45 protein-coding genes (1 of these 45 running past the window's edge) are annotated in these 57,671 nt (G+C 34.9%); 35 read left to right on the top strand and 10 right to left on the bottom strand.

Annotation, left to right across the window (positions count from 1 at the left end; genetic code table 11):
- Positions 1-1,553, top strand: the 3' portion of a protein-coding gene (locus LUA90_RS10980; RefSeq protein ID WP_231465783.1) for an N-acetylmuramoyl-L-alanine amidase. 115 nt of this gene lie to the left of the window's left edge; only the last 1,553 of its 1,668 coding nucleotides appear in the window; its start codon lies beyond the left edge, outside the window; it ends in the stop codon at positions 1,551-1,553.
- Positions 1,554-1,585: 32 nt separating this feature from the next.
- Positions 1,586-3,958, top strand: a complete 2,373-nt coding sequence (locus LUA90_RS10975; RefSeq protein WP_231490993.1) for an outer membrane beta-barrel family protein — start codon at positions 1,586-1,588, stop codon at positions 3,956-3,958.
- A gap of 213 nt (positions 3,959-4,171) precedes the next feature.
- On the opposite strand, the gene LUA90_RS10970 is transcribed toward LUA90_RS10975, so the two are convergent.
- Positions 4,172-5,299 carry an outer membrane protein assembly factor gene (locus tag LUA90_RS10970; RefSeq protein WP_231465781.1) on the bottom strand — a complete coding sequence of 376 codons (1,128 nt, stop codon included), beginning with the start codon at positions 5,297-5,299 and terminating at the stop codon, positions 4,172-4,174.
- Between the two features lie 301 nt (positions 5,300-5,600).
- Here LUA90_RS10970 and LUA90_RS10965 point away from each other — a divergent pair, with 301 nt between their 5' ends.
- From LUA90_RS10965 to LUA90_RS10840, 26 genes are all read left to right on the top strand, one after another.
- Positions 5,601-6,581 carry a deoxyhypusine synthase family protein gene (locus LUA90_RS10965; protein ID WP_231465780.1) on the top strand — a complete coding sequence of 327 codons (981 nt, stop codon included), beginning with the start codon at positions 5,601-5,603 and terminating at the stop codon, positions 6,579-6,581.
- Positions 6,582-6,834: 253 nt separating this feature from the next.
- Positions 6,835-8,139, top strand: a complete 1,305-nt coding sequence (locus LUA90_RS10960) for a c-type cytochrome (RefSeq protein ID WP_231465776.1) — start codon at positions 6,835-6,837, stop codon at positions 8,137-8,139.
- Positions 8,140-8,186: 47 nt separating this feature from the next.
- Positions 8,187-11,207, top strand: a complete 3,021-nt coding sequence (locus tag LUA90_RS10955; RefSeq protein WP_231490992.1) for a TAT-variant-translocated molybdopterin oxidoreductase — start codon at positions 8,187-8,189, stop codon at positions 11,205-11,207.
- A gap of 26 nt (positions 11,208-11,233) precedes the next feature.
- The gene (gene nrfD / locus LUA90_RS10950) at positions 11,234-12,706 is read left to right on the top strand and encodes an NrfD/PsrC family molybdoenzyme membrane anchor subunit (protein WP_231465772.1); all 1,473 of its coding nucleotides are present in this window, start codon (positions 11,234-11,236) and stop codon (positions 12,704-12,706) included.
- Positions 12,707-12,708: 2 nt separating this feature from the next.
- Positions 12,709-13,245 carry a DUF3341 domain-containing protein gene (locus LUA90_RS10945; RefSeq protein ID WP_231465771.1) on the top strand — a complete coding sequence of 179 codons (537 nt, stop codon included), beginning with the start codon at positions 12,709-12,711 and terminating at the stop codon, positions 13,243-13,245.
- A complete protein-coding gene (locus LUA90_RS10940) occupies positions 13,217-13,822 on the top strand; it encodes a cytochrome c (protein WP_231465769.1) in 606 nt (201 codons plus the stop codon). Before LUA90_RS10945 ends, LUA90_RS10940 begins: the two co-directional genes overlap by 29 nt.
- A 15-nt stretch (positions 13,823-13,837) precedes the next feature.
- Positions 13,838-15,061 (top strand): quinol:cytochrome C oxidoreductase, encoded by a 1,224-nt coding sequence (locus LUA90_RS10935; protein ID WP_231490991.1) that lies wholly within the window; start codon positions 13,838-13,840, stop codon positions 15,059-15,061.
- Positions 15,062-15,125: 64 nt separating this feature from the next.
- Entirely contained in the window at positions 15,126-16,358 is a 1,233-nt protein-coding gene (locus tag LUA90_RS10930) for a cytochrome c oxidase subunit II transmembrane domain-containing protein (RefSeq protein WP_231465765.1), read from the top strand.
- Between the two features lie 23 nt (positions 16,359-16,381).
- Complete coding sequence (locus tag LUA90_RS10925) at positions 16,382-18,262, top strand: cbb3-type cytochrome c oxidase subunit I (RefSeq protein ID WP_231465763.1); 1,881 nt, start codon at positions 16,382-16,384, stop codon at positions 18,260-18,262.
- Between the two features lie 80 nt (positions 18,263-18,342).
- Complete coding sequence (locus tag LUA90_RS10920) at positions 18,343-19,395, top strand: heme A synthase (RefSeq protein ID WP_231465761.1); 1,053 nt, start codon at positions 18,343-18,345, stop codon at positions 19,393-19,395.
- Between the two features lie 11 nt (positions 19,396-19,406).
- Complete coding sequence (cyoE, locus tag LUA90_RS10915; RefSeq protein ID WP_231465759.1) at positions 19,407-20,315, top strand: heme o synthase; 909 nt, start codon at positions 19,407-19,409, stop codon at positions 20,313-20,315.
- A gap of 18 nt (positions 20,316-20,333) precedes the next feature.
- Positions 20,334-20,900 carry a cytochrome c oxidase subunit 3 gene (locus LUA90_RS10910; RefSeq protein ID WP_231465757.1) on the top strand — a complete coding sequence of 189 codons (567 nt, stop codon included), beginning with the start codon at positions 20,334-20,336 and terminating at the stop codon, positions 20,898-20,900.
- Positions 20,901-20,931: 31 nt separating this feature from the next.
- A complete protein-coding gene (locus LUA90_RS10905; RefSeq protein ID WP_231465755.1) occupies positions 20,932-21,639 on the top strand; it encodes a cytochrome c oxidase subunit 3 in 708 nt (235 codons plus the stop codon).
- Positions 21,640-21,659: 20 nt separating this feature from the next.
- A complete protein-coding gene (locus LUA90_RS10900) occupies positions 21,660-22,007 on the top strand; it encodes a cytochrome C oxidase subunit IV family protein (protein WP_231465753.1) in 348 nt (115 codons plus the stop codon).
- Positions 22,007-22,705 (top strand): SCO family protein, encoded by a 699-nt coding sequence (locus LUA90_RS10895; protein ID WP_231465751.1) that lies wholly within the window; start codon positions 22,007-22,009, stop codon positions 22,703-22,705. Before LUA90_RS10900 ends, LUA90_RS10895 begins: the two co-directional genes overlap by 1 nt.
- A gap of 26 nt (positions 22,706-22,731) precedes the next feature.
- Positions 22,732-23,274, top strand: a complete 543-nt coding sequence (locus tag LUA90_RS10890) for a DUF420 domain-containing protein (protein ID WP_231465750.1) — start codon at positions 22,732-22,734, stop codon at positions 23,272-23,274.
- A 291-nt stretch (positions 23,275-23,565) separates the two neighbouring features.
- A complete protein-coding gene (locus LUA90_RS10885) occupies positions 23,566-25,485 on the top strand; it encodes a carboxypeptidase-like regulatory domain-containing protein (RefSeq protein ID WP_231490990.1) in 1,920 nt (639 codons plus the stop codon).
- A gap of 246 nt (positions 25,486-25,731) precedes the next feature.
- Positions 25,732-26,943, top strand: a complete 1,212-nt coding sequence (locus LUA90_RS10880; RefSeq protein WP_370635332.1) for a hypothetical protein — start codon at positions 25,732-25,734, stop codon at positions 26,941-26,943.
- A gap of 14 nt (positions 26,944-26,957) precedes the next feature.
- Positions 26,958-28,544 (top strand): RagB/SusD family nutrient uptake outer membrane protein, encoded by a 1,587-nt coding sequence (locus tag LUA90_RS10875; RefSeq protein ID WP_231465747.1) that lies wholly within the window; start codon positions 26,958-26,960, stop codon positions 28,542-28,544.
- Positions 28,545-28,546: 2 nt separating this feature from the next.
- Positions 28,547-29,452 (top strand): putative zinc-binding metallopeptidase, encoded by a 906-nt coding sequence (locus LUA90_RS10870; protein WP_231490989.1) that lies wholly within the window; start codon positions 28,547-28,549, stop codon positions 29,450-29,452.
- Positions 29,453-29,463: 11 nt separating this feature from the next.
- Positions 29,464-30,267: a DUF4302 domain-containing protein gene (locus LUA90_RS10865; protein WP_231464538.1), complete on the top strand. Its 804-nt coding sequence runs from the start codon at positions 29,464-29,466 to the stop codon at positions 30,265-30,267.
- Positions 30,268-30,424: 157 nt separating this feature from the next.
- Positions 30,425-30,697, top strand: coding sequence for a hypothetical protein (locus tag LUA90_RS10860; protein ID WP_231464535.1), 273 nt, complete (start codon positions 30,425-30,427; stop codon positions 30,695-30,697).
- A 1-nt stretch (position 30,698) separates the two neighbouring features.
- Positions 30,699-31,097 carry a DUF983 domain-containing protein gene (locus LUA90_RS10855; protein WP_231464533.1) on the top strand — a complete coding sequence of 133 codons (399 nt, stop codon included), beginning with the start codon at positions 30,699-30,701 and terminating at the stop codon, positions 31,095-31,097.
- A gap of 34 nt (positions 31,098-31,131) precedes the next feature.
- Positions 31,132-31,794, top strand: coding sequence for a DUF2461 domain-containing protein (locus tag LUA90_RS10850; protein WP_231464532.1), 663 nt, complete (start codon positions 31,132-31,134; stop codon positions 31,792-31,794).
- A 51-nt stretch (positions 31,795-31,845) separates the two neighbouring features.
- The gene (locus tag LUA90_RS10845) at positions 31,846-32,685 is read left to right on the top strand and encodes a flagellar motor protein MotB (RefSeq protein WP_231464530.1); all 840 of its coding nucleotides are present in this window, start codon (positions 31,846-31,848) and stop codon (positions 32,683-32,685) included.
- Positions 32,686-32,806: 121 nt separating this feature from the next.
- Positions 32,807-35,605, top strand: a complete 2,799-nt coding sequence (locus LUA90_RS10840; RefSeq protein WP_231464528.1) for a lantibiotic dehydratase — start codon at positions 32,807-32,809, stop codon at positions 35,603-35,605.
- A gap of 15 nt (positions 35,606-35,620) precedes the next feature.
- On the opposite strand, the gene LUA90_RS10835 is transcribed toward LUA90_RS10840, so the two are convergent.
- Complete coding sequence (locus tag LUA90_RS10835; protein WP_231464525.1) at positions 35,621-36,748, bottom strand: sensor histidine kinase; 1,128 nt, start codon at positions 36,746-36,748, stop codon at positions 35,621-35,623.
- A gap of 151 nt (positions 36,749-36,899) precedes the next feature.
- On the opposite strand from LUA90_RS10835, the gene LUA90_RS10830 reads away from it, so the two are divergent.
- Positions 36,900-37,046: a hypothetical protein gene (locus LUA90_RS10830; protein WP_231464522.1), complete on the top strand. Its 147-nt coding sequence runs from the start codon at positions 36,900-36,902 to the stop codon at positions 37,044-37,046.
- Between the two features lie 831 nt (positions 37,047-37,877).
- Here the strand turns inward: LUA90_RS10830 and LUA90_RS10825 are convergent.
- A complete protein-coding gene (locus LUA90_RS10825) occupies positions 37,878-38,618 on the bottom strand; it encodes a LytTR family DNA-binding domain-containing protein (RefSeq protein WP_231464519.1) in 741 nt (246 codons plus the stop codon).
- Between the two features lie 349 nt (positions 38,619-38,967).
- Here LUA90_RS10825 and LUA90_RS10820 point away from each other — a divergent pair, with 349 nt between their 5' ends.
- Positions 38,968-39,468: a type I restriction endonuclease gene (locus tag LUA90_RS10820; RefSeq protein ID WP_231464516.1), complete on the top strand. Its 501-nt coding sequence runs from the start codon at positions 38,968-38,970 to the stop codon at positions 39,466-39,468.
- A 60-nt stretch (positions 39,469-39,528) separates the two neighbouring features.
- Here LUA90_RS10820 and htpG read toward each other — a convergent pair whose 3' ends face one another.
- The 6 genes from htpG to LUA90_RS10790 all read right to left on the bottom strand — a co-directional run bounded on the left by htpG (position 39,529) and on the right by LUA90_RS10790 (position 48,578).
- Positions 39,529-41,415, bottom strand: a complete 1,887-nt coding sequence (gene htpG, locus LUA90_RS10815) for a molecular chaperone HtpG (RefSeq protein WP_231464513.1) — start codon at positions 41,413-41,415, stop codon at positions 39,529-39,531.
- A gap of 276 nt (positions 41,416-41,691) precedes the next feature.
- Positions 41,692-42,081, bottom strand: coding sequence for a PleD family two-component system response regulator (locus LUA90_RS10810; protein ID WP_231464509.1), 390 nt, complete (start codon positions 42,079-42,081; stop codon positions 41,692-41,694).
- A 92-nt stretch (positions 42,082-42,173) separates the two neighbouring features.
- A complete protein-coding gene (locus LUA90_RS10805) occupies positions 42,174-43,037 on the bottom strand; it encodes an N-acetylglucosamine kinase (RefSeq protein ID WP_231464506.1) in 864 nt (287 codons plus the stop codon).
- Positions 43,038-43,054: 17 nt separating this feature from the next.
- Entirely contained in the window at positions 43,055-44,365 is a 1,311-nt protein-coding gene (locus LUA90_RS10800; RefSeq protein WP_231464504.1) for a TolC family protein, read from the bottom strand.
- Between the two features lie 5 nt (positions 44,366-44,370).
- On the bottom strand, positions 44,371-47,484 hold the full coding sequence (locus tag LUA90_RS10795; protein WP_231464501.1) for an efflux RND transporter permease subunit: 3,114 nt from the start codon (positions 47,482-47,484) through the stop codon (positions 44,371-44,373).
- Positions 47,485-47,486: 2 nt separating this feature from the next.
- Entirely contained in the window at positions 47,487-48,578 is a 1,092-nt protein-coding gene (locus LUA90_RS10790; protein WP_231464498.1) for an efflux RND transporter periplasmic adaptor subunit, read from the bottom strand.
- Between the two features lie 365 nt (positions 48,579-48,943).
- Between LUA90_RS10790 and LUA90_RS10785 the strand changes: the two genes are divergently transcribed.
- On the top strand, positions 48,944-50,773 hold the full coding sequence (locus LUA90_RS10785; RefSeq protein ID WP_231464495.1) for a M61 family metallopeptidase: 1,830 nt from the start codon (positions 48,944-48,946) through the stop codon (positions 50,771-50,773).
- 73 nt (positions 50,774-50,846) lie between these two features.
- Here LUA90_RS10785 and LUA90_RS10780 read toward each other — a convergent pair whose 3' ends face one another.
- Complete coding sequence (locus LUA90_RS10780; RefSeq protein WP_231464493.1) at positions 50,847-51,323, bottom strand: hypothetical protein; 477 nt, start codon at positions 51,321-51,323, stop codon at positions 50,847-50,849.
- Positions 51,324-51,574: 251 nt separating this feature from the next.
- Between LUA90_RS10780 and LUA90_RS10775 the strand changes: the two genes are divergently transcribed.
- The 4 genes from LUA90_RS10775 to LUA90_RS10760 all read left to right on the top strand — a co-directional run bounded on the left by LUA90_RS10775 (position 51,575) and on the right by LUA90_RS10760 (position 57,549).
- On the top strand, positions 51,575-53,350 hold the full coding sequence (locus LUA90_RS10775) for a long-chain fatty acid--CoA ligase (protein ID WP_231490988.1): 1,776 nt from the start codon (positions 51,575-51,577) through the stop codon (positions 53,348-53,350).
- On the top strand, positions 53,322-55,040 hold the full coding sequence (gene ggt / locus LUA90_RS10770; RefSeq protein WP_231464487.1) for a gamma-glutamyltransferase: 1,719 nt from the start codon (positions 53,322-53,324) through the stop codon (positions 55,038-55,040). The genes LUA90_RS10775 and ggt overlap by 29 nt, the downstream gene beginning before the upstream one ends.
- Positions 55,041-55,138: 98 nt before the next feature.
- Positions 55,139-56,464, top strand: coding sequence for an OmpA family protein (locus LUA90_RS10765; RefSeq protein ID WP_231464484.1), 1,326 nt, complete (start codon positions 55,139-55,141; stop codon positions 56,462-56,464).
- A 368-nt stretch (positions 56,465-56,832) separates the two neighbouring features.
- Entirely contained in the window at positions 56,833-57,549 is a 717-nt protein-coding gene (locus LUA90_RS10760) for a hypothetical protein (protein ID WP_231490987.1), read from the top strand.
- The last annotated feature ends 122 nt before the right edge of the window (positions 57,550-57,671 follow it).

The following is a 57,671-nucleotide window of genomic DNA, read 5'->3' as shown; positions in this document are numbered from 1 at the left end:
GTACACTTTTCATCAGCTTTGCTATTCCGGCGATAACGATAGAGCATCAAAAAGAAGTAATTATTCATCAAGCTGCACCAGCTCAAAATATAGTTTATAGCAATGATAACGGGTTTGAGAAGGATTTTGTAGGTGATGAAAAGGCTTTTATTAAACTGAATTGGGCGCAAATACTAGAATACGGATACTATTTTGTTATTGCTGGATTATTAATTCGGAATTTATTTTTGATGGGTTACATAGGGCGCATTTTAAAGAAGTTTACGATTTCAAAACACGCTTCAATTATTACTGTAAAGTCTGATTCCAAAATCAAAAACTGTTCTTTTTTTAACAAGATAATTATTGATGCTGCTTTGAAAAATGATGAACGAGCATTGGTGATTAAGCACGAATTGGTTCATGTTAACCAGGCTCATGTTATTGATAAACTGATTGTAAATGCGGTTGCCTGTATTTTATGGCTAAACCCGGTAATCTATTTTTGGCGAAACGAGATTTACAGCAACCATGAGTTTTTAGCCGATGAAGAAACGGCTGATTCTGCGGATAAAAAGCAATATGCCTCCTTGCTCTTGCAATTGGCCATGCCATCGAACAATTTAATTAACAGTTTTAGTAAGCTTCCATTAAAGAAAAGAATTATGATGATGTATAAAAAACCAAATTCGAATTTGCAAAAATCCACCTATCTGATTGCTGTTCCAATAATTTCTTTTTGCTGTCTGGCTTTTGTAAATCAGAAAGAAATTGTTACAATGAAAGTTGTTGCTCAAAAAAATGCAGGTAAAAAAGATATTGTTTCGGTTAATAGTGAGAACACAATTTCACCTGATATTAATGAGATTGCTCGTACGGCTGCGAATAGAATTAAGGAAGATACCCTTACACGAACTAACCATAACTTTTTGAGTGGTGTTGCAGATAACAACTTAGGTTTAAATGCGCCAACTGAAAATGTAGAAATCAACGCAGAAGTTAAAAAACTCAATTTAGCCAAGGATTTAGTTTTGGTTATTGATGCCGGCCACGGCGGGCAAGACGGTGCATCGAAAAGTCAATCGGGGATTAAAGAAAAAGATCTGAATTTAAAAGCAGTCCAAATTCTTAAAGAGGAAGCTGAAAAAAGAAATATTAAAGTTGTACTGACTAGAGATAAAGATAAATTTATACCACTAAGAGATAGGTTACCAAATGAATCTGCTACTGCTTTTATCTCGATTCATCATAACAGTATGCCAAGGGCAGATTTGAAAGTTCCATTTGAGGGGATTGAGGTTTTTGTTTCTCAGTTAAATCCAAATATTAAATCAGCTGAACAGTTTGGTACTGACGTTTTGAAAAGTTTAAATCAACTTAATGGTATAGAAGTACGCGATTCGTTGAAAAATGCGAACCTATTGGTTTTGAGAGAATCAAAAGTTCCGGCTTTGGTTGTAGAACTTGGAAACATTAGCAGCGAAAAAAGCCTTGCTTATGTTAGCGACGAAGCTAATTTAAGACGAATCAGTAATCTGATATTAGATGGCTTTTTGAAATTCTCGAAGTCTTAAACTATCATGTTTTTCTTAGCTTTAAGTAACTGATGCACAAAATCTTTGCTTTTATATTTTTTTTTAGCATTGCCTTTAAAGCCAAAGCCCAATTCAAAATTGCTGGTGAATTAAGCTTAAATGGTAAGAATGTTGCAGAAGTAACTATAAAACTAACTGGTGATAAAACTAACAAAATAACCCAAAGTGATACTTTAGGGCGATACATTTTTAAAAATTTAGCTCCAGGTAATTACACCATTGATTTTTCTTCAATTCAGACGGGCAAAAGCAAAATTTCTGTCCTGCTACAAGCTGATACCCTTATCAAAACCACCTTGGAACTTGTTTCTAACAATCTTCAAGAGGTTCAGGTAAATTCAAGAAAGCAGTTAATTGAAAGAAAAGTTGACCGTATAGTTTACAACGCTGAAAATAGTGTGGCTGCTATTGGAACAGATGCGCTGGAATTATTAACTAAAGTGCCTGGTGTAAGGGTAATGAATGATAGGATTTCTTTAGTTGGAAAGGGTGCTGTTAATGTTATGGTTAACGACAAACTGATTCAGCTCTCCGAAGATGAACTTTCGAATTACCTAAAGTCTATTTCATCAGATAATGTTGCCAAAGTTGAGGTTATAACCAATCCTCCTGCCCGATACGATGCACAAGGAAATAATGGATTAATCAACATTGTTTTAAAGCGAAATAATACCGAAGGTTTTAAAGGCTCGGTAAATATGAGTTACTTCCAGGCAACCTACCCAACCTTTGCTACGGGTGGAAATCTAAGTTTTAAAAAAGATAAGCTAACATTATTTTCAAACTTTAATATCCGCAAAGGTTCATTGGTTCCTTTTGAGCAAAGCGATGTTTTTTATCCTCTTCAAACCTGGAATGTGGTAAATAAGGATAGAAATTTCAGAACAGTTCCAAGCATACAAATAGGTGTAGATTATCAAATAACAAAAAAGACTACAGCTGGCGTTTCTTATAATGGCGGATTGACTGATTTTCATTCGATCGAGAATATCAAAACAACGATTTTTAATTCCGCTGGAAGTATTGATTCCTTTCTTAATTCTGATGCAAACGCTAAAATTAAATCGAATTTTAATACAGTTGGCTTTTACCTCAAGCATAATTTAGATTCGGCCGGGAAGCAGTTGATGATAACAGGAGATTGGTTTAAATATACTGATAATAGAAATCGGTTTTTTAACAATACAAGTTACGCAGGTAATGGTCTATATATTGCAAATTCGCTTGCCGAATACTTATCAGAAAGCAATCAGAATATAAATTTATATACGCTAAAAGCTGATGTTGATTTTCCTTATAAGGCTTTTAATATTGCTTTTGGCGCAAAAATCAGCTTTATTCAAAACCAAAGTGGTTTGGCATTTTACAAAAAACTTGACAATGTCTATCAACCAGATTTAAATCAGCTCAATCAATTCGATTATAACGAAAATACTCAGGCACTTTATTTGAATTTAAATAAGAAAACTAAAAAATTCGATTTTCAGTTTGGTCTAAGAGGAGAATATACACAGTTGAACGGCAGCTCTGCTAACCAAAATAATAACAGTCGTTATTTTCAGCTTTTTCCAACTGGTTTTATAACTTATAAACTTAGTGAGAGCAGTTTGTTCACTGCAAGTTATGGTCGGCGGATTAATAGACCGGCTTACCGAAAATTAAATCCTTTCCGCTGGTATAGCAATCAGTTTGTGTATGCCGAGGGAAATCCTTTTCTTCAGCCATCATACAGTAATAACATAGAGTTATCGCATACTTATAAAGATGTATTTACCACAACTTTATCTTTTAATAAAATAACCGATGGCTATAATGATGTGAATTTTGTTGATGCAAATTCCAATTCGCAGGTTTTAAAACCTGTTAATTTTATTAAAGGTTACAGTTATCAAATGAGTAATTCAATAGTTTTGAATAATTTGAAATGGCTGCAGAGTATAAATCAAGTAGATGTTTTTTATAATTTATCTCAATCGAATATTCCGCAAACGGTTAGAGATTTAAGTGGCTTCGGTGCGTACTTTTCTACTTCAAACCAATTTACCATTAATAAAAAGAAAACATTTTTTACTGATGTAAATTTCTGGTATCAGTTTCCTGCGGTTGATGGACTAAATAAAAATAGAAGCCAATATAATCTTGATTTGGGATTGAAGGCATTGCTTTTAGATAAAAAGCTGCAATGCGCTATTAATTTTACAGATGTGTTTAAAACAAATAAATTCCGCTACAGTAGTTTGATTAATAACATTTTGCAAACTTATAATAACTATTACGATAATCAGCAATTGCGATTAAGTGTTCGATACAATTTCGGAAATCAAAAAATTAAACAAGCAGAACGAAAAGCAGGAAATGAAGAGGAGCGAAGGAGAAGTAATTGATGGAAGGTAGAAGATGTAAGAGGTAAGATGGGTGATGTAAGATGTAAGATGGGAAATGGAAAATGGACGATTTGCCCGTCATTGCGAAATCAATTCTTCATTGATTGAAGTAATCTCATCGTCAAAAATATTTTTTCAGAGAAGATTGCTTCGTGCCTCGCAATGACGACAACGCTAAAAATACCCTTATATTGATTTTGAATTTTACATCCCTTAAAAGGCTTCCGAAATGCTAATATAAAATCCACTCTGGCGTTTTTCATTAAGTCTTTTTTCGCCAACGCCATAATCTAAACGTACACTAATTCCTTTTTCAGGATCGAAGAAATACCTAAAGCCTGCGCCATAATTTGGCTTGAATGAATTGGTTGAAAATTCATCAAAACCCCAAACGGTTCCTGTGCCTGCAAAGGCGGTAGCGCCAAACCGGTTGTTGTAGCGGTAGCGGAGTTCGCCTTGAAAAGCCAGTAAATTTTTATCGCGATACCTACCACCGTAATAGCCTCGCATTATTTCATCATTACCCATTTGCGGTAATAAATAAACAGGAGTATTGTTGCCCATTACCGTATTGTATAGTCCTTGTACGCCAATTACAAAGCTCTTGTTCAATCGCCAGAAATTTCTAACATCAACTTTTATCTGGCTTCCGATAAAATTACCTTCTGAAAAAATATTTGGTGCATATTGGTATGTTCCTCTGGCAAAAAAACCTTTTGTTGTGTAATTGTTGTTGTTTCTTGAGTCGTAACCTTGTGATAAACCTAAGTACAAAACGCTTCCGGTTCTGTTACTGTAATATGGATTGGCATTAAAAATACCATCTGCAACCACATCTTTGTATTCATAGTTTTCAAAGCCTAACGATACGCCTGTGTAGACCTTTGGTAACAATTGTTTTTCGGCTTGTAGTAAAACCTTAATTTGCTGCTGAATTAGTTTATCCTCATTCTGTTCCTGAGTATTGTTTCCAACGCCGTAGAAATTAAAAGGCATACGTTTAAATCGTAATTCGCCAATGTAATGAAGCTTATTTCCTTTGCCCCAAATGTCAACTAATGAACTCATGTTATATGCTTTCAATGTTGAATAATTTAGGTTTAAGGTTAATGATGATGGACGATTTGTGGTGTCTAACCTATCTGCATAAAAACCTACAATAGCACCTACACCAAACTGAAAGCCGGTTTCTTGTGCATAACCAAAAGATGGGATTGGTAAAAAACTGGCTTTGCGTGAAGTGTCTTTCTCGTTAGAAAGCAGTTTTTTAATCAGTTTCATTTGGGCGAATGAACTTCCAGATAATAGAATAAATAGTAAGAGGAAATAAATTTTTTTCATCGGCGCAAATTAAATCATTTTTTATTTAAGATTTATTTGTGCGGATTAAGGCTATGAATTTATGACGGTGGCAAGGCTTTCTGCAAATTTTAGTAAAAGCCATACCACTTAAACCGGATTGACGGGGAAAGCGCCCGATTTTTTTTCGGGCCTTGTACCAAAAAGCCGGGCTGCTTAAACCTATGAATACTGAGATTGCTTTCCAAATCTTAATAGCGCATCTTAATTTTAATCAATAAAGACATAAGTTTTATCGTTTCGGGCTAAATGCCTACTTTTGCGCAAAATAACACAGAACAAAATGAGCAATACAAGAGGACCAATATCTCAGTTCATGGAGCGTAATTATCTCCATTTTAATGCTGCGGCTATGATGGATGCGGCCAAAGGTTACGAAACGCATTTAGATGAGGGTGGTAAAATGATGATCACACTTGCTGGTGCAATGAGTACTGCAGAATTGGGTATTTCACTTGCAGAGATGATTCGCCAGGATAAAGTGGCTATAATTTCTTGTACTGGTGCAAACCTTGAAGAAGATATAATGAACCTGGTTGCGCACTCACATTATAAGCGTGTACCTAACTATCGCGATTTAAGTCCGCAGGATGAGTGGGATTTGTTAGAAAACCATTACAACCGCGTTACGGATACCTGTATTCCGGAAGAAGAAGCTTTTCGCCGTTTACAAAAGCACATTCAGAAAATTTGGAGTGATGCTGAAGCTGCAGGCGAGCGTTATTTTCCACACGAGTTTATGTACAAAATGCTTTTAAGTGGAGATTTAGAGCAGTATTACGAAATTGACCCTAAAAACTCATGGATGTTAGCGGCTGCTGAGAAGAATTTACCAATTGTTGTACCGGGCTGGGAAGACTCTACAATGGGTAATATTTTTGCTTCTTACGTGATGAAAGGCGAATTAACTGCAACTACTGTAAAAGGTGGTATTGAATATATGGGATGGTTAGCCGATTGGTATATTGCAAACAGTGGTGGTAAGGGAATTGGTTTCTTCCAGATTGGCGGTGGTATTGCCGGCGATTTCCCGATTTGTGTTGTGCCGATGCTTTATCAGGATATGGAAATGGAAAATATTCCTTTCTGGAGCTATTTCTGTCAGATATCTGATTCGACCACTTCTTATGGTTCTTATTCTGGCGCTGTACCAAACGAAAAAATTACCTGGGGTAAATTAGATATTCATACACCAAAATTTATTGTAGAAAGCGATGCGACAATTGTTGCGCCATTAATGTTTGCCTGGATATTAAAACAATAATTATATAAATAACAAAACCAAATTGGTTTTGATGATGCCCATTAGAGATGAACTTCGAAAATGGGCATTTTTATTGGAGAATACGCATAAAACTGCATTTGTTTAGAATGATTATAAATTGTATTTCAAGTCAGTATTATGTCATGGGATTTATTAATAAGTTATACTTTTGTTCAAGTTTTGATGGAACTACTTCAGTTTAGGCATCAATTTCACAACAAAAAATAAATTAAATAAGTATAAAGTGTTCATTATGAGAGATATCTCGATGATTTTAAAAAACGTTTGGAAGTCGTTATTCCTGTTTTCGGCCATTTCTGCAATAGCGGTTTCTACCGTTAATGCGCAAGATGCTGCGAATGGAAGAACACTTTTCAAAGCAAAATGTACATCGTGCCACGCATTAGATCAGAAAATGGTTGGTCCTGCCTTAACTGGTGTGAGCGATCGTCACTCTGAAGAGTTCCTTTTAAAATGGATTCCTAATTCGCAAGGATTAATCGCTTCAGGAGATCCTGATGCTGTTAAGCTTTTTAACGAAAATGGTAAGGTTGCCATGACTTCATTCCCTGAGTTGGATGAAGAAAAGGTAAAAGACATTTTAGCATACATTAAAGAAGGCGAGCCTAAACCGAAAGGTGATGCTGCTGGTGCAGCCGGTGGTTCTGCTGCTAAAGATGAAAATACATCAGGCTTATCAATTGCTGGTATTGTAGCTATCGTTGCCATTGCCATTGTTATTTTAGTGATTTTAGGTCGTGCTTCTAAATTATTAGAGCGCTTAATTTTACAAAAACAAGGCATTGAGATTGAAGAAGATGTGCCATTAAAAGTTGGTGTGCGTAAAATGTTCAAGAACAAGAAATTTGTAATGTTCTTCATATTATGTTTAATCATTGCTTTAGGTTCATGGGGTTGGATGGGTATGTGGAACACTGGTGTTCACACAGGTTATCAACCGGTACAACCAATTAAATTCTCTCACGAGTTACATGCAGGTATCAATCAAATCGATTGTCAATATTGCCACAATGGTGCGTTTAAATCTAAAAATGCTACTATTCCATCATTAAATGTTTGTATGAATTGCCACAAAGCAGTACAGGCAAGAGATAATTATGATGGTGAAATTTCTCCTGAGATTAAGAAAATTTACAATGCTTTAGGTTACGATCCTGAAACTCAAAAATACGATAAGAGTAAAGAAAAGCCAATGGAGTGGGTACGTGTACACAACTTACCAGACTTTGCTTACTTCAACCACTCTCAACACGTAGTTGTTGCTGAAGATGCCATTCGTAAGGCAAAAGGATTACAGCCAACTGAGCCTGTATGTTTCGCTTGTCACGGTCCGGTTAATACAATGGAAGAAATTTATCAATATTCTCCATTAACCATGAAATGGTGTATTAACTGCCACAAAGAGACAGATATTTCTGGTCAGAAAAATAATGCTTTCTACGCTAAAGTAATCGAAGCGCATGAGAAAATTAAAAAAGGCGAGAAAGTTACACCAGCGTTATTGGGTGGTTTAGAGTGTGGTAAATGCCACTATTAATTGTAGAGTTTTTAAGAAACGTTCGAATAAACAGTAATATAGCTTAAATGGAAAGCAACAAAAAATACTGGAAAGGCTTAGAGGAGTATAAAAATACACCCGATTTTGTTAAGAATAACAAAGACGAATTTGCCGAGCCACTTCCAATAGAAGATGTTTTAAATGAAGCAGGGTTAAGTACCGTTACCCCACGCCGCGACTTTTTAAAGGCGTTAGGTTTTGGTTTAGGTGCAGTTACTTTAGCAGCATGTCAAACAGCCCCGATTCATAAATCTATTCCTTACTTGGTAAAACCAGAAGAGGTTACACCGGGTATTCCTAACTATTATACTTCGAGCTTTAACGGCCAAAGTATTTTAGTAAAAACAAGAGAAGGTCGTCCAATCAAAATCGAACCAAATCCTAATGCGGGCGAATTTAACGTTGGTACTGATGCAAGAGCACAGGCTTCTGTTTTAGATTTATATGATGTATCTAAATTAAAAGCACCGGTTCTTAAAAATGAAGAAACTACATGGACTAAAATTGATAGCTATGTTAAAGGTGAATTAGCTAAAGCGCAGGCCGGAGGTAAAAAAATCCGTATTGTTGCTTCAACAGTTAACAGTCCTTCAACAAATGCTGTTTTAGCACAGTTTGTTACAAAATATCCTGCTGCTAAATTAGTTCAGTATGATGCTGTTTCTTATACAGGTATTATTCAGGCTAATCAAAATAGCTTTGGTAAAGCAGTTTTACCAAAATACAATTTTAACAAAGCCGATTTAATTCTAAGCTTTGGTGCTGATTTTTTAGGTACATGGATTAACGGTGAGGAGTTTACTGCTCAGTATACAGCTAACCGTAATTATAGATCTTTAGAAGGCAAAAAAATGAGCCGCCACATTCAGTTCGAAAGTGGAATGAGCTTAACAGGTACAAACGCAGATACTCGTGTTCCTGTTAAATTATCAGAAGAAGGACCGGCTTTAATTGCTTTATACAACGCAATAACTGGTCAGGCTTTACCTGGTGGTACTTTAGGAAATAACGCTACTGCTGATAAAGTAATCAAATTAGCGGCAAAAGAATTAGTGCAGAGCAAAGGCAAAGCATTAGTTGTTTGTGGGTCTAACGATGTTTCTACTCAAATTTTAGTAAATGCTATTAACGCCGCTATCGGAAGTTATGGTACAACAATCGATTTAGATAATCCTTGTTTCTTATATGCAGGTAACGATGCTGAATTTAATGGCTTGGTTGCTGAGATGACTCGTGGTGAAGTTGGTGCTGTTTTATTCTTAAACAGTAACCCTGCTTACGATTATTTGGATGCAAAGAAATTTGAAGCGGCATTAAAAAATGTTCCTGCTAAAATCTCTTTCGCTGATAGAGCCGATGAAACTGCTTCATTATGTGATGCAATTGCAATCAATCATAATTATTTAGAATCATGGGGTGATGCAAATGCTTATGAAGGTTATTACTCAATCGTACAACCAACAATCAACCCTGTTTTCAATAGCCGCCAGGCAGAAGAAAGTTTATTAATCTGGGCCGATGCGCCTATTAAAGAATACTACCAGTTTGTACGTAACAACTGGGAAACCAAAATGCTTCCTGCACTTGGCTTAACCTGGTCGGATGTTTTAGAAAAGGGTGTGATTACTGTGCCAGCAAAACCAGCCGGAGCATATTCATTCACTCAATCTTTAGCGCAGGTTGCTACTGCAATTGCAAGTAGCAGCAAAGCATTAAATAAAGATGTTCAGCTTCAGGTATACGAGAACATTCCAATGAGGGATGGTAAAAATGCTAACAATGCATTCTTGCAAGAATTACCTGATCCGGTTTCAAAAGTAACATGGGATAACTATGTTGCACTTGCACCTAAATTTGCAGAATCATTAAAAGTTAAAGAATTTGATGTTGTAACTGTAAAAGGAAGCAACGGATATTCAGTTGATTTACCAGTTCTTATCCAACCCGGACAAGCGCAAGGTACAGCTTCAATAGCCTTAGGTTATGGCCGTAGTAAGGTTGGTAAAGCGGGTAATGATGTTGGTAAGAATGCATTTCCGTTCGTATCGTTTGTTAATGGTACTATGCAGTATGCTACAACTGTTACGATTACACCAACTGGTGGATATTACGAATTGGCGCAAACACAAACACACCACTCTTTTGAAGGTCGTGCAGTAATAAAAGAAGCAACGTTTAAAGAATACTTAAAAGATGCATCAGCCGGTAACCATAAAGGTGACCACAAAAACTACGACCTTTGGGACGAATATGAAAAACCAGGTAACAACTGGGTTATGGCTATCGACTTAAATGCTTGTACAGGTTGTGGTTCTTGCGTAGTGGCTTGTAATGTAGAAAATAATATTCCTGTTGTTGGCCGTGATGAGGTTCGCCGTCGTCGTGAAATGCACTGGATACGTATCGACCGTTATTATAGCTACGAAACACCAAATGGTGATGTAACAAAAGAAAAAGAGATTGCTAAGTTAGAGGACTTAGATCATGTTTCTGTTGTTCACCAACCAATGTTATGCCAACACTGCGACCACGCTCCATGCGAAACAGTTTGTCCGGTATTGGCAACAGTTCACTCATCGGATGGTTTAAACCAAATGGCTTACAACCGTTGTGTGGGTACTCGTTATTGTGCAAATAACTGTCCGTATAAAGTACGTCGTTTTAACTGGTTTAACTACTGGAATGATTCACGTTTCGATAACTATTTAAATAACGAGTTTACTCAATTAGTTTTAAATCCTGATGTAACTACACGTTCACGTGGTGTTATGGAAAAATGCTCTATGTGCGTTCAACGTATTCAGGCAGGTAAATTAAAAGCTAAAATAGAGAAACGTCCATTAAAAGATGGCGATATTAAAATGGCTTGTCAGGAAGCTTGTTCAGCAAACGCAATCATATTTGGCGATTCAAACGATCCTAATTCAGAAGTTTCAAAAGCTTTACGTTCAGAGCGTATTTACTATGTTCTAGAAGAAATCAACGTGAAACCTGGTATCGGATATATGACAAAAATTAGAAATACAGATACAACAGTACAAGCGTAAGCTTTAGTATAAAGAAAATACAAATTATGTCAGGACATAACGAATCAATACTTAGAGAACCATTAATTACCGGCGATAATATCACGTATGCAAAAATTACGGATGATATTTTGAGCCCGGTAGAAAACAAGCCAAACAAGGCTTGGTGGATTGGTTTCATCGTTTCAGCATTAGGTGCATTACTTTGGGTAGTAGCTGTTAGTTACACTTTTTGGAATGGTATCGGTGCATGGGGCTTAAATAAAACAGTTGGATGGGCTTGGGATATCACCGGTTTCGTATGGTGGGTTGGTATTGGTCACGCCGGTACACTTATTTCGGCAGTGCTATTACTATTCCGTCAAAATTGGCGTAACTCAATTAACCGTTCTGCAGAGGCGATGACAATCTTTGCCGTTATCTGTGCCGCAACTTATGTCGTGTCTCACATGGGCCGTCCGTGGTTAGCATACTGGGTTTTACCTTTACCAAATCAGTTTGGTTCACTTTGGGTAAACTTTAACTCACCATTGGTATGGGATATGTTTGCAATCTCAACATATTTCTCTGTATCATTATTATTCTGGTACACAGGTTTATTACCGGATATTGCTACAATTCGCGACCGTGCTGTAGGTACACGCAAAAAAATCTATTCTATTTTCTCTTTCGGCTGGACCGGAAGTGTTAAAACATGGCAACGTTTTGAAGCGGTATCATTAATTTTAGCAGGTATATCTACACCACTAGTGCTTTCGGTACACACTATTGTATCAATGGACTTTGCAACATCAGTAATTCCGGGATGGCACACTACAATTTTCCCTCCTTACTTCGTTGCTGGTGCGATTTTCTCAGGTTTCGCGATGGTATTAACCTTATTATTGGTTGCCCGTAAAGTATTAGGTCTAGAAAATTACATCACCATGTTCCACATTGAGTCGATGAACAAAATCATCATCTTAACAGGGTCAATCGTAGGTGTAGCTTACTTAACTGAGTTCTTCATTGCATGGTATTCAGGTTCTGAGTATGAGCAATATGCCTTCATCAACAGATCTACTGGTCCTTACTGGTGGTCGTACTGGATGATGATGACTTGTAACGTAATCTCTCCACAGTTGTTATGGTTCAAGAAAATTCGTTTAAGCATCAAGGCTACCTGGATTTTATCAATCGTGGTAAACGTGGGTATGTGGTTTGAGCGTTTCGTAATTATCGTTACTTCATTACACCGCGATTATATTCCATCGAGTTGGGCAATGTTTTATCCAACATGGGTTGATATCAGTGTATTCGTAGGTTCAATCGGACTATTCTTTACTTTGTTCTTATTATTCTTAAGAGTATTACCATCAATTGCAATTGCAGAGGTTAAGTTATTATTAAAAACTGCGTCTGAGCAAGCGAAAATGAAACAGATTAAGGAAGGTCATGAGAATAAAGAGTATGTAGCTGAATACATAGAATCTTTAGAGAAATTTGATAGTGTTAAACAAGAAGATTACGCAAAAATATAACAATGAGTGATATCAAATATATTTTAGGCAGCTTTGGCGACCCTGACGAAATGATGCATGGCATCGAGAAACTTCAGGAAAATAACATCAGCATTTATGATGTTTATACTCCAATGCCTATACACGGAATAGAAGCCAAATTAGGAATTCAAAGATCGAGAATCGATATCGCAGCATTTTGCTTTGGTATTACTGGAACTTGCGCAGCTTTTGCTTTAATTTATTTTTGTGCAGTTATCGATTGGAAAGTAAATATCGGTGGTAAACCATCATTTGCATTGCCGGATTTTATTCCGATAATGTTCGAATTAACAGTATTATTCTGTGCATTCGGTATGGTGTTAACTTATTATGCATCAACCCATTTATTTCCGGGCAGATCGCCAAGAGTAATGGATTTACGTGCTACTGATGATCGTTTTGTGATTGCAATAGATGCACACGAAAATGCATCGCACACTGTAATTGATGGTTTATTAAAAGATGCAGGTGCTTTAGAAGTAAAGTATAATGAAAGGAAGTACATTAGCTATGAATAAGAATAAATTTGTTTATGCCGCGTTTTTAGCTATCGCTTTTGCAGCTACTTTTTCGGCTTGTAGAGATAAACGTAGTACTGGTTTAGAATATGCCAGGAATATGTATGATCCGATTGCTTACAACCCGGATCAGCCAAATAAAAACTTTAAGGATGGTAAAACTGCACAGTTACCTCCTGCAAATACTAAACCTGTAGGTTTTACAGAGTACGATCAATATCCAAATACATTAGAAGGATATAACGAAGCTGGCGCTAAAATGGTTAATCCGTTAGTTGCAGATAGCACTACTCTTGCAGAAGGTAAACATTCATTTGTTGTTTTCTGTGCACCATGTCACGGTGAGAAAGGTGATGGACAAGGTCACTTAGTTAAGATAGAAAAATTTAACGGTGTACCTGCTTACCAAACCGGTGCTTCATCAAGAGGTGGTAATATGGTAGATTTAACGGCAGGAAAAATATATCATACAATTACATATGGTGTAAATAACATGGGCTCGCATGCTTCGCAAATCACGCCAACAGATCGTTGGAAAGTTGTGTTGTATGTTCAACAATTACAAAAAGGACAATAAGTAAAGCAGATATAAATGGGAACTCACAATATTAATTTTAGTGAACAATTTGAGTTTACAGGAAAAGTAAAAACTTTAAGTATAGTTGGTATAGCCTTAGGTGTGCTTGCTATTGCTTACGGTTTTATTGCTGGCGATAAAGTAATGCACGAGCGTACTTTTGCCAACCTGTTACTTATGGGATATTACTTTGCATGCGTTTGTATGTCTGGTATGTTTTTCCTTGCTATTCAATTTGTTGCTCAGGCAGGATGGTCTGCTTCAATTTTACGTGTACCGCAAGCCATGGCTAAAACATTGCCTATTGCTGCTGTAATACTTGTTGTTATTATTTCTGCAGGTTTATATACACATAACTTATATCACCATTGGCATGCTGACGGTTTAACAGACCCAAACAGCCCTAATTACGATGCGCTTATTGCAGGTAAAGCTGTATTCTTAAATGTACCTTTCTTTTTAGGTCGTCAGGTAGTGTTTTTAGGTGTGTATAGCATTTTTGCAATGATGTTTGTAAAATATTCTTACAACGAAGATTTACAAGGTGGTTTAAATTCATACAGAAAAAGCTTTAAAAATGCTTGTATTTTCTTAGTTATCTACGGTTTTACAACGCCTATTTTTGCTTTTGATACAATCATGTCATTAGAAGCGCATTGGTTCTCAACTATGTTTGGTTGGTACAACTTCGCAGCAATGTGGGTAAGCAGTTTAGCTACAATTGCAATCATCTTAATCTTATTAAGAAGAGCTGGATATATGCAATGGGTTAACAATAGCCACTTACATAACTTAGGTCAGTTCATTTTTGGTTTCTCTATCTTCTGGACTTATGTATGGTTTGCACAGTTCTTATTAATTTATTATGCAAACATGCCAGAGGAAACCGTTTATTTCTACAGAAGATTCGAATATTATAAATTCTGGTTCTTCCTTAACCTTGCAATGAATTTCCTTGCACCGGTATTATTATTAATGGATAGAGATAATAAGAGAACTGATGTTAAATTATTATTTGTTTCAATCGTAGTATTGCTTGGTCACTGGGTAGATTATTATCAAATGATTATGCCAGGTGCGGTAGAGGATGGACACAACGGATTTGGTATTATTGAGATTGGTACTGCGATTGGTTTCGTTGGATTATTTACCTTTACGGTTTTAAGCAACTTAAGTAAAAAACCTTTAATTGCTAAAAATCACCCTTTATTACAAGAAAGCTTACATCATCAGCTGTAGTTGATGTTTACAATAGCGAATATTTAATTATTATATAGAAGTACAGCGTACTACTTTTAAGAAAATGAGTTTAAGAAAGTTTATCACGAATAAAACGACCGCAGCTTTAGCAGTATTACTTACTGTTTTTGCTAACACGAGCGTATTTGCGCAAGATGCAGCAGCAGGAGCTGCCGCGGCACCGAAAGTTGATATGGGTGAGGTTTACAAATCAGTAATTTTTTATGTACTGGTATTCCTGGCCATATGTTTATTCATTGCTATTGTGGGTAAAGCCATAAGAGTTTATGAATTAAGCCGCGAAGCACAAGGTAAACCCGTAGGTATTAACTGGAACAGGGTTCATGCAAGTTTATTTGCATTGTTCTTAGTTTTAGGATTGTATGGTGTGTATTGGGAATATACAGTACACGGTGCAATGTTGTTACCAGATGCAGCATCAGTACATGGAGAACGTATTGATAAGATGTTTAACCTAACGTTAATTATCACAACGATTGTTTTTGTAGTAACTCACATTTTATTATTCGGGTTTTCTTACGTTTATAAATATTCTGCAAAGAGAAAAGCATATTATTATCCTCACAATAATACAATCGAAAAAATCTGGACAATTGTTCCGGCATTAGTTTTAACTGTATTAGTGTTAATGGGTTTCTTAACCTGGAGATCAATTTTTTATAAAGTTGAAGACCCAAATAACAAACCACTTCAAATTGAAGTTACTTCAGAGCAGTTCAAATGGTCAATCCGTTATCCTGGTGCAGATGGTGTTGTAGGTAAGAAAAACTATAAATTAACTACTGCTTCAAATACTTTAGGTATAGATTTTAAAGATTTAAAATCTCGTGACGATTTAATGGCTGATGAAATGGTTATTCCGGTTGGAAAATCAGTTAAGTTGCTTTTAATGAGTAAAGATGTTATTCACAGTTTTTACCTGCCACACTTTAGAGTACAGTTAAACACTGTACCGGGTATGCAAACTATCTTTGAATTTACACCAACCATTACCACTGCAGAGATGCAGCAAAAAACTAACGATCCAAATTTTAAGTACTTATTTTATTGCGCAAAAATTTGCGGTTCTGGTCACTACAACATGCAAAAGGTTGTACGTGTAGTTTCTCAAAAGGAATATGATGAGTGGATTGCAGAGCAAAAACCTTACTTAAATGATGATTTAAGAAAACAATTTAATTTGCCAGTGGCACCTAAACCTGTAGAAGCAGGTTCAGATTCGATAGCTACAGATTCTGCAGCTGTTAAAACAAACCAAATGGCTTTAAATAAATAATATACCGAAGAGCGAAAAGAATTATGTCAACAATAGCATTACACGACGAACACAATCACGATCACGCTGATCACGGGCACCATAAGGAGACTTTGATTTCAAAGTATATCTTCAGTATGGACCACAAAATGATTGCGAAGCAATTTTTAGTAACCGGTATTATTATGGCGGTTATTGCAATGGGTCTATCAATTTTATTCCGTATTCAATTAGCATGGCCAGATAAAAGTTTCCCTTTCTTAGAAACATTTTTAGGAAAATGGGCTGAAGGTGGTCGTATTAAATCTGATTTCTATTTAGCATTAGTAACCATTCACGGTACCATCATGGTATTCTTTGTGTTAACCGCAGGTTTAAGTGGTACTTTCAGTAATTTGTTAATTCCATTACAAATTGGAGCCAGAGATATGGCATCGCCATTCTTAAACATGCTTTCATATTGGTTTTTCTTTACAGCCTGTGTGATAATGATGGCTTCATTCTTTATACAAACCGGACCAGCTTCTGGTGGTTGGACAGTTTATCCTCCATTATCGGCTTTGCCTACAGCAATTCCTGGTTCTGGAATGGGTATGACGATGTGGTTAATCAGTATGGTACTTTTCGTAGCATCATCATTAATGGGTGGTATTAATTACGTAAGTACAATTTTAAACATGCGTACTAAAGGTATGGATTTATGGAAAATGCCTTTAACAATCTGGGCATTCTTCTTAACAGCGATATTGGGTATCTTATCATTCCCGGTATTGGTTGCTGGTGTGGTACTTTTAGTTTTCGACCGTAGTTTCGGAACAAGTTTTTACTTGTCTGATATTGTTATGGGTACAAATATCTTACCTAACGAAGGTGGTTCTCCGATTTTATGGCAACACTTATTTTGGTTCTTAGGTCACCCGGAGGTATATATTGTAATTATGCCTGCATTGGGTATCTCATCAGAAGTTATTTCGGTAAATTCACGTAAACCAATTTTTGGTTACCATGCGATGGTTTACTCTCTAATCGGTATTACCGTACTTTCGTTTATCGTTTGGGGTCACCATATGTTTGTAACGGGTATGAATCCTTTATTGGGCGGCGTATTCATGATTACAACATTAATTATTGCGGTTCCATCAGCAGTAAAAACATTTAACTATTTGGCTACATTATGGAGAGGTAACATTCGTTTCACTCCGGCAATGTTATTTGCTATCGGTTTAGTATCATTCTTTATCTCTGGCGGTTTAACAGGATTATTCTTAGGTAATGCTTCATTAGACATTAATTTACACGATACGTATTTCGTAGTGGCCCACTTCCATTTGGTAATGGGTTCTGCAGCTATCTTCGGTATGCTTGCTGGTGTTTATCATTGGTTTCCAAGAATGTTTGGTCGTATGATGAATGCGAAACTTGGTTACTTACACTTTTGGCTAACATTTATTGCAGCTTATTTAGTGTTCTTCCCATTACACTTTTTAGGTTTAGATGGCGTTCCACGTCGTTACTATGCATTTACTGAATTTGAATTCATGAAGAAATGGTTAACGGTTAACGTATTTGTAACTTGGGCTGCTATTATGGCAGCACTAGCTCAGGTAGCATTTTTATGGAACTTCTTCTACTCAATCTTCAAAGGTAAAGTTGCACCTCAAAATCCATGGGAATCAAATACATTAGAATGGACTGCACCAGTTGAACATTTACATGGTAACTGGCCTGGTGAAATTCCAACGGTTTACAGATGGCCGTATGACTATAGCAAACCTGGTCATGATGAAGATTTCATTCCTCAAACTGTTCCTTTCTCTCAAACAATGAGATCTAATTTACCTCATGATTTTGAAGGAAATACTGAAGCAGAAAAAATACAACAAGATTGGGAACTTGCCAATCCTGTGACAGAAAATAAGGGCTAGTTAGATAGCTTTAGCAAATTTTAAAGGGTATCTGATTAAGTTTCTGCTTATCCGGATACCCTTTTCATCTTAAAATAGATATGATCAGCAGATCAGAACAACGTTTTATCAGGATAAATTTTATAACCATTATCGTTACGTTATTGGTTATACTTGCCGGTGGTATTGTACGCAGTACAGGCTCTGGCATGGGCTGTCCGGATTGGCCTAAATGTTTTGATAGATACATACCACCAACCGATGTTTCTCAACTACCTGCAGACTATAAAGAAAAATATGTGGCCGGCAGATTGAAAAAGAATGAAAAATTTGCTAAATATTTAGAGAGCTTGGGTAAAATGGAATTGGCAGATAGTATCAGGCATGATAAATCTATTACTGTTCCTGAGGAATTTAATCCTTCAAAAACCTGGACAGAATATATCAATCGTTTAGTTGGTGTGCTTGCCGGTATCTTCTTACTGTTAACAGCAGTTTTTTCTTTTACTTACAGGAAGTCTGCTAAAAGAATAATGCTACTGAGTATAGTTAATATATTTGTTGTTGGTTATCAGGCCTGGCTGGGTTCTATAGTTGTTTCTACAAACTTAATGCAATGGGTGGTTACAGCGCACATGCTTTTGGCATTGGTGCTTTTGGCCATTTCTATTTACACGTATAGCTATGCCAAACAACTACATAAAGAACCATCGGTAATTATGTATCGCATAGCCTGGTTAAAAGGATTTTTATTTTTTACGCTCGCGGTTAGTATTATACAAATTGTATTAGGAACTGAAGTTAGGGAAGCAATTGATGTTATTGCCAAATCTTTAATTTCCCGCGACCTTTGGGTTTCAAAAGTTGGTAGCATTTTTTCTTATCATAGAGATTTTGCTATTCTGGTAGTAATTACCAATGGCGTTATATATAAAATGGTAATAGATAGATTTAGCGGAAAAGCAGCGCCTTTGTTAACGGCAAGATTTATCTTGGTTACTTTGGCAATCCAACTTTTAAGTGGATTTGCCCTGGCCTATATTTCTTTACCACCGGTTGCACAAGCATTGCATATTTTATTTTCTACAATGCTATTTAGCTTACAGTTTTATTTGTATTTGTTGGTTTACCGAACAAAAACATATAAACAATAACATTAATAATATTGAAGCAGTTTATTTCAGATTTCTCAAAACTAGTTAAGTTTAGACTGTCTTTTACGGTAGTGTTCTCTGCGTCAATTTCTTTTTTAATTGGGCAGAAAATGCAAGTTGGCCGAGGAAACATTCCGTCAATTGAATGGCAAAACTGGTTAATTTTAATTGCTGGTGGCTTTCTTGTAACAGCTGCTGCAAATTGCTTTAATGAAATTATAGAGGTTGACTTGGATAAGTTAATGAGCCGAACGAAGGATAGACCAATGCCTGCTGGTAGAATGACCACAGGCCAAGGTTTGGTTTTAGGCGTTTTTATGGCCTTTTTAGGCACATGGCTTTTAGGTCATTTAAATTTAGAAACTGGTTTATTATCTGTATTCTCAATTTTACTTTATGCTTTTGCCTATACACCATTAAAACGTAAATCGCCAATTGCTGTTTTTGTTGGTGCTATACCTGGTGCATTACCACCACTTATTGGCTACCTTGCAGCATTTGGAAGCTTAAAGTCGGATTTGTTTTTAGATATAGATTATAAAATTGCAGTTATATTATTCCTGATTCAGTTTGTATGGCAATTTCCACATTTTTGGGCTATTGCCTGGGTTTTGGATGATGATTATAAGAAAGCCGGGTTTAGGTTATTGCCAACTAAGAAAAGAGATAAGACTTCGGCACTATTTACATTTATAACCACGCTTATCCTGATACCGGTAAGTTTGTTACCAATAATATATGGTTTTGGCGGATATTTTATAGCAGTCATATCAATAATTGCTGGCGCAATATTTAGCTATTTGGCTTTCAAATTGTTGGTAAACCGAGAGTTAGCAGATGCAAAGAAAGTAATGTTCTGCTCATTTTTTTATATCCCGGCAGTACAGTTGGTTTTATTGTTTGACTTTATTGCAAAATAATTATTTATGATTTTAACAATGGAAAATACACAAGATATATTCGACCCAAGGCCAAAGAAATTTGTAGTATGGCTTTTTGTCGTTTCATCTACAATTATGTTTGGCGGTTTTACCAGTTACTATCTGGTATTCGCTGCATCAAAAGGTAAGGGGCATGGTTTAGTTTTACCAGATGCTTTTATTTACAGTACATTAATTATTATTGCCAGTAGTGTTACGCTAACATTAGCATCAAGAGCATTAAGAAAATTAAATTTCCAATTGCAACGTAAAATGTTGTGGCTAACAATGATTTTAGCTTTCGGATTTGCTTTTATGCAGTTTGTGGCATGGGGAAGCATGGTTAAAACCGGAGCAACTCTTGTAGGAAACAATGCTGCAATATCATTTATCTATGTAGTGCCGTTAATGCACTTATTCCATATTATTGCTGGTTTAGGTTTTATAATCAGCAGTTTAGTGGGTAGTTATAAAAATATTCCATTGTCAAAAAATAAATTCCGTATGGAAATAACTTCTATTTTTTGGCATTTTATAGATATATTATGGATATATCTGTATGTTTTTTTACTTTTGAACCGTTAAATTTGTTAACAAACTATTATACTATTTCCAAATGAATTCAGTATCACAATTAGATCACGTTAAAACAGGACCATGGAGTGGTGGTCGTTCGCCCTGGTCAGTAGAATATGGTAAAATCATGATGTGGTTTTTCCTCTTATCAGATGCTTTTACATTTTCATCGCTGTTGATATACTATGGTTCTCAGCGTTTTTCAAAATTAACATGGCCTGATCCGGATTTGGTTTTTCAATCAATTCCTGGTGTTATGGATCATGGAGCACCATTAGTATTCGTTGGTATCATGACATTCATTTTGATTATGAGTTCTGTCACGATGGTATTAGCTGTAGAAGCAGGACATAGAAATTCAAAAAAAGAAGTAATAGGCTGGATGATTGCAACTATCATTGGTGGATTTATGTTCTTGGGTTGTCAGGCTTTAGAGTGGACGCACTTATTCCACGAAGGTTTTGGTTGGGGTAAAATTCCTCCAATGGAAACTTTAAAACATTTGTTTTCTGGTGATGTTTCTCTAGTGTCGGCTCAGCAGTTTTCAAACTTATTTTTTACAATAACTGGTTTCCACGGTTTTCACGTATTTAGTGGTGTTATCATTAATATAATCATTTTAATTATGACCATCAACGGAACGTTTGAAAAAAGAGGTCATTATTTGATGGTTGAAAAAGTTGGTTTATATTGGCACTTCGTAGATTTAGTATGGGTGTTTGTATTTACATTCTTCTATTTGGTTTAATTAGTTTATAAAATATTATCATGTCAGAAAATCACTCACATACAGAAGGCCACGAAGAACACGTGGGTCTAAGCAAAGGAAAAATCTGGAAGGTTTTTGGAATATTATTGTTAATCACAGTTATTGAGTTTATTATTGCGCTTTGGGTTTTACCTAATCACTACATGTCTCATGCAGTTGGTAACTTTGTTTACATCGCCTTAACTTTATTAAAAGCATTTTATATTGTTGCATACTTTATGCACCTTAAATATGAGAAACTTGGTTTACAACTTGCACTAACAGTAACATTTATCTTTATTATTTACTTCTTAGTTTTAATGTTGATTGAAGGTGGATTCTTATTCCACCATACACCCAATTTTTAATGAGAAGATTTTCAATAAAGAAGACATTAATCCTGGTAAGCATATTAGCTATACCGGGATTTTTGTTTTTTTACCTTTTACCTCAATTCGCAAAAAACAGGTATAAAACTTTACCAATTTTTGGCGGTAAAAAGGTTGCATCAACTTTTCATACCGTTAGAGGAAAAAAAATACCTGATACGATATACCACACTGTTGAAGATTTTAGCTTGGTAAATCAAGAAAATGAAACCATAAATTGGGTTCCTTTAAAAGATAAAATCGTTGTTTTAAATCTGTTCTACAAATCTAGTTCAGTTAAAGAAATAAATACAAATATCCAGAAGATAGAAGAAGGCTACCAAAGAAATTCATTAATACGTTTTTTAAGCCTATCAGTAGACCCGAACGATAACCCTAAAAATCTTAAACCGCTAGCAGATTCGTTAAATGCCAAACCTGGTAAGTGGGATTTTTTAAGTGGCGATACTTTAAGAACCTATCCATTTATCCGTAGAAGTTTATTGTTAGATATGATTTATCACAATAAAGACGGCAAGCCTAAATTCATTTACGGAAACCAGATTCTTTTAATTGATAATCATAGAAGGATACGTGGATATTATGAAGCTACAAATGCTGAAGCTTTATCTAAACTCGATGATGAAATTAAAGTTTTGGTAGCTGAAGAATTGAGAAATATAAAAGATGGGAGATAAGCAATAAAATTATCTGAAAAAAAATCATGAGTGATAATTCTATAGAAAAGAAATATAATAAATGGATTATTGTACTATCGGTTGCAATACCACTTGTTGTTGCGCTATTGTTTGGCGTAAATTTAAAGAAGTTAGGTTATGATGTTAAACCACTGAGTTTTTTGCCACCAATATACGCAGCAGTAAATGGTTTAACTGCGATAGTATTGGTGTTAGCAGTTTCTGCAATAAAAAATGGTAAACGTAAACGCCACGAAAACCTAATGAAAATTGCAATCTGTTTGTCTGTTGCTTTTTTGGCAATGTACGTTGCCTATCACATGACAGCTGATAGTACAAAGTTCGGCGGAACTGGAATTATCAGGTATGTTTATTATTTTATTCTGATAACACACATTTGCCTTTCGGTAATTATCATTCCATTTGTTTTATTTACATACGTAAGGGCACTTGCCGAGAAATTTGATAAACATAGAAAATTAGCCAGAATTACCTATCCAATGTGGTTGTATGTTGCTGTAACAGGTGTAATTGTTTATTTAATGATTTCACCATATTATCAGTATTAAAAAAAGTATTAATAAGATTATTAAAGCCTCTGAATATATCAGGGGCTTTTTTGATTATTGAAAAATCTTATCATCTATTATAAATAATTATATTCATACCACTCTAAAAATTTAAATTCAAAATTTTAGAGATATATGGAATAAAATTATATTTTTGAAAAAAATTGTCCCCTGATAATTTTATTAACTAACTATTTATTATCTAGTTGCTCTTAATTCGCTAAACCCATTCTTTGGCTTGGCCATCCTGTTTTATTTAGCTTCTGCTTAAACAAAAATTAACCAATTTCTATGCAGAAAATCTACAACCAATTTGTAGTAAGATTGCGGTATGGCCTACTCGGGTTACTTTACTTATTCACTCTTACTACCACAAATGCGCATGCATCAATTAAGTATAACAATCATGCGGATTTTAAAATTCAACAAGACTTTTTAGTCAAAGGGCAGGTAACTGATAAGAAGGATGGAAATCCGATGCCTGGTGTTAGCATTAAAGAAAAGGGAACAAAAAATGCAGTTTCTTCTAATGGTAACGGTGAATATCAAATTAAAGTGAAAGATGGTGCTATTTTAGTTGTTTCGTCAGTAGGCTATAAAAGCATCGAAATATCTGTAAATGGTAGATCTACAATTAATGTTTCACTCCAGGAAGATGCCAATCAATTAAATGAAATTGTAATAACCGGTATGGGTACTAAGGTGGATAAGAGAACATTTACAGGAGCTACCTCAAACCTAAAAGTTACTGATGCTGAGATTGGCGGCTTGCCTGATCCAAGTAGAATGTTGGATGGTAGAGTTGCTGAAGTTGTTGTACAAAACACTACAGGAACCTTTGGTACAGCGCCTAAGATTAGAGTTCGTGGAGCCACCTCAATTTTTGGAAGTTCAAAACCACTTTGGGTTGTTGATGGTGTAATTTTAGAAGATGTGGCAGATGTAAGTTCTGATGCACTTTCATCTGGAGATGCATTAACATTAATCAGTTCTGCTGTTGGTGGTTTAAACTCAAATGATATTGAATCCTTTCAGGTCTTAAAAGATGGTGCAGCAACGTCAATATATGGCGCCAAAGGTATGGGAGGCGTTATTGTAATCACAACAAAAAGAGGTAAGAATGGCGTTAGTTCGCTAAATTATGTTTCTGAATTAACAACTCGTGCTACACCATCGTATAATAACTATAACATCATGAATTCCCAAGAGCAAATGGGTGTTTATCAAATGTTGGAACAGAGAGGATGGTTAAACAATTCTAGTGTATCAAACGCAGCAAGTAGTGGTGTTTATGGCAAAATGTTTCAATTAATCAATTCTGGACAACTCTTAAATACTGAAGCTGCAAAAAATGCCTATTTAAGAGAGGCTGAATACAGAAATACAGATTGGTTTAGTGAGTTGTTTAGCACTAATATTGCTCAAAACCATTCAGTGAGCATCACTTCAGGTTCGGAGAAGGCTCAATATTATGCCTCGTTAAGTGCTATTACTGATCCAGGATGGTCAAAGCAAAGCAAGTTTAAACGATATACTGCAAATTTTAATGCTACGTATAACCTTCGAAACAATTTAAAGCTAACACTCCTATCTAATGGTTCTTACAGAGACCAAAGAGCTCCAGGTACATTAGGGCAATCAACTGATGTTGTTTTTGGTACTGTTGGTCGTGATTTTGATATTAACCCCTTCTCTTACGCATTAAATTCATCAAGAACATTAGATCCTAAAGAAATATATACAAGAAATTATGCTCCATTTAATATTTTGAAAGAAATGGAAAATAATTATATGGATGTAAATGTTGCAGATGTTAAATTTCAAGGCGAACTAAAATGGAAGGCATTAAAAACTTTAGATTTCGGCTTTTTAGCTTCTACTAGATATCAGCAAACATCGCAACAGCACTACATAAAGGATGAGTCTAACCAAGCAATGGCTTACAGAGCAATGGGTACAACTATTATAAGAGATGCTAATCCTTATTTATATACAGATCCAAGTATTTTATATGCTATACCGGTAACTATTCTACCTGCGGGTGGTATTTATAATCGTACAGATTACAAAATGACAAGTGATGATTTCCGCTTTACTGCTCAGTATAACGAAACTTTCGCCGAAAAACATACAGTTGATTTTGTAACTGGTTCTACATTAAGTTCTATTACCAGAAATAATAATTGGAATAGGGGTTGGGGTTTACAATAAGGGTTAGGAGAAATTCCATTTACCGATTACCGTATATTCAAAAGAGCTTCAGAAGAAAATACTGAATATTTTAGAGTTGGCAACACCCGAAGTAAAGAGGTTGCATTCTTTGGTGAAGGTGCTTACACTTTTGATAATAAATATACCATCAAAGCTACTGGTAGATATGAGGGTAGCAATCGTTTAGGTAAATCAAGAACAGCGAGATGGTTACCTACGTGGAGTGTATCTGGACTTTGGAATGTAATGCAGGAAGACTTCTTCCAAAAACTGAATACACCATTCTCCAGTTTAACATTTAAAGCCTCTTATGGTTTATCGGCAAACAGAGGCCCAAGTTATGTAACAAATTCTCAGGCAATTTACCCGAGTTATAACCCTTGGAGACCAACAGCTGCAGACAGAGAAACAGGTTTAGAATTAGATGATTTAGAGAATTCAGAGCTAACATATGAGAAGAAACATGAATTAAATTTAGGTACTAGCTTTAGCTTATTCAAAAATAGATTAGCTGTTGATGTTGATTATTACAAAAGAAATAATTTCGATTTAATAGGGATAGTGAATACGCAGGGATTAGGTGGGGAAATTACTAAATATGGTAATGTGGCTGATATGAAATCTAGTGGTATCGAAGTAAGTGTTGCCGGAACGATTATCAAAAAGGGCGACTTCTCCTGGACATCTAACTTCATCTATACACATACTACCAATAAAATAACTCAATCTGAAAATAATGCGAGAGTAATTGATTTAATTACTGGCAGGGGATATGGTTTGCAGGGTTATGCTGCCCGTTCTTTATTCTCTATTCCATTTGTAGGCTTGCAAAGCGATGGATTACCACGTTTCACCAATAGCGATGGCTCCACAACTGTTTCTGGAGTTTATCTTCAAAATAGAGACAAAGTAGATTTCTTAAAATATGAAGGAACTTTGGAACCAACTCATTTAGGAAGTTTTGGGAATATATTCGCTTACAAAGCATTTAAATTAAATGTTTTTGTAACGTATTCATACGGAAATGTTGTTCGCTTAGATCCAGCTTTTAAAACAGGATATAGCGATTTGGATGCCAATACGAGAGAGTTTTTTGATGCCTGGACGGTACCCGGTGATGAGTTGAAGACTAACATACCGGTAATTTTAGATACCAGATATTTAAGAAACGATGCTAATTATAGAATTGCCTACAATTCTTATAATTATTCTACAGCAAATGTAGCTAAAGGTGATTTTGTCAGATTAAAAGACATATCACTATCCTATGATTTTCCAAAAAATGGGCTTGCAAAGATTGGAATTGCGGCAGCAAGCTTACGTTTAAATGCCACAAATTTATGGCTTATATATGCTGATAAACAATTAAATGGTCAGGACCCGGAATTTGTAAATGCTGGTGGTGTAGCCCTGCCAATTCCAAAACAATACACATTGACTTTAAGAGTTGGATTTTAATTATTGAATTGAAAATGAAAAATAAATATTTATTTATAGCCATTAGTGCAATTACAATCTTAAGTATTTCTTCTTGTAAAAAATACCTTGATGAATTGCCAGATAATAGAGCAGAGCTAGACAACACGGAAAAAATTTCCAAAATGTTAGTATCAGCCTACCCTCAAAATTCTTACGTTTTAGCAACCGAGCTATCATCAGATAATGTGGATGATTACGGCGAATCAAATCCCTATAGCGATAGAATTAGTCAGCAGTTGTTTAAATGGGAAGATGTAACAGAAACGTCTAATGATGGAATAGACAGATTGTGGGGTTCTTGTTATAGCGCTATAGCTAGCGCTAATGCCGCGTTAGCTGCTATAGAAGCCCAAGGAAATCCAGCTTCGCTTTCTGCACAAAGAGGTGAGGCTTTGGTAGCTCGAGCTTACGGTCACTTTATTTTGGTAAATGTATTTGCTCAACATTATTCGCCAACTAAATCTGCAACTGATTTAGGCATAACCTATATGACCAAATCTGAAACTACTCTCAATCCAAAATATCAAAGAAATACTGTAGCAGAAGTTTATGATTTTATGATTAAGGATATTGAAGAAGGTTTACCATTAATAAACGATGCCTCATATTCAAATGCAAATGCGGCAAAATATCATTTTAATAAATCTGCAGCAAATGCATTTGCTGCAAGGTTATTTCTTTATAGAGGAGATTGGGCAAAGGCTGTAACTTATTCTACTGCTTCATTTAATAATTCGCCATCGGCCTATTTAAGAGATTGGACAACACTTTCAAGTTTTAGTGCAGTTTTTGCCAATATGACCAGAGAATACAATTCTAGTAATATTAAGGCAAATTTTTTAATCAGTACACCAGCATCAGCCATTGGCACTATTTTCGGAAATTATTATACTGGTAGTAGATTTTCACACGGTAATTACATTGCTAGGCAAGAAACTATCTTATCATCACTGACACCGCACTTTAACTATGGAACTGCAGTTCCAGTCTACAGAATTCGTACATACACTTATTCTGGAGCTAATTTGGATAAAGTATTATTGCCACATGCTTCCTACCAATTTGAGTACACAGATCCGGTTGCAGGCATAGGCTATGCTCACGGAGTATTCACAGCATTTACTGCAGAGGAAGCCTTACTAACCAGAGCTGAAGCAAACATTCATTTGAAAAACTACTCAGCTGCTATCGCCGATATGCAACTTTTTCTTAATAATACCTATAATACAAATCCTGTTTTGACTGAGGCAATGATTAACAATTGGGCCAATGGACGAGCATATTCAACTGCAGCAGTATCTACAAGTAAGAAGAAATTTAATTCTGAATATACAATAGAAACTGGTACACAAGAAAATATGCTTCATGCAGTTCTATTTTACAGAAGGGTAGAAACACTACACACTGGCTTGCGTTGGTTTGATGTGAAACGTTATGGTATTGAAATTACCAGAAGAACAATTGTTGCAAATGCTGTAGGACCGATAAGTACAAATACATTAACCGTACGAGACAACAGGAGAGCATTACAACTACCACAAGATGTTATAAGTTCAGGTTTAACCCCTAATCCTCGATAATTATGAAATACAATAAATTTTATATACTTCTACTTTCAGGCGTATTAATTACAAGCGCTTGTAAAAAGGAAAAATTAGATTCAAGCAGCGTTTTTGTTGATTCATCAACTGAGAAAAACCCTTTAGATAATTATATTTATAATAACTATATACTAAATTATAACGTAGATATTTTGTATAAGTATGTAGATAAGGAATCTAATCTGAATTATAATCTGGTTCCGGCGAGTTATAATAGTTCTGTTCGATTAACAAAATTATTTAAATATTTAGGTTTCGAACCTTATGATGATGTAACAGGAAGCAAAGCTTTTATCAAGCGTTATTTCCCAAAACTAATCAACTTTATTGGTACAGCTGCCTATAATAATAATGGAACTAGGATTTTAGGTACAGCAGAAGGCGCAAAGAAAATAACGCTTTATGAAGTAAATGCACTTAATGCTACAACAGGTGTTAATGCCGACTTTTTAACGGATAGCTACTTCCATACTATTCATCACGAATTTCAGCATATCTTAAATCAAACGACTGATTTTCCGTCGAGTTTTAGAACAATCTCCGGAACAGCTTACGTTGATGATGTTTGGAATACTATATATCCGAATAATGCGACAGGCATTGGAGCTGCAATAGCTGCGGGTTTTATCTCTCCTTATGCAAGTGGTGGCGATAAGGAAGATTTTGCAGAATTATTTTCTTTCTACATTACCTTGTCTGCAACACAATTTAACGCAATGTTAAATGTCACCGGTAGCACTCCTGCAGGTAGAACTATTATCAATAACAAATTGGTGCTGGTAAAAAACTATATGCAAACGGTTTGGAATATTGATATGGATGTATTAAGAGCCAATATCGTAAACAGGAAAGCCAATTTAGGCACATTTGATCAGACAACTTTATAAGAAATTATATAATGAAAAGAAATTATTTTTTAGTTTTAATATCAGGTATGCTTTTATTCGCTGCTTGCGATAAGAAGAAAGATAGGATATTTGAAGATAGCCCAACAGAGCGATTAAACGCGGCTGTATTGAATGCACAAACCATTTTAAAAAGTAAACCTAATGGTTGGATTATGCAGTATTACCCGGGTACTAATGCACCATATGGTGGCGTAAATTTGTTTATGAATTTTTCTTCGGCTACGGATGTGAATGTTCAGGGTGATTATACTTCAAGCAATGTAACCAGCACCTATAAGGTGTACCCAGGGGCTGGTCCAATACTAACTTTTGATACCTACAATTCTATTTTAGCATATTTTGCTGCTCCTGGTGCAATAACAGGTTTAGTTAGTAATGATGGTGGTTTAGGTGGAGATTTTGAGTTTTTAGTTACAAAAGCTGATCCTGATTCTGTTATCTTAAAAGGTAGAAAGCGGGGTACAAAAATTGTTATGGTTCCTATGCCAGCTAATCCTACAACAGTTATTAGCGCTTACAAAACCGCGTGGCAAAGATATTATGCGCCAAAATCTTATAGGTTTGAAACAGCAACTGGAAATATAAATCTTGAATTTGGATGGTTTATGGAACTTGAATCTTTAAACGCGATTTATTCATTCAGAGTAACAACTACAGGTTTAGAATTATTATCACCAGTTGTCGTAAATGGTGTAAGCTTTAAAGAATTAACCTTTAAACCAGCCACAACGGGCTATCCTAACGGATATTATACAAATGATGCTGCAACAATAAAATTGGTGCCTATATTCTAATTGTCTTAAACAATAATTAAAATAGCTTACCAATTCGTAGGATTTATCAAACAAAAATCATATTATATTTAAATTTTACCCTCATTCTAAAAGAATGAGGGTTTTTTATGACATAATTTTTGCGACCCTCCATTCGTTTATCATTATATTTGTTGTGATGAAAAAGACATTGAGTTTTATCCTATTTTCAACTGCGTTTTTGTTGCTATTTGCCATTGATGTACAAGCTCAATGTGCTATGTGTACAATTAATGCTGAGCAAGGTGTAAAAAATGGCAACACGCAGGCTGCAGGTTTAAATACCGGTGTAATTTATTTATTGGTTATTCCATATTTACTTGCCACAGTTGTTGGCATTATCTGGTATAAAAAATACCGCAAAAAAAATGTGACACTTAATATGAAGTCTGAGCCAATAAATCTTAATTAAGATGGCTGTGAAAACTTCTAAATTGTATGCTATCATTCATGCAAAATGCCCCCATTGTCGCAGAGGCGATATATTTACAGGCAGCATGTATGGTTTTAACATTCAGCACACTAAAGAAGTATGTTCGCATTGCGGCCAAAGAATAGAAATTGAGCCTGGATATTTTTATGCTGCAATGTATGTAAGCTATGCGATGAATGTAATAGAAATGCTTACCGTGAGTTTCATTACCTATCTGGTTGTGGGTACATTAAAAGACGAAAATTTCTGGACCTACTTAATCACCATCTTTAGTGGATGTTTTATCTTTTATCCATTTAATTATCGGTATTCAAGAATTCTACTCCTCCACATACTATCGCCTAATATAAAATATAAACCTTATTACGATAATCCTTAACATTGCTATCATAGTTTTCTCTTAAAAATCAGATATGTTAAAAAAAGATACCCTTGCTTTTATTAAAGATGTTGCAGATAATAATAACAGAGAATGGTTTGCTGAGAATAAGCATCGTTATGAAGATGCAAAAACAGATGTTTTAAATCTGGTAGCGGAGATAATTCCCGAACTTTCTAAAATTGATCCTTTAATTTCTTCAGAAACTGATCCGAAAAAATCTTTATTAAGGATTTACCGTGATGTACGTTTCAGCAAAAATAAAGACCCATACAAAAACAACTTTGGTATTTGGTTTTCTGCAAAAAACAAAGGTGCCAATGGGCCTGGTTATTACCTGCACATTCAACCAGGTAAAAATTTTATAGCTGGTGGTTACTGGATGCCCGAAGCAGAACATTTAAAACTTATCAGACAAGAAATAGATTACAATTTTGGCGATTTTGAAAAGATTATAACTGACAAAAGTTTTAAAAAGAATTTCAAATTAGGTACAGCGAATGCCCTTAAGAACGCACCTAAAGGCTATGACCCTGCAGATCCGAATATCGAATTTTTAAAATTGAAAAGCTTTGAAGCCACAACGGAAATACCTGATGAGGAGTTTTTGAAGCCAACAATCGTTAATAAGTTAATAAGTTCTTTTACTACGGTTAATCCATTAGTTGCATTTTTACGCAATGCTATAGAACAATAGTTTTTCAATGAATTTAAAAGTTAAATTGCGACTTATAATCACAAAACAATAATGAAAAATACATTTTTTGCCTTTGCGCTCTTTCTTTTAGCTTCATCACTAACATCATGCGTAGTGCTTTCTCCAAAAAAGTATAAAGCTTTATTGGGTACTAAAGATTCACTTTATACCGCTTTTAACGAAGGTTTGATAAAAATAGAAAATCTGGAGAAAGAAGTTAATAAACTAAAAAAGGATACTACAATGCTTGGCGAAGATTTGCGTGATTTGCAAGGTCGTTTTTCTGAAACAAACGCAAATTTTAACAAGTTAAAAAATAATAGTTCAACAGAAATAACTAAACTATCTGGCGATTTAGCTGCAAGAGAGAAACGGTTGAAAGAAGTGGAAGAAGTTTTACGCAAACGTGATGAGGCCACCAATCAACTAAAGGAAAAGCTACAGCAGGCATTGTTGGGTTTTACTAAAAGTGGTTTAACTGTCGAAATTAAAAACGGTAAGGTTTATGTTTCATTAACAGATAAACTTTTATTCCCCTCTGGTAGCATAATAATTGATGAAAAAGGTAAGCAGGCATTAACAGAACTTGCAAAGGTTTTAAAGCAACAACCTGAAATTAATATTTCTGTTGAAGGACACACAGATAATCAAAAAGTAAATAATCTCGGACAGATAAAAGATAATTGGGATTTGAGTGTTTTGCGTTCAACATCTGTTGTTCGTTACTTAACAGAAAATGAAAAAATTGAAAGTGTAAGGATGACCGCAACCGGAAAAGGAGAATTCCAGCCTTTAGGTGCAAATACATCTGCCGAAGCGAGAAGTAAAAACAGAAGGATTGAGATTGTTCTTTCTCCAAAACTAGATGAATTATATAATTTGATAAAGTAATCTTAAAATTCTTAAGCCCCGATAGCCATCGGGGCTTTTTTTGTGATCACAATTCATTAATCACAACCTTTTCTAGCCAGATTAAATGAAATCTTTGTAATTTTCGCCTGAAATCTATTTTATGAAACTAAAAATACATCCCAACATCATTTTTCGAACACCGAAATTTTCTTATCTGGCTAACCTTGCCGATTGTTGGGATGAGCTTAAATTAGCAATCTCTATTTCATCTTCAGCTTTTTACGAAACCATTAAAGATGTAGAGGCTAAAGATTTAGATAGTTTATCGCCAAAGATATTTTTTACGGTTTGGAAGTATTTTAATCGTTCAAAATTTCGTTCAACACCTTATGGAACTTTTGCCGGTTTTAGCATTTTAGAAAATGGTTTTAATAGTGCCAGTCAAAATCTAATAGTTGTTAAAGAGCAACAAAAAATACATGAATTTATCGATTGGCCGGAAAAAAATAATGTACAGTTTTCAATCAACCAGTTGCTGGAAAGCAATTACTTAATCTTTGCTAATAGCAGTTATTACTTTACTTCAACAAGCATAAGATACATTGCCTGCGCTGATGGCTTATTTGAACTTGCAGAAATTGATAAGGATGACTTCGTTTATAAAATATTGTTAACATGTAAAAATCCTATACGTATAAATCAATTATTAATAGAGCTTAGTACTTATGAGGTAGGTAGGAACGACATAATCTCATTACTTGAAGACATGCTATCGCTGCAATTATTACTTAGCGAAGCTGATCCGAATATAATTGGAGAAGATTATTTTAAAAGGGTTGAATTTAATCTTTCAGAACAAGCACCTAAATATTTAATTGCTGAACGAAATGTAATTAATGGCGGAATAAATGTTAATCAGTTTAATGCCGTGCCTGGTTTGATTAATATAATGCAACGTATTCAGCCGATTGAAGTTAAGGAAGCACTTACAAATTTCACAAATAAATTCAGAACCAAATTTGAGCAGCGGGAAATTCCATTATCACTGGCGTTAGATCCTGAAATGGGTGTAGGTTACGATGAATTAGAGCAAGCAGGGGAGGATGATGATTTTGTTACTCAATTTCGCGGTAAAAAGCTGACCAAAAAAGGGGATTGGACTGATAAACTCAAGGATAATTTTAAAAAACTCTTTTCTGTAGAGGGATTCAAATCGAATAATGTTATTCAATTAGATGAACTTGGGATTACTTTAGCCGAACAGCCAACCAAGATCCCTAATTCCTTTAGCATGTTGTTAACCTTGGTAGATGATTTAGTTTGTGTAGACCAAACAGGCGGCAGCACTGCAAATGCTTTGAGCGGTCGCTTTACGCTGGCTTCCGATAAGGTGCTATCACATTGCAAATCAGTTGCAGAAATTGAACAAAATGCCAACCCAGATGTACTTTTTTTCGATGTTGCCTACATGGTTGAAACAAATGTTGACAACATAAACCGCAGAAAACTGGTTTACGGGAAGCAATTGTCTATCTTGAATTTTGATACCTCTGATGAGCCATTAACATTAGATGATATTTTGCTTTCTGTACACGGAAACGAAGTTGTTTTAAAGTCAAGAAGTTTGAATAAGCGGTTGATACCACGAATGGCTTCTGCGTATAATTACAGCCGTTCTGATTTATCTGTTTTCAGATTATTATGCGATTTGCAGCATCAAAATATTCAAACCAATTTAACTTTATTCTTGGAGCAACTCTTTCCCGATTTAAAATATTATCCACGAATCCAATACCAAAACATTGTTATTGCCCAACAAAAATGGCAAATTTTTAAAGTTGAAATCGAATCGCTAAACGTAAATGAAATCAGAAATCACTTAAAACTAATTGGGCTAAACCGATACTTTAAATGTGGCCTTTCCGACCAAACATTGTGCTTCGATATTGATAATGATTTGGATTTACTTGCTTTTCAATCTTATATGCAAAAGCAAGATAAAATCTATCTCGAGGAGGTGTTATTACCAACGCATGGTGCTGTTATTGATGAACATAATAAACCTTATTTGGCTCAAATTATTCTAAATCTTTACCACGAAGAAAATATTTATCAAGGGGTAAATGGTTATGCAATAACTTCAGAAAATAATGTAAAGCAATTTTTCCTTCCGGGAAAAGAATGGTTGTATTTTGAGATTTATTGCCATCAGCAACGTTCTGATGCTTTATTGGCAGGGCCAATAGCACACTTTCTTCAACAATATGATACCTACATTAAAAAATGGTTTTATATTAGGTATAATGAAAATGGATACCATATTAGGTTCAGGATTCAACTAAACGATGAAAAAGATAATCACATGCTCACTTCAGCATTTTCAGATTATCTGGGTGATGATGTTGCAAGTGGTTTGGTTTCTGATATACAGATTAAGATCTATAAAAGAGAAACTCAGCGTTATGGTAACGATATTATTGAAGAGGTAGAAACACATTTTAAAACAGATAGTGATTATGTGATATCCCTTCTAAATGATAATAAAGATGCTTTAAGTAAATATAAGTATTGTGCCGATATCGTCGAAATTATTCAAAATTCAAATGTTTTAGAAGATAGCCGCATAGCTGAAATTGTGAAATTAATGTCTGATTCTTTTAATGATGAGCATAATTTAGAACCTGCAGACTTTAAGAAACTAAATAATCAATATCAAATTTATCGCAAAACGGATATTCAAGGTCTAATTGATGAACAGAAAATACGGTTTAATCGTTTTGCAGCATCGTTTATATCCACATTAAAAAGTGTAGATGAATCGAGAAGAGGCCAGTTATTTAGCGATCTAATGCACATGCATGTAAATCGCTTGTTTAATAAAGAACAGCGGACACAAGAAATGATTATATACTACTTTCTGTTAAAAGATGTTCAGCGTAGAAAAGCGATGAATAAATAATATTGATTTAGATAATTAAATATTTGCCGCTTGATTTAACCCTGCCATTGGATTTTCAATATCTACCCTTATTTCTGTAAAATATCTATTGGTTTCATCTTTATAAAATTTGAATGAGTATCTATCTTTATAGAAGTTATTAAGGCGTTTATCTATGTTTTCCATACCTACATGATGACTCTCCACTTCTTTTTTCTTCACATCATTTATCATATTAATAGTTGTGATAACTAAATTTTTCCTATCGTAGTTTATTTGCACAATACAAGGCTGCACAGAATGTGTAATGTTGCCATGTTTAAACATATTTTCAACTAAGGTTAACAATATAAGTGGCGGAAATCTTAGTCCAAATAGATCATCATTTACCTCAAGATTAAAGTTTATCGTGTTTGCAGTACGTAATTTATGCAAGTTTATTAGATGTTCAATTTGCTCAACTTCTTCACTTAATGGCACTAATTCTGAAGCCTCAGGACGTTTTAATGCATACCTCATCATTTCTGATAAGTTCATAATCGCATCAGCTGCTAAAGGCGCTTTTTTCCTTGCATCATTGTAAATAAAATTTAAGGTATTAAACAGAAAATGTGGATTTATCTGACTACGGAGGAAATTGTTTTGAGATTGTACTAAATCATTTTCTAAAGCTTGCTTTTCGATTTGGTTAATTAAATTTTGTTTTTCAAGTTTCTGAACCCTTCTTCGTTCTTTGATAGAATTTAATAAGAAAACGTAACCTGAACTGAAAGCTATAAAATATAGTGCTCTCCAAGTAACTCTCAATACGTATATACTATTGAACTCAAGTTTTGGTCTTTCAGGGTGATAATATATTGTCGTAGAAAGTAAGTAGTCTACCGGGTATGAAATGGCTAAGCATAAAATTATTTCTAATATCAATAAAGGTATATAAAGCCAATTTTTGAAATTAATATTTCCATTCATTAACTTTTGAAAAAAAGTAGCATGAAAATAAAACAGACCAATATTGAGGGAATAGTGAAATAAATAACTGCCGACATCTCCTAATCCCTTATTTACGATTGATGTTATAGAAACCTCATATATAATAAAAATAGCCCAAGCTTTGACATGGATATGATTTTTAGTATACCAGCTTTTAATCTTCAGAATGTTCATTTAAATGGTTTTTATCTACTAAATAGGGGGTTTTATCTGTAAAAATAACGGGTTCATGTAAAAATTTCGCATCACCTTCTTTTTCGACGCACCTTTACATCAGTTAATCGAAACGATAGCAAATTACTTAAAAGCAATAAATATATATACTATGAAAGCGCAAATCACTACAAAATTAAAAAAGAATACGGCATTTGTTTACAAAAATGTTAAATCTCAAAACAACTTTAGCACAGACCCAACTGCAAATACAATTTTAATGACTCAATCTTCAATGTCTAATATCTTCAACAAGTAATCATATGAAAACTCAAAATATCAAATTAAAAAAGAACGTTGCATTTGTTTATAAAAACGTTAAGTCTCAAAACAACTTCAGCACAGACCCAACTGCCAATACAATTTTAATGACTCAATCTTCAATGTCTAATATCTTCAACAAGTAATCATATGAAAACTCAAAATATCAAATTAAAAAAGAACATTGCATTTGTTTATAAAAACGTTAAGTCTCAAAACAACTTCAGCACAGACCCAACTGCAAATACAATTTTAATGACTCAATCTTCAATGTCTAATATCTTCAACAAGTAATCATATGAAAACTCAAAATATCAAACTAAAAAAGAACACTGCATTTGTTTATAAAAACATTAAGTCTCAAAACAACTTCAGCACAGACCCAACTGCAAATACAATATTAATGACTCAATCTTCGATGTCTAATATCTTCAACAAGTAAGAGTTTACAACTTAAAATATCAAGTTAAAAAAAATCTAAACTCATTTAAAAAAGCGGCAAGTCTTAATAAAATTCAATACCGAAATTTAAATGATAAACCAATCTCCATCTAACATTAGTCATAAATAAGCCATTGAGTATATGTTAGTATTGATTTCTTGACGGGAAAGCTAGTTTAAACATTGTAAGAATAAAATTAATTCTTATAATTGTGATGTCACTCCTTTAACCTAATCAAATGAACTTCAAGCCAAATACTCAAATCAAAAAGAAGACGATTTTTATCTTTAAAAATATCAAATCTTCAGATTTCTTTAGCACGGATCCAACTGCTAATACAATACTAATGACACAATCATCAATGTCAAATATATTCAGCAAATAGTTTTAACTTCTTCCGGATTTTAATAAGCTACTTTGAATATAAGCAAAGAATGCCTCTTTGTATCCTTCTCCAATCTGAATCATTTCATTATTAACTAAACGTATAATATTGCCATCTACTTTCTTAATAGCTGCTTTAGCAACGATATTAGATTTGTTTACACGTATAAAGGCATGATTTTCCAAAGCCTTTTCTATTTCCTTTAAGGTTAGATATGTGGTATTTGTTTCGGTTTTCGTTATTATTTGAATATAATTTTGTAATGCCCTTATGTACAAAATATCATCAATCAAAATATTAGAGAAAGCATATTTATGATCTCCTTTAATGTAAAGCGCAGCAACCTGTTCAGTTTCTTTCGCTGCATTTTTAGCATTATTTGCTTCCTTCTTTAAAATTCTGTCTATCCCAAGCGCAAATTTTGCGAAAGATATTGGTTTAAGCAGATACTGATCTGATTGCACATCAAATGCCTGTAGCGCATAATCTGGATGTGCGGTAGTAAATATCAAATATTTCGCCTTTTCGCGAATATTTTTAGCTAATTCTAAGCCATTTATTCCTGGCATATCAATATCCATAAACAAAAGATCAATCTCATCGCCCACACTAATCTCCGTTAAAGCTTGTACCGGACTGGTAAAAGTTTTAAAAACCGTTAAGCCAGGCATTTCGGCTATGTGGTCAGTTAGAACCTCGATAGCATGCTGCTCATCGTCAATAACAACGCATTTTAAATTCATGATGTTTTACAAAGTGTGTTTGGAATGATTTTAACGCAAGTTAAATAAAAAAAGAATTCCTTCATATAGCTCGTCTCAAAATCTTTTTCTGGCCTAAACGCTTATCAATTTTGGCTTTGATGTAAAATTTTGGGTAGTTCGTGTAAAAAAATAAGAGCTTTTAGTTGTTTTATCAATATTAGTGATGTTTGCCAAAAACGAATAATTGTTAGAAGATTCATTTTCTAGCAGTTAACAACATTTACCCATCCCTAATTATGTATGGCCTTTAGAAATTTATGTTTTTAAGGCGATACAAAACAGGGAAATTTGCAAAAATAAAGAAGAACATATAATTAAAAATTTGATTATGGAACTTAAAGACGAAATTGGAGAATTTGCAGTTAGAATTAAGAAAATGCTTCCGCAAGTTCAATCAGAAGATTTGACAAGAAACGCATTGGTTATGCCTTTCATCCAAATCTTAGGTTATGATGTATTTAATCCATCTGAAGTACAATCTGAAGCAGTTGCAGATTTCGGAGTGAAAAAAAGCAAAAAGGTAGATTACACTATTATGAAAGATGGTGAACCAACTATCCTTGTAGAATGTAAGCACCATGCCGATAATCTTGATATCAACGATTCTCGCCTGTCAAAATATTTCCGTAAAACTAAGGCTAAGTATGGTTTGCTAACCAATGGTTTAGACTATCGTTTTTACACCGAGAAAATGGTTAAGAGCAAAAAAAATCAGGAACCTTTGTTTGAGTTCAACATTAAAGACATGAAAGCTGCAACAATAGCTAAGCTTTTAGAAGAACATAAAGATTACTTCAACGTAAATAAAGAAAATAATATTGCTGTTTAGCAAAAAAGCCTCTAAAATTTTAGAGGCTTTTTTGGCATTAAATAATCTTAAGATTATCTATTAAATTAATTCTACGCTTCTGCTCACAAATGCAGTTAACTCTGCACCAGTTAGCATTCCTTGAGCCAATAAAGCCAAGTCTACTGCTTGTTTTGCCAGGTTACTTTGCTCTTCACCTTCGGCTTTTAAAATTTTACTTACCAATTTATGATTTCCATTGATAGCAACTTTATAGCTATCCGGTATTTGGCCATAAAAGCCCATTCCACCGCCCATTGCCGCCATGTCTTTCATTCTACGCATAAATTCATCCATAGTAATGGTAACAGGTAATTCATCAGGATTTAGCGCAACAACTTCAACCTGCATTCCGGCTTTTGTAATTGCTTTTTCAAAAATTGATGTCACCTCTTTAACCTGCTCTTCGCTTAAAACATGCTCGTTCACTTCATCTTTTTCAATCAGTTTATCAGCTACGCTAGAATCAACACGTTTTATTGATGTCTTTTCTAATTTCTGCTCTAATTGTTGAATGAAGTGATTATCAATCGGAGAATCTAAAACTAAAACATCGTAATCTTTTTTGTTAGCCGATTGTATAAAAGCATCTTGTTTCGATGCATCATTTGAATACAAATAAACTACTGTTCCATTTTTGTCTGTTTGCAATGGAGATACTTTATCCTTGTATTCATTTAGCGTAAAAAGTTCGTTTTTGGTATTCCCAACTAAGGCGAAATCTTTAGCTTTATCGTAAAATTTTTCTTCACTAATCATTCCGTATTTAACAAAAAGACCAATGTCTTTCCATTTATCTTCAAATGATTTACGGTCTTTAGCAAATAATTCTGCTAATTTATCAGCCACCTTTTTAGTGATGTAATTATTTATTTTTTTAACATTGCTATCTGCCTGTAAGAAGCTACGCGAAACATTTAAAGGGATATCCGGTGAATCAATTACGCCATGTAAAAGCATTAAAAATTCAGGAACAATGTCTTTAACCTCATCAGTAATAAATACTTGGCGAGAGTATAATTTAATTTTGTTGCGTTGCATTTCAAAGTCGTTTTTCAACTTAGGGAAATACAATACACCGGTTAAATTAAATGGATAATCAACATTTAAGTGAATCCAAAATAAAGGCTCTTCACTAAAAGGATATAATTCGCGGTAAAAATTTAAATAATCCTCGTCTGACAAATCTGCAGGAGCTTTCGTCCAAATCGGATTGGTTGTGTTAATGATGTTATCAACTACAACATCCTTATATTTTTTCTTTCCTTCTTCATCTTCACCATCTTCTTCTGATTCTGTTTTGGTACCAAATTTAATCGGAACAGGCAAAAATTTAGCGTATTTATCTAATATTTCCTGTAATTTAGATTCTTCTAAAAACTCTTCAGAATCTTTGTTAACATGCAAAATAATATCTGTTCCACGAGTAGTTTTGGTGCCTTCTGTAATTTCAAATTCTGTACTACCATCACAAACCCAACGAGCAGGTTCTGCGCCATCCTGGTATGATAAAGTCTGTATTTCGACTAAATCGGCTACCATAAATGCAGAATAAAATCCTAATCCAAATTTACCTATAATCTCGTTTGCGTCTTTAGCATCCTTAAATTTCTCTACAAATTCGCTTGCACCAGAAAATGCAACCTGGTTAATGTATTTTTTAATTTCTTCGGCAGTCATACCCAAACCATTATCGCTAATGGTTATGGTTTTTGCTTCTTTATCAACTGCTACCTGAACCAATGGTTGGCCAACTTCGCCGTTAAACTGCCCTAACGATCCTAATCTTTTTATTTTCTGAACAGCATCAACTGCGTTAGAAACCAACTCACGAAGGAAAATTTCGTTATCTGAGTATAAAAACTTCTTAATTATTGGGAAAATATTTTCCGTGTGTATCGATATATTCCCTTTTTCTTGAATGCTCATATGTAAATAAATTATTTAATCTCTTGGTACCTAACAAGCAATGTTCCAAACCAATTTATTTGACAAATTGACAGAAAGATATAAAAATCCGGAGTTTAAAAATTTGGAAAGCAAAGCCTGTTTTTCAAATAATGTTAGTCCCGCTTTACACTTTAGCCCCGAGAAAATCGGGGGCTGCCGTTTCAATCGGGTTTAAATTGAAAGCACATCATCAAATTGAATTTTTCAGCAAAAAAAAGCCGGCATAAACCGGCTTCAATAATTTTTAGAATTATCTTAATTCATTAAATATGTTTCATCTTGTTCTAAAGATAATATCTTACTTATTTTTTTCAAAAGAACATCCATTTGGAAAGGTTTTGATAAGAAATCATCCTGACCATAGTTTAAAGTTGTAAAATCTTTCTGGTCATATAATCCAGAGATAAGTAAGATTGGAATTTTTGATGTGCTGTCAATTGATTTTAGTTGCTCGCACAATACACGGCCATCAATATGACCTAATGATATGTCAAGCAAAATCAAATCAGGCTTAAAGCTTTCTATTCTATTAAAAACTTCTTCACCATCAAGAAGTGCCGAAACTTTAAATCCACCTATTTCTAATATCAACTGAATGGTTTCTAAAACCTCTACGTCATCATCAACTACCAGTATTCTCTTCATATTATTTATGCATTAAACGCTTTTATAATTATAACAATATGTTTATTGTTATGTTTATAATCTTTTTAGATTTTATAAATGTGAAAAAGCAATTAATTTACCGCTTTTACTATACCTTCTTTATTTAAAATATAGTTAAAAAGGTCTTCAATTGGTTTTTGCAAAATCTTGCCGGTTTCTATTCCATTTTCAGCTAATACACTTTTTAAAGTGTTTTGATAGTAGTAGGCAATTGAACCAACAAAGTGGCAGGGGAGGGATTTATAGTTTGGATAATCTTTAACATTTGTATCAACAAACTCCTGAAAACCTTTTCTTAAAATTTCCTGGATAAAGGCATGCTCCTGGTTATCAGCCATAAATCGGCTAAAGCCGGCCAGGTATATGTTTGCGAAAGGTTTCTGATAAATATTCGTAATAATCTGTTCCTTTTCTACTGGAAATGCCTTCTTAAATGCTGCTCGTAAATCTGCTGGCATCTTATTATATAGAAAACTTAAGAGCACTTTTTTGCCGAAGAAAGTACCCGAACCTTCATCGCCTAAAACATAACCCAAACCATGGTGCCCGTCATGGATTTTTTTTCCATCAAAATAGCAAATGTTAGAACCAGTACCTAATATGCAATTTAACCCTTCAGTATCGCCGCATGTTGCGTAAACAGAGCCTAACAAATCGTGTTCTACTGAAATAAAAGCATTTTTAAAAATTGCTGATAACCCGTTAGATACCACCTCATGCTTATCGGGCGAGGAGCAACCTGCACCAAAAAAATATATTTCGGTTACTTCATCTACTAAGGGTGCAATTATTTCGTTTTTTGAAATGATGGTTGTTATTTCCTGCTCATTTAAAAAGTATGGATTAATACCTTGAGTATTAAATTTAATCACTTTACCATTAAAATAACCCATCCAATCTGTTTTTGATGAGCCGCTATCTGCAACAAGTATCATGGCAATAAATATAAAAATTAATTAGATAAATCTATATTTCCGGTAATCTCTTTTAAAATGGTTTCGGCAATTTTAGCTTGGTATTCCATTTCTATATATCGATTTTGAGCATCAATAGAATTTCTTTGAGCTTCTCTTAACTCTAATGGCGGGATGCTACCTAATTTATATTTGGCTAATGTAATTTCAAGATTTTCTTTTGCAATATCAACATTTTTCTGCTCCAACTTCACTAAATCAAGATAAGTTATGTAATTCTGATAAGCCGTTAGCAATTGAGAGCTAATATCGAGTTTGGTTTTGTTTAGGTTTAATGTAGAATTATCAATCTCTATCTTGGCGTTACGTTCTTGTTGCCGTTGCAAAAAGCCATTAAATATATTCAAACTTGCAGTTACCCCATAAGTAAAACCATTGGCGGCAAATTTCTGGTTAAACCCTGTTGGGCTTGTGCTATTTGTTCTGCTATAGCCAGAATTTAAACTTACTACAGGATATCTTGCACCCTTAATCGATTTAAGATTTAACGATGCAACTCTTTGATTTATAAAAGCATTTTGAACATTAGGATTTTGCTTTTCTGCAAGCTCTGCAAGTTTGCTATATACTAAAGTGTTATCAATAGCTACATCATTTGCGGCCGTAAATGTTAAATTAACATTTCTCGCCATAATTTGGTTTAGCCTAACTTTTGCTACTTGCAAAGCATTGAGTTGTTGTAAATAATTTGATGTATCTGCATTATAATCAACCTGTGCAGTAAGTACATCCAATTTAGAACCTCTGCCTAATTGTAATTTTGTTTTTGCAATCTGCTCTCTAAAAACGGAAACATCAATTGCACTATCTGCAGCGACCACTAATTTTTGTTGTCTTACAACATCATAGTATGCAGTTATTACATCAGCAATGGTTGTTAAAATGGTTAAGCGAGAATTTAACTCGCCTTGTTTTTCAAGTTCTTTTAACCTGTCATAATTTGCAAACATGGTAAATCCATCAAAAACTGTCCAGTTTAAATCTGCACCTAAGTCGTTATTTGTACTTCTGGCTCCGGTAATTACTCTATCGGGGCCTGTTGCCGGCGTTTGGCGGGTATTTTGGCGGCTTCCTCCGTTTGAATAAGTTCCGGTTAGGCTTGGCAACATACCAGCATTACCTATGTTGGCGTTATTTTTTGCAATATTAATATTGTTCTTGCTAATTTTTATATCGTAATTATTTTGCATTGCAATAGTTATTGCATCTTGCAAAGTGAGCATTTCTTGCGCTTTAGCAGTAAAAAAAATGCTCAGTAACAACACAAATAGATTTATTTTTTTAATCATTTTGTTTATTTTGATGCTGTCTCCAAAGCTTCATGTTCGTAACGTTCTGCTTCTTTTAAGTCTTTATTTGGTTTGTAAGGTTTAGCCCAGTAAGAATATATGGCAGGGATTACAAATAAGGTTAAAACCAATGAAAACATGGTTCCGCCAACAATTACGGTTCCCATACTCATTCTACTTTTTGCTGCTGCACCTAAGGCCATAGCAATTGGTAATGCGCCAATAGCAATGGCTAAGCTCGTCATTAAAATTGGGCGCAAACGAGAAACAGATGCTTCGCGGATGGCTTCAGGAATAGGGATTCCCTTTTCTTTTAGCTGATTTGCAAATTCTACAATTAAAATCCCGTTTTTGGTTACCAATCCAATTAGCATGATTGTTCCAATCTGGCTAAAAATGTTCCAGCTTTGACCGCATAACCATAGCGATAAAAATGCACCTGCTACAGCCATCGGAACGGTTAAAATAATAATTACAGGATCTTTAAAGCTCTCAAACTGAGCAGAAAGGATTAAATAAACCAAAAGAAGCGCTAATCCAAAAGCAAAAAAGGTATTGGAAGAACTTTCCTTAAAATCTCTAGATTCACCACTTAAATCGGTAGAAAAGGTTTCATCTAACACTTTGGCTGCAATATCATCCATTGCGTCAATTCCCTCGCCAATGCTTTTTCCTGGCGCTAAACCAGCTGAAACTGTAGCCGAAATAAAACGGTTGTTTCTGTATAATTGCGGCGGACTGCTTTCTTCTTTCGCAGTAACTAAATTATCTAGCTGTATGAGTTCGCCTTTATCGTTTCTAACGTAAACTGAGCTTAAATCTAAAGGGTCTGCACGGTCGGCTCTATCAAACTGGCCAATAACCTGGTATTGCTTCCCGTTCATAAAAAAGTACGAAAATCGTTGTCCGCTTAAGCCAAGGTTTAAAGTTTGCGCAATTGCAGAAATAGAAACACCAAGATTTTTGGCTTTATCTCTATCTATGGTAAGGTTAATTTCTGGTTTATTAAATTTCAAGTTAACATCAGATACAGTGAAAGTAGGATTCTTTGCCACTTCATCCATAAACAATGGCACTTTCTCTCTAAGCTTTTCGAAATTTTGCGCTTGGATAATGTAACTCACAGGTAACCCGCCTCTACGACCAACAGAAATGGTTGGCTGCTGATTTACAATCGTTTTACCTTCACTATATTTTTTAGTGATTTTGGTTAGCATATCTGCAATTTCTTTCTGCGTACGCGTTCGCTCTCCCGGATCTACTAAACCCATTCTAACAAAACCAGAGTTTGTTGAACCTGCGCCACCAAATCCCGGAGAAGTTATGGTAATGTTTACGTTTTTCTCCGGAACAGAATCAATTATCATCTGATTAATTTTCATTATAAATTTATCAGTGTATGTAAAAGAAGAACCTTCTGGAGTTGATACGTTAACATTTATGGCACTTCTATCATCATAAGGCGCTGTTTCTTTTGGTAAAATTTTCCAGAATAAGAAAATCATCCCCATACACACCAAAATAATTGGTGCAGCTAACCATCGTTTATCTAAAAATTTGTTCAGGTTCGATTCGTAAGCATCATTTAACTTTACAAAATATGGCTCTGTCCAATTGTAAAATTTAGATGGTTTATGCCCGCCTTTTTTCATCAGGTAAGCATTTAACATTGGCGTAAGGGTTAAGGATACAAAAGCCGAAACCAAAACAGCAGCGCCGATAACCACACCAAATTCCCTAAATAATCTTCCAACAAAGCCTTGTAAGAAAATTACCGGAAGAAATACCGCAGCAAGCGTGATGGATATAGATATTACCGCAAAAAATATCTCGTTTGAACCTTTAATAGCCGCTTCAAAAGGCGACATGCCTTCCTCAACTTTCTTAAAAATGTTTTCTGTTACCACGATACCATCATCAACAACCAAACCTGTTGCTAAAACAATGGCAAGTAAACTTAGTACGTTTATCGAAAATCCGAAGGCGTACATGATGAAGAATGTAAAAATAAGGGATACCGGAATATCAATTAATGGTCTGAATGCGATGCCCCAATCCCTAAAAAACAAGTAAATAATCAATATTACAAGAACCAGTGATAAACCAATGGTTTCAGCAACTTCAGTTACCGAACGCTTAATGAAAAGCGTAGTATCTAAAGCAACTTTCAGCTTAATATCTTTCGGAATGTCTGCTTTTAGCTTATCAAAACGTTTATAAAATTCTTTGCTGATATCAAGATAATTGGCACCAGGTTGTGGGATAATGGCAACAGCAACCATTGGTTTGCCTGATTCACGTAAAATGGTTTCTTCGTTTTCAGGACCTAAAACAACACTTCCAACATCTTTTAGCTTAACAACCTGATTGCTGTCTGATTTTAGGATTAAATTGTTAAACTGTTCTTCATTCACCAATTTACCTAATGTTTTTACGGTAAGCTCGGTAGTTGCGCCGGTAATTTTTCCCGAGGGTAATTCTACGTTTTCATTATCAAGCGCTGTAACAATATCTTGTGCTGTTAAACCATAAGCACTAAGCTTATTTGGGTCCATCCAAATACGCATTGCATATTTCCTTTGACCTTGAATTTGCACGCTACTAACGCCAGGAATGGTTTGAATACGATCTGCAATTACATTTTCTGCAAAATCACTCAACTCCAAAGTGTTTCTTTTATCACTCTGAATAGTCATGGATAAAATCGGGTCGGAGTTGGCATCGGCTTTACTTACAATTGGTAAGCCATCAATATCTCTTGGTAAATTTCTTGCTGCCTGCGAAACCTTATCTCTTACATCATTAGTAGCTTCCTCAATATTTTTATCAAGGTTAAATTCTATTGTAATGTTACTTGTACCCTGATTACTTGATGATGAGATGTTACGAATACCATCAATCGAGTTTATAGATTTCTCTAATGGCTCTGTAATCTGCGATTCGATGATATCAGAGTTTGCCCCTGGGTAAGAAGTTCTTACCGATACCACCGTTGGATCGATAGACGGGTATTCTCTAACCCCTAAAAAGTTATAGCCGATTACTCCAAACAGGACAATCAATAGATTCATCACTATTGCCAGAACCGGGCGTTTTATACTCGTGGTTGAAATGCTCATACTTAATCTTTTGCCAAACGAACTTTCACCGCAGAACCTTTCTTTAAAGACATAGAGCCGGTTGTTAAAACGGTATCGCCTGCTTTTAAACCTGAAGTAATAACAATGCTTTCATCCGTACGTGTTCCGGCTTCAACAGCAACTTCTTCGGCTTTTCCATTTTTTTGAACGTAAACAATTTTTCCTTTTAAAACCGGAATAATAGCCTCATTAGGTACTAAAATAGCATCTTGTAAAGTGCTGAGTGCCAATTTTATCTTTGCAAAAGAACCCGGTAGTAATTTATTTTCATTGTTTTGAGCCAAGGCTCTGATTTGTAAAGTACGCGTTGCAGCATTTATTCCCGGTTCAATGGCGTAAATCTTTCCAATATTTAACGTTGGCGAACCATCTGTAGTAAAAGAAATATTTCCACCCATTTTAATTTGTCTTGCATATTTTTCAGGTACCGAAAAAGTAACTTTTACCGGGTTTGTACTAACTAGGTTCGCAATAACAGTTGATGGTGTTAGGTAAGTACCGGATGAAATATTCCTTAAACCAACACGTCCGCTAAATGGCGCTCTGATTATTGTTTTTGCCTGTTGTGCACGTATAAGTTGTGCCTGCGCCTGTAAAGATTTTAAATCTGCAAGAGAGGTATCGTACTCTTCCTGACTAATCGCTCCTTTTTCTAAAAGCTGTTTTGCCCTGTTTTCATTTGTAGCAGAAAGTTTTTGTTTGGTTAAAGCTTCCTGTAATTGCGCCTGAATATCTCTATCGTTAATTTTAACTAAAACTGCACCTTTAGAAACGTTTGCACCTTCGGTAAAGTAAATCCCGGTAACTAAGCCAGAAACCTCACTTTTTAACACAACTGATTCATTTGCCTCAATGGTTCCTGTTACCTCTAAATCGCTATCAAATGTTGTAGGTTTTACCACAATGCCTTCCACAGCCATTGGAGGTGCCGAATTACCATCTTTTCCTCCTTTAGCTGCACCAGAGGCAGCGCCACCTTTTCCTTCTAATTTTTTGTTTGCATTAATTCGGTAGTAAACCAGGTAAGCTAAACCCAGCGCTAAAACGGCGTAAAAAATATACCTTTTCTTCATTTTTCTTTTGTGTTGAGCCTTCTAAACATTAGTTAACTGTTTTAATTTAGAAAGCAGAGCGTAAAAATATCTATTTAGTTCTTGCTAAAAATGTTGTATTAAGGATGTTACAGCATATTTATTTTCTAATAATCCAACAATCATAATATTTCATCTATTGTTGCAATACTACTTTTAAGTTTTGCCCTATGTTAACGACAAACATTTAACAAGCAGGTTTAAATATGCACAATTATTTTACATAAGCAGATTTTGAGCAGTAAATTGATACTTTGAGATTTAACCACAATTATTTTACGACACAATTTGTAATTTAATTTTAATCCATCCACATAAAATATAAATTTGCGACAAAACAAATCTATATGTTTATCAAAAAGTCAATTTTAAATTTAGTTTTAATACTATTAGCGGTTATGGGAGCGAAGGCGCAAGTAAAAATAGGTTTTGAGGTTTCCTTTAAAGAGCCGCAAGCTCATTATGCCGAAGTTCAAATGAATATTTCGGGCTTAGCAAAAGATTATGTTGATGTTAAAATGCCGGTTTGGACGCCAGGTTCTTACCTGGTTCGCGAGTTTGAGAAAAGTGTTGAAGGATTTACAGCTTCAGCTTCTGGAAAAGCCTTAAAAGTAGAAAAAGTAAGAAAAAATATTTGGAGGATATTCTCTGCTAAGGCGAACAACATTAAAATAAACTATCGTGTTTATGCTTTTGAAATTTCTGTTCGTACACCATTTATCGATGAATCGCATGCGTTTTTATCGCCAACAGGAATTTTTATGCATCCGGCTGGGATGATTAAATCTCCGAGCACGGTGAAAATTATCCCGTTTAATACCTGGAGCAAAGTATCTACAGGCCTAACTCCTGTTGCTGGAGCACAATTTACTTACTCGGCACCAGATTTCGATTGGTTATATGATAGTCCGATTGAAGTTGGTAATCAGGATACATTCGAATTTATGGCTTCGGGCGTTCGCCATGAGGTTGCAATGTATGGTGGAGGTAACTATGATAAAGAAAAGTTAAAGGTTGATATGGCCAAAATTGTTGAGCAGGCTACAGCAGTTTATGGTGAAAATCCAAATAAATATTATTTGTTCATTGTTCATAATTTTAACCGCGGTGGCGGAGGTTTAGAACATTTAAATTCTACAACTTTAGGAGCAACCAGAAATGCTTACAGCACAGCTGCGGGTTATAAAGGCTTTTTAAGTTTAGTTGCGCATGAATATCATCATTTGTGGAATGTAAAACGTTTACGTCCGGTAGCTTTAGGCCCATTTGATTATGATAATGAAAACTATACAACTAATCTTTGGGTAGCTGAAGGTTTTACATCTTACTACGAAAACAAATACATGTTAAGGGCAGGTTTTGAAGATCCGAATGGATTTGTAAATGGTTTAGCAGCAGCAACCGCTACTGTTTTAAATACTCCGGGCGCTAAAGTTCAATCTGCTGCTTCATCAAGTTATGATGCATGGATAATTGGTTATCGCCCTAACGAAAATTCGAAAAATAATTCAATTTCTTATTACAGTAAAGGTGAAGTAATTGGTATTTTAATGGATTTGGAAATCATCAATGCAACAAAAGGCGCTAAAAGTTTAGATGATGTGATGAAAGCAATGTACCTGCAATGTAAAACATTAAAACGCGGTTATACTGATGCTGAATTTAAAGCAATGGTAGAAAAAGTTGCTGGTATTAGTTTTACAAATTTTTGGGAGAAATATGTGAATGGGGTTATTGATGCTGAATATGTAAAATACTTTGGCTATGCCGGCGTTAATGTTTCTACTGAAAATGCCACACCTGATAAGCCGGTTACAGGTGCAGCCGGACAATTAACCAATGATGGTTTAGCAGTTACCAGCACTACAAGAGGTTCTGCAGCTTGGGATGCTGGTTTAAATGTGAATGATGTAATTATTTCACTTGATGATGTTACCGTTGGTGATGCTTTATCAAATATTAAATTGCGTACACCAGCTGTATCTTTAGAAGCATTACCTATTGTTGCCAAAAAGAATATTGGCGATACATTAAAGCTTAAAGTTAAACGTGATGGAATTGAAAAAGAGATTACTTTAACACTAAAGGCTAATCCGAGTGTGCGTTTAAAAGCAACCATTGATGAAAATGCAACACCGGCTCAAAAAGCGGTATTGAAAAAGTGGATGGGAATATAAATTGATAAAATTTTTGACATAAAAAAACGCTCTGATAATTATTTACCAGAGCGTTTTTTATTTTGAATTAAGCTTAGAAAGTGAATCTAACACCTAAACCAATATCTCCACTATAGAAATCAGTATCAGGTGTAACTCTTAAAGTTGGAATCCAATCTAGTGATAAGTTGATCGGAGCGCCCTTAAATTTATAATCTAAACCTAAAACACCGTTAAGACCTAAGTAAATATCGCTTGAATCAAATGCTTTATTTTTAACAGAACCTACACTTGCACCACCACCATAGTACCATTTTAAACCTGGCGCACCACCAATTGGATTATAAACTTCGTAAAGACCGGTTAATTGAGCCCAGCTAAAATTACGGTTACTTCTGAAATTACCAATTAGCTCTAACTTAGTGTTTGAACTTAAAGCAGTTTTAAATGAAACACCGTTGTAGCTTCCAAAACGACCACCAATAGCATTTTTGTAGTCTTGTGCTTTTACAGATGTTGTTGCCAGAGCAAATAGAGCTGTGCAACATAAAATAGTAAATAATTTTTTCATAATGTGATATTTAATGTTTTTTTAAAGTAATATCTGCCTAACAACTTTAGTGCCGTTTATATTTTTTAGGTAAAAATTGTCTTTCATAAAAACAATGCTTGCATAGTAATAATGTATTTGCTAAGTTTATTCCAATAAATTGTACCTCAAAATAGTTTCCATAAAAATTAGATGATCTCCAGAATTCAACCTCTTGATATTCATTGGCTTTTTGAGGTGATATTTTTAACTTAACCAAATAATAAAATCTTATGGCTGCAGATATTAAACGTGTATTCGACCTCCTAAAATTTAGTCTTGAACAGCCTAAGTCAGAATTTATTAACGGAAAAGTAAATGGCAAGTGGATAAATTACAGTACAGAAGAATTTTGTGCCACCGTTGATAGTTTGAGCCGAGGTTTAATAAAAGTTGGCATTAAAAAAGGTGGTAGAGTTGCTGTAATGTCTCATAACAGACCAGAATGGAACATTGCAGATTTTGCTGCAAATCAAATTGGTGCTTATCAAATTCCTTTATATCCAACATTAGCTGATCACGATATTCAATTCATATTAAAGGATGCTGAAATCTCAATAATTTTTGTTGCGGATGAAGATTTATATAAGAAAGTAAAACCAAATATAGAGGCTGTAAATCCTCAAATTAAGATTTATACTTTTAATGAAGTTAGCGGAGCTGATAATTGGAAAGTGCTTATTAACGATGGGCAAAACAGTCCCGAAATTAATCTTGATGAGCATCGTAACCAAATTACACCCGAAGATATTCTTACCTTAATATATACTTCTGGAACAACCGGTACACCGAAAGGCGTAATGCTTACGCATAGTAATCTGGTTTGTAATTTTGTGCATTCTGCGGTGGTAATGCCGCAAGGCGTTAATAAAGGTTTAAGCTTTTTGCCACTTTCACACATTTTCGAACGGATGATAATTTATTTATATCTGTTTAACCGCACTTCAGTTTATTATGCCGAAAGTATGGAAACCATTGTTGCCGATATTCAGCATGTAAAACCTAATGCATTTTCTACCGTACCGCGTTTGTTAGAAAAGGTTTACGATAAAATTATGGAAAAAGGTAAATCGCTAAGCGGAGTAAAAAAGGGAATTTTCTTTTGGTCGGTGGCGCTTGCCGAAAAGTATACAATTGATGCCGGAGCCTGGTATAATTTTAAACTTTCCATCGCTCGTAAACTTGTTTTTAAAAAATGGCAGGAAGCATTAGGTGGCCAAATTGTGGTTATTGTTTCGGGTGGTGCAGCGTTAAATCCTCGTTTAGCCAGAATTTTTTGGGCCGCTGGTATGCCGGTATTTGAGGGTTATGGCTTAACAGAAACTTCGCCTGTAATTACGGTTAATCATTTCGGCGGTACAATGTTTGGTTCTGTTGGAGAAGTGATTAGTGGTGTAGAAGTTAAAATTGCACCAGATGGGGAAGTTTTAACCCGCGGACATCAGGTGATGAAAGGTTATTATAACCGTCCTGATTTAACCGACGAGGCGATTGATAAAGATGGATGGTTTCACACCGGCGATATCGGCGAATTGGTTGATGGTCGGTTTTTAAGAATCACCGATAGGAAAAAAGAGATGTTTAAAACGGCCGGTGGCAAATATATTGCGCCACAAATGCTAGAGAACAAGTATAAAGAATCTATTTTTATTGAGCAGATAATGGTTTTAGGCGAAAATCGAAAATTTCCGTCGGCATTGGTTGTGCCGAACTTTGAAACGTTAAAAAACTGGGCGGCTCGTAAAGGGATTTCGTTCACATCTAACGAAGAAATAATTAAAAACGAACAGATTTTAGCTAAATATAATGAAGTAATTGAAGCTGCTAATGTGGGTTTTGGTAAATGGGAGCAAATTAAACGAATTGCATTACTCCCAAAAGAATGGAGTATTGATGGTGGGGAACTTACACCAAAATTAAGCTTGAAAAGAAAGGTAATAACCGAAAAAAATAATACTATAATTGAAAAAATTTACAAAGATGCAGAAGACTATAAAGCTTCAACTTAATTTTATCCTAACAGGATGTTTTTTAATTGCCTTAACACTTTCTGGTTGTGTTAGCGGACAATTAGGTAAAAAAAATAGTGATGAATACAAAAACGGGATGGTGGTGTCTGCGCATCCCGAAGCATCAAAAGTTGGTGTAGATATTTTAAAAAAGGGTGGTAATGCTGTTGATGCTGCGGTAGCAGTTCAATTTGCATTGGCAGTTGTTTACCCCAATGCGGGGAATATTGGGGGCGGTGGCTTTATGGTTTATCGTTCATCAAAAGGAGAAATAAACACCCTTGATTTTAGAGAAAAAGGACCTTCTGCGGCAAGTAGAGATATGTATTTAGATTCTGCCGGAAACCCGATTGTAGCTAAAAGTTTGTACGGTCATCTTGCAGCAGGTGTACCAGGCTCAGTTGATGGCATGGTTGAAGCACATAAAAAATACGGTAAATTAACCTGGGCACAGGTTGTACAACCTTCTATTGATTTGGCTCAAAACGGCTTTCAAATTACCAAACGCCAGGCTGGTGAACTAAATGGTCTACACAGAAATTTTATGAAATTTAATCCGGATGGAACCGCATTTGTAAGTTTAGAAGGCACCTGGAAGGAAAATGATCTATTAGTTCAACAAGAATTGGCAAACACCTTAAAATTGGTTCAGGAAAAAGGTAGAGCAGGGTTCTATGAGGGAAGTGTTGCTGATTTTATTGTGGCAGAAATGCAGAAAGGGAAGGGTTTAATCTCTAAAGAAGATTTGAAAAATTACCATTCTGCATGGCGTAAGCCTATAACGGGGAATTATAGAGGATATAAAATTATTACCATGCCGCCAACATCTAGCGGCGGTATTGCACTTATTCAATTATTACAATCTGTAGAACCTTATCCACTAAAAAAATGGGGTCATAATGCAGATTCTACAGTTCAATTGATTGTTGAGGCAGAAAGAAGAGTTTATGCAGACAGGGCTACACACCTCGGCGACCCTGATTTTTATAAAGTGCCTGAATCAAAATTAACCAGTCTTAAATACAATACAAATAGAATGGCAAGCTTTAACTGGGCTAAAGCAACGCCGAGCGCTGAAGTTAAAGCAGGTGATGTAAATGCAAAAGAACATGAAGAAACCACTCATTTTTCTATAGTTGATAAAGAAGGAAATGCAGTGTCTATAACCACTACGTTAAACGGTTCTTATGGGTCGCTGGTTGCTGTAAAAGGTGCAGGTTTTCTTTTGAATAATGAAATGGACGATTTTTCTGTAAAGCCAGGGGCACCAAATATGTATGGTTTGGTTGGCGGAGAAGCCAATGCCATTGCTCCTAACAAAAGAATGCTTAGCTCTATGACACCAAGTATTGTTGAAAAAGATGGAAAATTATTTATGGTTGTTGGTACACCCGGAGGCTCTACCATTATAACGTCTGTATTTCAGACAATCATTAATGTTATTGATTTTGATATGTCGATGCAATCTGCTGTTTCTGCTAAAAAATTTCACCATCAATGGCTGCCAGATGAAGTGTATGTAGAAACAGGTGCTTTAGATAGTTTATCTACCGAGAAATTAAAATCAAAGGGGTACAAAATATTGTCTAGAGGGCCAATTGGGCGTGTTGATGCAATCCTTAGAACCAAATGGGGTTATTACCAAGGCGGAGCCGATCCGCGTGGTGACGATAAAGCTATAGGTTATTAATTTTAAAAAGTTGAAAATTATTTATCATTCTTAAACATTTTTGGTATGACGATTGTAATAGGTGGGCAACGCTTATTAACGTTAAAACTTAAAACAAGATGAAATCAAATTTATTCAAATCCCTACCGGTTGTGCTAGCCGGATTATTAGTTGGGTCTACTGCAATGGCTCAAGAGCCTGCTACCTCATCAGCAACCCCTTTCAGAACTTGGTCAATTGGTGTAAATGCCGGTGGTTTAACGCCTTTATCTCCATTAGGTGGAAGAAACGATTTTAGCAATAACAAAACAAGTTTCGGCTACGGAGTATACGTGAAGAAACAATTAACTAACTATTTCTCTTTGCGTTTAGACGGAGTAATGGGTAAATTAAAAGGTGATAACACTGAAGCTTATGACAGTGGTTTCACTAATACAAGCACTGTATCTGCTTTCGATACAAAATTAAATTACTCAGCTAGCTTAAGTGCAGTTATCAATATGTTCAATATTGATATGTTCAGAAAAGAAAACGCTGTTCAACTTTACGCTTCAGCTGGTGCTGGTTTAGCTGGTTACAAACCAACTATCACTACTGCAGGTGGTTCATCGTCTTATGCAGGTGGAAAAACAATCAATGAATTAATTATCCCGGTAGGTGTTGGTGCAAAATTCAAAGTTTCTGATGGTGTTAATATCGATTTAGGTTGGACTATCAACTATGTTGATGGTGATAATTTAGATGGTTTATACAAAAACGGAACTAACGATAAATACAACTATGCTTACGCTGGTTTAGAGTTTGCATTAGGTAAAGGAAAACAATTAGCTTTCCATAATCCGGTTGCTGCTACTTATGATGAAGCACTTGCTGCAAAAAATACGGCTAATGCATTAAAAGGTGATTTAGATGCTCAAAAAGCTGAGAATGCTAGATTACGTTCTGAAATGGCTGATTTATTAAAAGATACAGATGGTGATGGTGTGGCTGATAAATTAGACAAATGCCCAGGAACACCTTCAGGTACAGTTGTTGATGGTTCAGGTTGTCCTTTGAAAACTCCTGAAAAAGTTGTTGAGAAAGTTGTAGTTACTGAAGAAGATCGTAAAGTTGTTAACGAAGCGATTAAAAACTTAGAATTTGATTTAGGTAAAGCTACAATTCGTTCTAAATCTTTTGCATCATTAAACAGAGTTGCTGCTTTATTGGTACAGAAAAACTTTAGCTTAAAATTAGCTGGTCATACTGATAACACAGGTTCTAAAGAATTAAACTTACGTTTATCTAAAGAAAGAGCAGAATCTGTTAAAGCTTACTTAGTTTCTCAAGGTGCTAATGCCTCTCGTATCGAAGCTACAGGTTACGGAATGGGTCAACCAATTGCAACTAACAAAACTGCAGCTGGTCGTCAGAAAAATCGTCGTGTAGAATTTACTTTATACTAGAAATTAATAAATTATAAAAAATGCCCCTTGATTTTCATCAAGGGGCATTTTTTATTTAAAAGATATTTTGTTATATAATAAATAATTATTATTTTAGATAATCTCATCCCACTAATCTTTAATCTAAAATCGCTCAGGATGAGAAAAATAAATTTATTGCTTATAATAGGGTTCACGTTTTTACCCTTGTTTTTAATTCGTGTAAAAAGGATAATTCATCAAACTTATCAATTTCTGATAAAATTTCAGATGCAAAATCTTGGTACTTAGAACAAATTAAGAATAAAAATAGCAACCTTAATTCAAATACTGGAAGCTCAATTAAGATTGAGCAGCAACCCGAATGGGATAATGTAAAAACGCAGTATTTGAATGAACAATCTCTTATACTTACTGTACCAATAAAGACTAATCTTTTTGATTTAACTAATAAAAAGGGTCAATTATATTTGGTAATCAAAGTTGAAAATGACCTTAGAAGATATCAAATATTAAATCTATTTAAGGAAAATTTATCTGATACAACAAGCTTAACGCCATTAAAGTTGTATAAACTTACGTCATTAGGTAAAAAGATTAAGGATAAATCAATTCTTCGATTTCAAAATTCGAGCGACGAAAATAAACTGTCTAATAAACAACCAAACCTTAAAGTTAATAAGCTGCAAAGTTTGAATAAATTAAAGGATAATATAATAATGGAATCCAATTGTGTCCACTATTATTGGGTTGATACGTATTATGAGAACGATGTTGAAGTAGATCAGCATTGGTCTTATCTATTTAGTACAGGATGTGGAACGAATGGTCCGAATGGGGTTGACCAAGAAGAACAACCTCCCGGTGATACTGGAACAGGTAAAGATGAATCTTTGGATACAGACTGCGAGTCATTCGTTTTTATTAAAACTTCAGGCGCAAATTGGCAAGAGGCAGGTCTAAATAAAATCAAGCTTGAGTGGGTTTGGGTTGGGGGTAGTAACAGGTTAATTAGGCATATTGATGTTAATCATATTGTCTTTGGCTTGCCGACATATTACACAAAGAGTAATGGAGATATTGTTGAGTTGTCAGCTGGTGTGTAAGCTCCCCTGTTTTTCAGACCATTCAAAAGTATAATTTTGTCCTCAAATTTCCTGCAATAAATCTACAGGAGATTTGAAGTTTAATGCCTGGTGTGGTCGATGGTAATTGTAGTCCACCATCC

The organism is Pedobacter sp. Leaf170 (assembly GCF_920984665.1).
Taxonomy (GTDB): Bacteria; Bacteroidota; Bacteroidia; order Sphingobacteriales; family Sphingobacteriaceae; genus Pedobacter.
The sequence above is the reverse complement of the archived record's forward strand: the minus strand, read 5'-3'. Positions and strand labels throughout refer to the sequence as shown.

What these genes read in the sequence shown, in the direction of transcription:
- LUA90_RS10865 (WP_231464538.1), top strand. Translation starts at nt 29,464, where the DNA reads ATGAAAAGAAATTATTTTTTAGTTTTAATATCAGGTATGCTTTTATTC.
- LUA90_RS10885 (WP_231490990.1), top strand. Translation starts at nt 23,566, where the DNA reads ATGCAGAAAATCTACAACCAATTTGTAGTAAGATTGCGGTATGGCCTA.
- LUA90_RS10900 (WP_231465753.1), top strand. Translation starts at nt 21,660, where the DNA reads ATGTCAGAAAATCACTCACATACAGAAGGCCACGAAGAACACGTGGGT.
- LUA90_RS10970 (WP_231465781.1), bottom strand. Translation starts at nt 5,299, where the DNA reads ATGAAAAAAATTTATTTCCTCTTACTATTTATTCTATTATCTGGAAGT.
- LUA90_RS10795 (WP_231464501.1), bottom strand. Translation starts at nt 47,484, where the DNA reads ATGAGCATTTCAACCACGAGTATAAAACGCCCGGTTCTGGCAATAGTG.
- LUA90_RS10855 (WP_231464533.1), top strand. Translation starts at nt 30,699, where the DNA reads ATGGCTGTGAAAACTTCTAAATTGTATGCTATCATTCATGCAAAATGC.
- LUA90_RS10910 (WP_231465757.1), top strand. Translation starts at nt 20,334, where the DNA reads ATGGAAAATACACAAGATATATTCGACCCAAGGCCAAAGAAATTTGTA.
- LUA90_RS10810 (WP_231464509.1), bottom strand. Translation starts at nt 42,081, where the DNA reads ATGAAGAGAATACTGGTAGTTGATGATGACGTAGAGGTTTTAGAAACC.
- ggt (WP_231464487.1), top strand. Translation starts at nt 53,322, where the DNA reads ATGCAGAAGACTATAAAGCTTCAACTTAATTTTATCCTAACAGGATGT.
- LUA90_RS10920 (WP_231465761.1), top strand. Translation starts at nt 18,343, where the DNA reads ATGATCAGCAGATCAGAACAACGTTTTATCAGGATAAATTTTATAACC.
- LUA90_RS10800 (WP_231464504.1), bottom strand. Translation starts at nt 44,365, where the DNA reads ATGATTAAAAAAATAAATCTATTTGTGTTGTTACTGAGCATTTTTTTT.
- LUA90_RS10845 (WP_231464530.1), top strand. Translation starts at nt 31,846, where the DNA reads ATGAAAAATACATTTTTTGCCTTTGCGCTCTTTCTTTTAGCTTCATCA.
- LUA90_RS10830 (WP_231464522.1), top strand. Translation starts at nt 36,900, where the DNA reads ATGAAAGCGCAAATCACTACAAAATTAAAAAAGAATACGGCATTTGTT.
- LUA90_RS10835 (WP_231464525.1), bottom strand. Translation starts at nt 36,748, where the DNA reads ATGAACATTCTGAAGATTAAAAGCTGGTATACTAAAAATCATATCCAT.
- LUA90_RS10940 (WP_231465769.1), top strand. Translation starts at nt 13,217, where the DNA reads ATGAAAGGAAGTACATTAGCTATGAATAAGAATAAATTTGTTTATGCC.
- LUA90_RS10825 (WP_231464519.1), bottom strand. Translation starts at nt 38,618, where the DNA reads ATGAATTTAAAATGCGTTGTTATTGACGATGAGCAGCATGCTATCGAG.
- LUA90_RS10925 (WP_231465763.1), top strand. Translation starts at nt 16,382, where the DNA reads ATGTCAACAATAGCATTACACGACGAACACAATCACGATCACGCTGAT.
- LUA90_RS10930 (WP_231465765.1), top strand. Translation starts at nt 15,126, where the DNA reads ATGAGTTTAAGAAAGTTTATCACGAATAAAACGACCGCAGCTTTAGCA.
- nrfD (WP_231465772.1), top strand. Translation starts at nt 11,234, where the DNA reads ATGTCAGGACATAACGAATCAATACTTAGAGAACCATTAATTACCGGC.
- htpG (WP_231464513.1), bottom strand. Translation starts at nt 41,415, where the DNA reads ATGAGCATTCAAGAAAAAGGGAATATATCGATACACACGGAAAATATT.
- LUA90_RS10790 (WP_231464498.1), bottom strand. Translation starts at nt 48,578, where the DNA reads ATGAAGAAAAGGTATATTTTTTACGCCGTTTTAGCGCTGGGTTTAGCT.
- LUA90_RS10820 (WP_231464516.1), top strand. Translation starts at nt 38,968, where the DNA reads ATGGAACTTAAAGACGAAATTGGAGAATTTGCAGTTAGAATTAAGAAA.
- LUA90_RS10935 (WP_231490991.1), top strand. Translation starts at nt 13,838, where the DNA reads ATGGGAACTCACAATATTAATTTTAGTGAACAATTTGAGTTTACAGGA.
- LUA90_RS10875 (WP_231465747.1), top strand. Translation starts at nt 26,958, where the DNA reads ATGAAAAATAAATATTTATTTATAGCCATTAGTGCAATTACAATCTTA.
- LUA90_RS10880 (WP_370635332.1), top strand. Translation starts at nt 25,732, where the DNA reads ATGCAGGAAGACTTCTTCCAAAAACTGAATACACCATTCTCCAGTTTA.
- LUA90_RS10805 (WP_231464506.1), bottom strand. Translation starts at nt 43,037, where the DNA reads ATGATACTTGTTGCAGATAGCGGCTCATCAAAAACAGATTGGATGGGT.
- LUA90_RS10860 (WP_231464535.1), top strand. Translation starts at nt 30,425, where the DNA reads ATGAAAAAGACATTGAGTTTTATCCTATTTTCAACTGCGTTTTTGTTG.
- LUA90_RS10850 (WP_231464532.1), top strand. Translation starts at nt 31,132, where the DNA reads ATGTTAAAAAAAGATACCCTTGCTTTTATTAAAGATGTTGCAGATAAT.
- LUA90_RS10840 (WP_231464528.1), top strand. Translation starts at nt 32,807, where the DNA reads ATGAAACTAAAAATACATCCCAACATCATTTTTCGAACACCGAAATTT.
- LUA90_RS10870 (WP_231490989.1), top strand. Translation starts at nt 28,547, where the DNA reads ATGAAATACAATAAATTTTATATACTTCTACTTTCAGGCGTATTAATT.
- LUA90_RS10890 (WP_231465750.1), top strand. Translation starts at nt 22,732, where the DNA reads ATGAGTGATAATTCTATAGAAAAGAAATATAATAAATGGATTATTGTA.
- LUA90_RS10895 (WP_231465751.1), top strand. Translation starts at nt 22,007, where the DNA reads ATGAGAAGATTTTCAATAAAGAAGACATTAATCCTGGTAAGCATATTA.
- LUA90_RS10775 (WP_231490988.1), top strand. Translation starts at nt 51,575, where the DNA reads ATGGCTGCAGATATTAAACGTGTATTCGACCTCCTAAAATTTAGTCTT.
- LUA90_RS10965 (WP_231465780.1), top strand. Translation starts at nt 5,601, where the DNA reads ATGAGCAATACAAGAGGACCAATATCTCAGTTCATGGAGCGTAATTAT.
- LUA90_RS10765 (WP_231464484.1), top strand. Translation starts at nt 55,139, where the DNA reads ATGAAATCAAATTTATTCAAATCCCTACCGGTTGTGCTAGCCGGATTA.
- LUA90_RS10945 (WP_231465771.1), top strand. Translation starts at nt 12,709, where the DNA reads ATGAGTGATATCAAATATATTTTAGGCAGCTTTGGCGACCCTGACGAA.
- LUA90_RS10975 (WP_231490993.1), top strand. Translation starts at nt 1,586, where the DNA reads ATGCACAAAATCTTTGCTTTTATATTTTTTTTTAGCATTGCCTTTAAA.
- LUA90_RS10780 (WP_231464493.1), bottom strand. Translation starts at nt 51,323, where the DNA reads ATGAAAAAATTATTTACTATTTTATGTTGCACAGCTCTATTTGCTCTG.
- LUA90_RS10960 (WP_231465776.1), top strand. Translation starts at nt 6,835, where the DNA reads ATGAGAGATATCTCGATGATTTTAAAAAACGTTTGGAAGTCGTTATTC.
- LUA90_RS10955 (WP_231490992.1), top strand. Translation starts at nt 8,187, where the DNA reads ATGGAAAGCAACAAAAAATACTGGAAAGGCTTAGAGGAGTATAAAAAT.
- LUA90_RS10785 (WP_231464495.1), top strand. Translation starts at nt 48,944, where the DNA reads ATGTTTATCAAAAAGTCAATTTTAAATTTAGTTTTAATACTATTAGCG.
- LUA90_RS10905 (WP_231465755.1), top strand. Translation starts at nt 20,932, where the DNA reads ATGAATTCAGTATCACAATTAGATCACGTTAAAACAGGACCATGGAGT.